Below are 57,671 nucleotides of genomic sequence, written 5' to 3'. Positions count from 1 at the left end.
ACACGGTAAGAAGCTTTGAAGGTACGGTTAAGACGCTCAATTTTCTGTTTAAAAGGGCGATATTCTTTGGACACAGCATCATCATTAGTTAGACCAATTACTTGAGTAATATCGAAATCCCAGCCTTTTTCAATTTTAAATTGTTGAGCAGCTAAAGGATAGGCACTGTAACCATCAGCGATAAATTTTAATGCTTTACCTGGGAATTCTTTGAACTTATCAAAAGCCATTCTCATGGTAAGGATGCAAGGACCAACATCACGACTTTTAGAAACTTGATAGCCAAGAATAGAGCGAGAAACAGTATCCATAATGAGCCAAATGTATCCCTTAAGGCCTTTGACTTTAATATAGGTTTCATCAGCAGCTAAGTTGTTTGAAGGCTTGTAATCAAAGGTATCAACAAAAGGCTTGATAAGTACTGAAGCGGTTCTAGCGTAACTAGCTACCATGGTATGAGAAATATTGATATTGTGTATTTCACGCATAGCTTCAGCAGTTTTTCGAAGAGATAAACCAAGATTAACATGATAAGTAAGACAAAGCCCCATAATATGAGCATTGTTCTTTCTAAACTTAAAGCTTGTAGCCCAAGAAGGAAGGTTGTTTAAATCCATAGAAAAGAAATCTAGCGTAAATTCACGATAGATATAATGGAGCTTGTATTTATGCTTCTCACTAGGATCTAAATCATTAGGAAGTAGCTTTAAATTGCTCTTGTAATAAGAACAATTTTTATTGACACATTTATGAACAACAAAGTGTTTACGGTCTTTAACAGCAACTAAGGTATGCCCACAATAAGGACATATAAGAACTAGATGTGATGTTACTTGTTCACCAGTAACAAAGGTTTGACCACAGATTTTGCATTGGTATTGTCCTTTACCACCATTGTTGTCATAAATGTATTGATGAGGGGCACCACAAACAGGGCATACCGTTTCCTCGGGTATAGTTTTACCATTACGACGCTGAACTGGTTTTACAGGCTTACCATACTTCCAGAAATAGTATTCAAGCAGAAAACTGTAATCCTGTTTAATGAACTTTTTGATAATTGGAAGCTTGTCAATTTTAATTTTTTGATATTTGGGGCTGTGAGAATCATCAAAAGCCAATTGCTTGAGAGGAATATACTTTGCGATAAATAAAGTTAATTCATAAATTTGATTAATTAAGTATTGATTATATATAAGTAAATAGGATATAATTTGAGACATAACAATGACCAACCTTTCTTTTCTTTAGAATTTGTTGTGTACCAACTCAAATTATAACAGAAAAAGGGGGGTCATTGTTTTTTATTTTATAAAAATGATGTAACCCTTAATAATATAAGGTTTTAAATAAAAAAAAGGAGTGTCTTATTGCCACTACCAAAATTAACTAGGAGGGAACAAAATGAAAAAAAGAATATCTATTATAATGGTTTTAGCTATGCTCATATCAACTTTAGCAGGCTGTACGACAAGCAATGAAATCGCACAAGGGGTTACAGATACTACAGTAAAAGTTGGAAACACAGCAGCGACATCTGGAGCGTTTGCAGCAGTTGGAGTACCGTTTAATGCTGGTATAGAAGCGTATTTTAAGATGGTAAACGATGCAGGTGGAGTAGATGGAAGAAAGATTGAATTCGTTCATTATGATGATGAATTTGATCCAATAAAGGCGACAACATTTACAGAACAATTGATAAATGATGATAAAGTTTTTGCAATTGTAGGTCATTTTGGAACACCTACGATAGGTGCAACTTTGGATTTATTAAAAGAAACAGGGATACCCGCAGTTTATTTTGCAGCTGGCATAGCAGCTCTTTACAATGAAGATGCTACAAGTATTGAAAAAGGAAAAGGATTATTTCCAGTGCAACCAATTTATGTAACTGAAGGTAGATTGATTGTAGCTAGAGCAATAGAAGAACATAATGCTAAAAAAATCGGCGTAATTTATACAAATGATGACGCTGGAAAAGACTTATTAGCAGGAGTTGAAAATCAAGTAGAAAAGTTAGGCGCTGATTATACTGTTGTAAAAGAACAAGTAAATCCTGGAGCAACTGATGTATCAAGTCAAGCACTAAAAATGAAAAATGAAAATGTTGATGTAATAGTTGCAGCATCCATTCAAGCGACATTGCCAACAATCATCAAAGGTTTGATAGCACAAGGAGTAAATAAGCCTGTATTTACAACTTATTCAAATGCTGATGCTACTACAATAGCAAATTTCCAAGCAGATTACGCAAATACTGCAAATAAATTCCCTATCTATTCAAATGCATGGGTAGATTTAAGTAATCAAGAAGAGGTTGATGAATTTGTACAAGGAATGACTAACTACGGGAAACCTGAATATGCTGCAAATGCATTTTCAATGGCTGGATGGATTGCTGGATATTTCTTCGTAGAAGGGTTGAGAAGAGTTGAAGGAGAAACATTAAATTGGGAAAATTACATTAATGGAATGGAAAAAGAGCCATTTAAGATCCCTATGGGCGGAACAGTAGACTTCGCAAATGGGAAACGACTTGGTACTCAGTCAATGTCATTGTTGAAAGTATCAGATGATGGCTCGGCATGGGAAGTAGTAAAACCAGTAGAAGACTTAAATGTAATATTAGATAGAATTCAATAATAAAAGTAAAGCCGCATGAATTATCATGCGGCTTTAAATTACATTCCTAGTACTTCTTCAACTGGAGTATAGGACATATTAAATGCATCTGCAACTGATTTATAGACAATTTTACCTTCTAATATATTTGCACCTTTTCTCAATGGCTCTTCATCCATCAAAGCTTTCTTCCAACCCTTATTTGCAATTCTAACTGCATAAGGCAAAGTTACGTTTGTCAATGCAAATGTCGATGTTCTTGGAACAGCTCCAGGAATATTTGCAACTGCATAGTGAATTACATCGTGTTTAACAAATATTGGGTCAGCATGAGTAGTTGGGTGATCTATAGTTTCAACGCTTCCGCCTTGATCTATAGCAACATCAACTATAACGCTACCTGGTTCCATTTGTTTAACCATTTCTTCTGTTATCAATTTAGGAGCTTTAGCTCCAGGAATCAATACTGCACCAACAACTAAATCTGCTGTTTTAACAGCTTGAGTTAAATTGTAATTGTTTGAGTACAATGTTTCAATGCTTCCCATAAATACTTCGTTTAAATATCTTAATCTATCTACATTAATATCTACAACAGTTACTCTTGCACCAAGGCCAACAGCTCTTCTTAATGCTGCAGTTCCAACAATACCAGCACCTACTATTACTATATGAGCTGGAGGAACACCTGTAACACCATCAACTAAAACACCTTTTCCACCTTTTGATTTTTCAAGATAAACTGACCCTTCTTGAATTGCCATTCTGCCTGCTACTTCGCTCATAGGTGTCAACAGAGGCAATGATCTATCTGGATTTTGTACTGTTTCATATGCAATAGCGATTACACCTGAATCAACAAGTGCTTTTGTCAATTCTTCGTCTGCTGCTAGATGAAGGTATGTGAATATAATCAAGCCTTTTCTGAAATATTGATATTCTGAAGGAAGTGGCTCTTTAACTTTCATTATCATATCTGCTTGTTCCCAAACCATCTTTGCTTCGGGAAGTATTTCTGCTCCTTGAGCTTTATACGCTTCGTCACTGAAACCTGAACCTAAACCAGCATTTGTTTCAACTAGTACTTTGTGTCCTGCTCTAACAAGTGCATCAACACCAGCAGGTGTCATAGCTACACGGTTTTCTTGAGCTTTTATCTCTTTTGGGACTCCTACAATCATCTATAAAGCCTCCTTTAATATTATAATAACGTTTGCTTTAATTATAACACATAAAAAAATTTTTGTAATTATATAATAAATTATTTAACTATATTTTAACAAATAAATTCAACTTCTAACTGAGCATATTTTCTAAATAAGGTCTTAAAAAGCGGGTTAGAGATGTTGCCACCACAACACCACACGCTATGGCAATAGCTACAAAAATTGATTCCACACCAGTGCTAAGAGCATTTGATAAATCGTTATTTAATATATGAAACATAGTGTAGTAGATGCCGTATCCAGGAACAAAAGGAATTATTCCAGGGATAATAAATAATGTCGCAGGTTGCTTATGATATATTGCTAATATTTCACCCACTAGACCTACGAACAATGATCCTATAAGTGGTGGAAGTATAAAGTTCGTGCTTGCATTTTGAACATAGTAGAATATGACCCACCCAACCATGCCATTTAAGCTTGCAAAGAAAATAGACCTTCTAGGTATATTAAATATTATTGCAAAACCAAAGATGCTAAAAAAAGAAAGCACTACTTGAGTTATAAAATTCATGATAACCTCCTAAATAAACGCAAATGAGATTTGCAATGCTATACCGACACCAAATGCTAGAGCAATTGCAATAAAAATTGCCTCTATAATTTTTGCCCCACCAGCTATGAGTTCCCCAGAAATCAAGTCCCTAATTCCGTTAGTAAGAGCCACTCCGGGCACTAATGTCATTAAAGGGCCAATAATTATCCGATTGTAATCTAGATAAAATCCGAATTTTTCAAATATAAAATAAGACAACACACCAATGCCAGCAATTAAAAATCCGCCAATGATATTTTTTATAAAGAAATTTGGCTTGAACCTAGCAAGTTTAGTCAAAAGGTAACCCACTGATATAGAAGCTACAAATGCGACTAAAGTTTCCAATATACTACCGCCTGTCAGACCTGTAAAAAGCCCCCCAGCTATTCCTGTAAATATAAAAGTAGTTCTCTTCGAAAACTGGGGTATGTCAGTTAAGCTTGTCAGGAGTATTTCAAGATCTTCATCGCTTAAATCATTTTGAGTATATATTCTCGAAAATGAATTCGCTCGTGATATAGCCTCTAAATTAAGTTGAGATGAATGTATCCTTTCCAATCTAGTTGTTGAGTTTGTACTGGATTTGACACTCACAATGATACCTGTTGGAAGTACAAAAACATCGACTTTTGAGTCTAATTTTGAAGTGATCATTCTTTCTATTGTCTCTTCAACTCTATATATTTCAGCTCCACTTTCAAGCATAATCTTTCCTACATTTATTGCTAGATTTATTACAAAATTTTCATCATGAGATTTCATATTAACACCCTTCTATAAATTATAATGATATTTTACCATAACTCTTCTCTTTTAGTAATATTGACGAATTATTTTCTGAGTAAAGGTTAAAAAAAGATTATTATCACCGATATTTATTTTAAGCAAATATTGTTATCTTAAGGGGGATGTATATGGAATTTTTCAACAAATCTATAAGAAAAAAAATCACTAGTGGATTTTTGCTAATTTCTTTTTTCACTCTTATATTAGGGTCGGTTGCAATCTATAGTATGCTAGAAATCCAGAAAAATGACGACAAGCTCTATAAGAATAATACAGTTCCCCTAGGAGAATTGGTGATGATTGTAGAGTCCTATCTTTCAATGCAAAGTGAAATAAAAGACGTGATAATCGTTGGACAGATGGCAGTTATAGATGAAGCATCTATACAAAAGAAAAATTCACAGTTTGATAAGCTTCTAGAAAATTACTCTATTACAGCAAATAGTGAGGAAGAAAAAGAGCTGACAACTTCATTGAAGAGTTATAAAGCCGAATACGATGAGTTGATGAAGAAAGTAATAAGTTTATCAAAAGCAAACAAGCCAAATGAAGCCAGAGTTTTGATGTACGGTCAAGGCGGAGAACTCAACAAGAAAATCACTGATACATACACTAAATTAATGACTTTAAACTTAAACGAAGCAAGAATTACTTCGGAGAATAATACGCAATTTGCGAACAGAGATTTGATGTTTACAGCCATTGTTTTAGTATTGTCCATAATTTGCTCTGTATTTTTAGGATATAGAATTTCTGGGAATATAACAAAACCTATCAAATCTCTTGAAACTGCAACTTCTTTAATAGCAGAAGGGGACTTCACCATAAAACTAGATGAAAAGTACGACAACAGGAATGATGAGATAGGGAAATTATTGGGAAATTTCAGCAAGATGATAGAAAAGATAAGTCACTTGCTAAAGGAATTTGAAGTGGCAGTGGAAAAGACATCTGATTCCAGCAATAGCTTGTCTAATGAAATACAAATTGTCTCCGAACAGGGAATAAATATCAACAACTCAGTTAGCCAAATCGCAGCAGGAATGGAAGAAACAAGCGCATCTGTGGAACAAGTAGCATCTTCGTCTGAACTAATTTCAACGAAAACCAAGGAATTAGTGCAAAAAGCTAAAGTTGGCGAAGAAAAGGGAGAAGAAATAGAAAACAGAGCTAAACAAATGCAAGAGACCGCTGTTCTTTCAAAAACAAATGCTCGTGGAATATATCTAGAAAAGCAAAAAATAATCATGAAATCCATCGAAGAAGCAAAAGTAGTTGAAGATATTGAAAAAATGACAGATGTGATATCTGAAATTGCAAGTCAAACTGACCTTTTAGCTTTAAATGCAGCAATAGAAGCGGCTAGAGCTGGCGAAGCTGGAAGAGGTTTTTCTGTGGTAGCTGACGAAATAAGAAAACTTGCAGAACACTCTGAAGAGACAACATCAAAGATAAAGCAAATCATAACAAAAGTAAACAAATCCGTAGACAGCTTAGCAAATAGTGCAAGAGAAATCCTGAAATTCATTGATGAAGATGTAACAAACGACTACGATAAACTTGAAAATACAGGAAATTTATATTTTGAAGATGCTCAATTTGTAAAAGAACTGACTAAAGAGTTTTCTGTTGCAACGGCTGAAATATCTATGTCGGTAGATGACATCGGCTCATCCATTGAATCTGTAGCAGCAGTTATTGAAGAGGCTAATGCATCTGCACAAGAGATAAGCTTAGGAAGCGATGAAACATCAAGATCGTTGCTAGAGATAGAAAAGAAAGCAAGGGAACAAAAGGAACTTTCAAATGATTTGAGTGAGCTGCTAAATCAATTTAAAATTTAAATTGAATTTAAATAAAGGAAGGTAGTTTATATGAAAAAGGAGAAAAACAAAAAAGACAAAAGCGGTAAAATTAAGTCCATAAGCAGAAAAATATCAACCGTAATGATTTTAATAACTATCTTTTCAATAATTTTAGTTGGGGGAATAAATTACTATAACTCATATAATTTGTACAAAGATAAATTAATTGATTCTAGCGACCAAACGCTAGAGTATATAGAGCTTAGCATAGACAATTATTTAATAGATGTAGAAAAACAACTTAAAGTGTTAGCCAAAGATGATAAAGTAGTTAATTTCTTCAATGGAGAAATAACAGAAGAAGATTTCATGACAAAATTGAAGGACTATAAAGATTTAGACGTTAATACATTGACTGTGTATTTTGGAACATCAGATAAAAGAATGGCTCTATACCCTAAAGTCCCGTTGACTAATTATGATCCTACTATTAGGGAGTGGTACACAACTGCTCAAGCCAATAAAGATAAAGTGATATGGGTTAATCCTTATGTAGATGCAGGAACAGGAAAAATTGTAATATCAGCTGCAAAAGCAGTGGTAAAAGATAACAACATTGTCGGAGTTGTTGGGATAGATATTGACTTAGCCGTTTTATCGGATCAATTGACAAATCTTGTAATAGGAAATTCTGGAAATATAATAATAACTGATCAAAATGGTATTAACTTAATTGCGAAAGACAAAGATTCCATTGGAAAGGCAACAATTACAGATTTAAAATTATGGGAAGACATGACAAATAATTCAAATGGAATTTCTGATTACAAAGATGCTTCAGATGATGATTTTTATGGTATATTTAGAACTAATGAAAGAACAGGGTGGAAGTTAGCGGCGTTAATACCTAAAACTTAATTGACACAAAAAACTTCTATATTGTTATTAAATACAATTATAGTAGCTATAATAGCAGTTTTAATCGCAGTAATAGCTACATTGATACTGAGCAAAAATATCAGCAAGAAAGTCAATCAACTTCAAAAATCATTTGAAAGAGTATCAGAAGGAGCACTCAACACAGATGTAAGGATTGAATCTAGAGACGAATTTGGAGCTATTTCAATACATTTTAACGACATGCTAGCTAAAATTAGAAATACGCTTAAAAAAGTGTCTGATTCTTCGGATGATGTTGTGGAAGCTTCAGATATGATACTTGGAATGACTAAAGAAGCAAATGCTGCGCTAAATGAAGTTTCACAAACTATTTACGAAATAGCTAGAGGTAGCCAAGAGCAAGCAGAAGATATTGAAAAAAACTCTCAGAACATTATGGAATTCTCAAAAGTGTTGGATGATGTATCAGAGTCAATTGAAACAATAAATGAGCTTTCAAAGGAGACTGACAGATATAGCAATGACGGATTATTGAGAGTTGAAGAACTTACTGATAAAGCGAAAAAAACTGAAGAAGCGACAAATTTGACAAATGAGATAATAAATGAAGTTAAACAGAAATCAAATGAAATTAATGTTATAACTGACACTATAAACCAAATTGCTGAACAAACAAATCTATTGGCTTTAAATGCAGCAATAGAAGCTGCAAGAGCAGGAGATGCTGGAAGAGGATTTTCTGTGGTGGCAGAGGAGATAAGAAAGCTTGCTGAAAAGTCGCAAGACGCAACTAAAGATATCGGAAATTTAATTAATGCGATGAATGATAGATCTGATGAAGCTGTTTTAGCAATGTCAAAAGCTAAGGAAGTAGTTAATGAGCAAGTAGATACCGTTGATAGAACAAAAGATGCATTTGTTCAGATTTTGAACTCCATCAGCTCTTTAGGCGATAAAGTAGATAGCATTTCAGAACTCATACTTGACCTAAAGTTCAGGAAAAATGAAATTTTGGAAAACACTCAAAACATCTCAGCTGTATCTGAAGAAATTAGCGCAAGCACAGAAGAAGTGTCAGCATCAACCGAAGAAATAACTGCAACCACTGTGAGTTTTGTAGAATATGCAGAAAAATTAAAAGATATTTCCCATCAATTAAAACAAATGATATCTAGTTTTCAAATATAGAGATTGGAGGAAAACATGGAACAATATATTATTTTCAGATTGAACAATCAGAGATATGCCATTGATATTGGCAGCATAGACAGGATAATTGACTTTACTGAGCCTAAAAAAATTCCTGAGACTTACGACTATGTACTTGGAGTCATTAAATATGATGAAAAGATATTGCCTATTGTAGACTTGACTAAGAAATTATATGGAATTTACATTTCGAACAATTCAAAGAGTAAAGTGATTGTTACGACATGGAAAGACAGAATGTTAGGGTTTTTAGTGGAGGACATCGAAGGTATACAAAGATATGGCTCAAATCAAATTGAAAAAAACTACGAGCAATACGAAATATCTAAAAAATATATCGAAGGCTTTATTAAGCTAGAAGATGACATAATAATTATTTTAAATATTCAAGAACTTTTCGACTATGAACAAGAAGAAAATTTGAAAGATATTGAAGAAAAATTAGCGGAAATAAGCAATGAAAATGAGGAATGAGGAATGATGAATGGTAGAGACTATAAAAGTTGGAATATCTGACTACAAGATAACCACGTCTCCAAACATATTAATGACGCTAGGACTTGGCTCATGCGTAGGGATTGCGATTTACGATACAATCCACAAAGTTGGTGGACTAAGCCATATTCTTTTGCCAGACAGTTCTAGTTTTAGTCGCAATATAAAGATCGAGAAATTTGCTAATTTAGCTATTCCCAAAATGGTTTCAGAAATGAAAAAAGGGTATTCCAATATGAATTTAGTAGCAAAGATTGCAGGCGGTGCTAGCATGTTTGAATTCAACTTAAATGGAGCTGAAAATGGCATAGGTGAGCAAAATGTATTGGCGGTAAAAAGGACTCTTGAAAGTCTTGGAATACCAATCGTTGCAAGTCATACCGGAGGCAATTCCGGAAGGACTATGATTGTGAATTTAGAGGATTTTAAAGTGACTATTAGATGCGCAAATAGCGAAATTATAATAATATAAGGTGTTGATCAACATGGCGATAAGACTTTTAATTGTAGACGATTCAGCATTTATGAGAAAAATAATCTCTGACATGCTAAAAGACGTAAAAGAAATCACAATAGTTGGTACTGCAAGAAATGGCAAAGATGCTTTGGAAATGATACCAAAATTAAAACCCGATGTTGTTAGTTTGGATGTAGAAATGCCGATAATGAATGGCATAAAAACACTTGAAATAATCAGAGAAAAATACAAATTGCCAGTAATAATGCTAAGTTCAAATACGAACTCGGAAATAACAATAGAAGCTTTGGAAAAAGGCGCTTTTGACTTTATCGAAAAACCAACGAATATAAATGACAATTTTGATGAACTAAAGAATGATTTAGCAAGCAAAATAATTGCAAGTGTATTGCAAAGAAGAGATGTTGATGACTCAAAAACACATGAGCCTAAAAAAAGAGCTATAGGCGATAATAAGCTTCAAATAAAAGCGATTGCTATAGGAGCTTCAACCGGAGGACCAAAAGCGCTGGTAAGTTTGATAAAAGAGTTGCCAAGCGACATAGGCGTTCCTATATTTATTGTTCAACATATGCCAGCGGGATTTACCACATCTTTAGCTTCAAGAATGGATATGGAATCGAAACTAAAAGTTGTAGAAGCGAAAGATGATATGGTGATTGAAAAAAATGTCGTATATCTTGCTCCAGGAGACTATCACATGACAATTGACGATAAGAGAATAAGATTAGATAAACGAGAAAAAATAAATGGGGTAAGACCATCTGTGGACTATCTATTTGAGTCGGCTGCTGAAATTTACACCAACAATCTTTTAGGGATAATATTGACTGGAATGGGGAAAGATGGTTCAAGGGGGATGAAAAGAATAAAAGAACTTAATGGTTATAACATTGCCCAAGATAAAGAAAGCAGCACTATTTTCGGGATGCCCCAAAGTGCAATAAAGCTAGGCGTCATAGATGAGATATTAAGTTTAAATGAAATTTCTCAAAGAATTATAGAATTGTTGAGGTGAAACAATGGAGAAAGAATTCGATTATTTTTATGACTTTGTATATAAAGAACTCAATTTGAATTTAAGCTTTTATAAAGACGCTCAAATGCAAAGAAGAATACTTTCTGTCATGAAAAAGTCAGGGGCAAAAGACATGATTGAGTATTCAAAATTAATAAGCAAAGATGATAAAATAAGAAAAGAATTTTTAGATCAAGTTACAATTAATGTAACAGAATTTTTTAGAAACAAAGACATGTTTGAGCAATTAGAAGAAATAATAGTAAATAATACAAGCAAGAAATTCAACAAGCTTAAGATTTGGAGCGCGGCATGTTCAAATGGAGCTGAGCCTTACAGCGTATGTATTATGTTGGATAGAAATAATTTGCTCAATAGGGCAGAAATAATTGCAACAGATATTGATAAGGAAGTATTGTCAAAAGCAAGGGACGGCAAATACAAAGAGGCAGAATTAAAGGGTTTGGATGATTATTTAATAAGCAAATATTTTGTAAAAGAGGCAGATCATTTTAGAGTATCAGAAAGTTTGCGCAAAAAAGTAAATTTTAAAAGGCACGATTTGCTACTAGATAAGTATGAGAAAGATTGCCATCTCGTTATATGTAGGAATGTTACGATTTATTTTAAACCAGATGTAAAAGATGAAGTATATAAAAAATTTAGTGAATCGTTAGTTAGCGGGGGCCTACTTTTTATAGGAGCTACTGAGGGGATATACAATCCAAGAGAATTTGGTCTAAAGAAGATTGCTACATGTATTTATGAAAAAATGTGATATAGAGGTGAATAATTAAGTGGACGACAACAGCAAATACAAAGAATTGTTTTTTGAAGAAACAGAAGAATACTTACAGTTATTAAATGACAATATGCTTAGAATTGAACAGAATATAAACGACATAGACTCTCTTGAAGAGATGTTTAGAGCAGCACACACTTTAAAAGGCATGGCTGCTACTATGGGATACAAATCAATGACTGATTTAACCCATAGAATGGAAAGCCTATTGGGCTTATTAAAAAGTGGAGAGAACTTTAAAGAAGACAATATAATCAACTTAATATTTAGATGCCTAGATAAACTTACAGAAATTGTAGAGGACTTAAGAAACAATAAAGATGACACTTATGTCAAAGATTTACTGGAAGAATTAGAGCAATTGATAAATAAAAACGATCAAAATAAAAAAACTGAAAAAGTTGATGAACTAAAAGAATTTGTATTATCTGAAACAGATGAAAATGTAATAAAGAGTGCTTATGAAAGAGGATACAATGCTTATGTAATAGATGTTACAATAGATGATGGATGCCTTTTGAAGGGCCCAAGAGCATATCTCGTGATCAACAATTTAGAAAAAATTGGAGATGTTATATATACTTATCCGGATGCACAAAATCTTGAAAATGGAGAGTATGAAAAAACATTTAGATTAATTTTATTGACTAAAGAAACCATTGCTGATGTAAAAGAAAAAATTGAAAATGTTTCAGAAATTGAAAATGTGAATATTTTAGAAATACAGCCGAATTATTCAACTGAAACAAATCTAAAATCTGAAACCAAGAAAGAAAACAAAAAATCAGATACAAAACTTTCAAATAATAGCAATTTAAACCAATCAATAAGAGTAGATATTCAAAAATTAGATAGTTTCATGAATCTTGTTTCTGAACTTGTTATATATAGAACTAGGCTTGAAGATGTAAGCAAAAGAGCGGATATAAATGAAATTGATGAGCCGTTAGGGCAGGTTGCAAGGATAACATCCGAGTTACAAGACCTTGTTTTAAAGATAAGGATGCAACCGGTTAGCGTTGTATTCAATAGATTTCCTAGAATGGTAAGAGATTTGTCAAAAGAATTGAATAAAAAAATAAGTTTAGTCATAGAAGGAGAAGAAACAGAACTAGACAGGACAGTTGTTTCGGAGCTAAGCGAACCACTTATTCACCTTATCAGAAATGCAGCTGATCATGGAATAGAGTCCGTAGATAAAAGAATTAAGCTAAACAAGCCTGAAGAAGGAATAATAAAATTAAACGCTTATCAAGAAGGGAATCGAGTAATAATTGTTGTGTCTGATGACGGAGCTGGCATAAACATAGAGGCCATAAAAGAAACGGCAGAAAAAAGAGGAATAAGCACTGAAAATTTATCTGAAGACGACTTACTACAACTTATTTTTGATCAAGGATTTTCCACAGCTAAAGAAATTACAGACGTGTCTGGAAGAGGAGTGGGAATGGATGTAGTAAAACAAAAAATAAGCTCATTGGGAGGGACTATTGAGGTAATCAGTGAAATTAACAAAGGCACATCATTTATCATCAAGCTGCCACTTACTCTGTCAATAATACAAGCTCTATTAGTAAAAATAGGTGGAGAAACGTTCGCTATACCATTGGGAATAATAGAAAAAGTAATAAAAATAGAAGATAAAGATATATTGCAATCTAAACTCAGCGAATTGTACATGTACAGAGAGAGAGCAGTGCCGGTAGTAAGAGTTAATCAGAAACTTGGACTGTCTGAGGTTGGAGAAAACCATCATCTAATATTAACTCTACTAGGTGATCAATATTATGGGCTAGTAGTTGACGAACTAATTGGACAGCAAGAAATAGTCATTAAAAAGTTGAATGGAATTCTTGGGAAAATGAAAGAGTACCTTGGGGCAACCATTCTTGGAAATGGTGACATAACATTGATATTGGATGTGGGTAGCATTTGCATGAGATAGTCAAAAGAAATTTATTATATTTTAGGAAGGAAGATAAATAAATGGCAAAACGAGTTTTAGTTGTTGATGATGCAATATTTATGAGAATGAAATTAAAAGATATTTTAGAGAAAAATGGGTTTGAAGTTGTTGCAGAGGCACAAAATGGTTTAGAAGCAGTAGAAAAATACAAAGCTGAGAAACCTGATTTAGTAACTATGGATATAACAATGCCTGAAATGGATGGAATTACAGCATTAAAAGAGATCAAGAAAATCGATCCTAATGCAAAAGTTATTATGTGTTCAGCTATGGGGCAGCAATCAATGGTTATGGAGGCGATCCAATCTGGGGCAATTGATTTCATAGTAAAACCATTTGACGTAGATAGAGTATCTCAATCTTTGTCAAAATTTTAAATGTGAGGTGATAAAGTGCAAGTCATTGTTTTTAGCCTTAATGAAAAATTATTTGCCATACCTACTAACAAAGTAAGCGAGATAACAAAGTCTATGCCATTAATAAAAGTGCCAAATGCGCCAGATTGGGTTGAAGGATTAATCAATTTAAGAGGAAATGTAGTTACATTAATAAACTTAAGCAAGATTCTTTTTATTGAGGATAAGTTATGCTATAATAGTATCATTATATTAAATTATGAAGATGATCTATTAGGATTGCTCGTTGATGAGGTTGAGCAGGTACTAAATATAAAGGAAGAACAGATTCAAATACTGAAAAAAGAAGACAACCAAAACATAATGGGCATTGTTGACATAAACAATAAAATAATAGATGTAATAGATATAGAAAAACTAGTTGAACAAATAGAGAATAAGATCTAAATTAAATAGATTATAGTAAATGAGGGATTTACTTGAAACAAGTTCTGTCACAAGAAGAAATAGATTCTTTGCTTAAAGCTTTAAGCAGCGGGGAAATAACCCCCGAAAATGTTTCTAATGAAGAGGAAAAAAACAAAATAAAGCCTTATGACTTTAGAAGGCCGTTTAAACTTTCTAAAGACCACATCAATTCATTATACATGATATTTGAGAACTTCTCTAAAATAGCTGGGAATACTATTTCAAATTTAGTGAGAAATAATGTTGAGATAAAAATTGTTGCAGTTGAGCAGATAAGTTTTGATGAATTCACTAGATCTGTACCAAACCCTACACTTATGACTATATTTAAATCAAAACCTCTTAATGGCAATTTACTTATTGAAATTAGCCCTCAGGCTTGCTATCAAATCATTGAGCTCATGTGCGGCGGGAATGAGTTAAAGGAAACAGTAGTTGCAAAGAAGAAAGAAAATTTCACCGAAATTGAATTATCTATTCTTGAGGAATTAGCAATAGTGGTTTTAAATGCTTTTGATCTAGCTTGGAACGATGTAGTGGAAATAGAGTCTGAGCTAGAAATTTTGGAGACAAATCCTCAAATAATTCAAATCGCATCGCCAAATGAGCCAGTAATACTCATAAGCTTTACTTTTGAATTAATGGAAAATAAAAACTTTATAAATATATGTATTCCATATATTTCTCTAGATTCAGTAATAGACAAGCTAAGTTTTAAAAATTGGTTTGAATCTGATGGAGAAATTGTGGAAGACAACAGAGAACAAGTGGAAAAAAGAATCATGGGAGTTCCTGTAAGTTTGGATGTAGAGCTTGGAAAAACCCAAATAAGTATTAGAGATTTTCTGAATTTAGAAGAAGGAGACTGTATAAGATTAGACAGTAGAATTGATGAACCGCTTGAAATGCTAGTTGAAGGGAAACCGCATTTTCTAGTTAGACCAGGCAAGATAAACAATAGTTTAGCAGTGGAAGTATTACAATATATAGAAGAGGATGTTTTAGAATGAGTGATAATTTTATATCTCAAGAGGAAATAGATGCATTATTAAAGAAAAGTCAAAATAACGGCTCGGATGATTTTACTCTTACAGACGTTGACAAGGACATAATTGGTGAAGTTGGCAATATATCAATGTCTACAGCAGCTACTACCCTTTCTACTTTGCTAAATAAAAGAGTGCTCATAACTACTCCAAGAGTTTCATGGATTCCGTTTAGACAAGTCATTGATGAATGTAAAGTGCCTAAGGTAGTTGCTAATGTAAGATTTAAGAAAGGTCCCAAAGGCAATAACTTGCTAATGGTAGATGTCGAAGATGCATCTATTATTGCTGATTTAATGATGGGTGGCGATGGCAGCAATGCAAAACAAGAATTATCTGAATTTGAAATGAGTGCAGTAGCTGAAGCGATGAATCAAATGATTGGATCAGCATCGACATCTATGGCAACAATGCTTGGCATGGAAATTGATATTTTGCCGCCTGAAGTATCACTTTGGGATACAAATGAAGCAAAGGGATTTGGAGATCTAGATCCTGACATGAATATTTGCAAAATTGCTTTTAAGCTTGATGTAGAGGGAAGCATAGAGAGCGAAATAATGCAACTATACACTAGAGAAACAGTTGAAGAGATAGTAAATAAAATGAAAGGTGAGGCTGAAGACAACAACTTAAAAACTGCTGAAAGCAAAGCTACAGTTGAAAATAAAGAAACCTCAACCTTAAATGTATCAGAACATATTGAATCGAAACCAGAGGATAAAAAAGAAAAAGTAAATGTACAAAAACCTTCTTTTGAAGAGCTAAATGTATCCATAGATGACAGGAAGAGTCCAAGAAATTTAGACTTAATCCTAGATGTGCCACTTGAGTTTAGTGTGGTACTTGGGAAGTCTAAAAAAACTATAAAGGAAGTTTTGTCTTTCGGGAACGGTTCGGTCATAGAATTGGATAAGCAAGCTGACGAGCCATTAGAGATATATGTAAACGGAAAACTAATAGCACAAGGCGAAGTTGTTGTAATAAATGAAAACTTTGGAATAAGAATAACTAATATTATGAGCAAAGAACAGAGATTAAAGGAATTAAAATAAAGCCATGGGTAAACTATGGCTTTATTTTTTAAATAGCTATTAAATAATGGAATCAAAATCCGATTAGAAAAGTAAGAGGAGGAATTTTTATGAAGATAAGTAGAATACAAAACCAAAATATAGTAAATAACATATATAAGGAAAACGAAAAGAAACCAAATAATGACAAGGAAGAAAGAATCTCAAAAAGTGTCAATATAGAAATTTCAGACTCTGCAAAGAAACTGACAAGCAGGATAAACATGATGTCCAATGTCGACTATAGTGAAAAAGTAGAGAGAATTAGAAAGCAGATATTGGAAGGAGCATATAAAGTAGAGCCAGAGAAGATAGCTGAAAAAATAATTTCAGCTATGGAAAAACAGAAAGAAAGTGAAATCAATGAATAATTTTAAAGAAATGATGAATACTTTGGAAAGCCTTAAAAAAATTCTATTGATTGAAAAAGATGCACTAATCCATGATGATGGAGGAGTCCTTGAATCCATAATAGAAGAAAAAACTAAAAAATTAGATGAACTTAATTTGTTAGATATGAACAATATTGATATAAATGAAAACATGAGGAAGTTGTTTGCCGAAGTTATCGAGCTTCAAAAAACCAATCAAATGTTAACTGAACAAGCATTGAGCTATGAGAAAAACATTATGGAGAGTATTGCCAAAGTCTTATCGAAAGGCAATACCTACAAGAAAAATGGATTAGAAAAAAACGATTTATCTACATTTATTGACCAAACGGTATAGGAGGAGAACATGTCTGGTATATTTGGAACTTTAAACACAGCGACAAAAGGACTATTAGCTCAGCAAACTGCACTACACACTGCTAGCCACAACATCTCAAACGCAAACACAGAGGGTTTTTCAAGACAGAGAGTACAAATGCAAGCTGATTTATCATATACACTTGCGGGGGTAGGACAACTAGGAACAGGTGTAAAAATGGAAAGCGTTGTTAGAATGGTGGATGATTATGTCAATAAACAAATAAGAAATGAAAATAGCGCATATGAACAATACAATGTCAAATCACAAACATTAGATCAACTAGAGATAATTTTAAACGAACCTTCAACAACAGGCATAAATTTTAATTTAAATGAAATGTTTAATGCATGGCAAGAACTAAGTAAAAATCCAGAAAGCTTAAGCGCTAAGACAATTGTTGTTGAAAAATCAAAAGCACTTGTCGAAACAATAAACCACATAGCCAACCAAATAGAATCATTGAAAATAGAGACAAATGATCAAATAGAAAAGAATATTTTGGATTTCAATTCTACAGTTGAAAAAATAGATGCTTTAAATAAGCAGATATTTAATATATCTGTCAAAGGTGAAGTGCCAAACGATTTACTTGACCAAAGAGATCTATTATTAAAAGATCTATCAGGTATAGCTAAGGTAAACGTTAATTACGACGAATTCGGCAGGGCAAAAATTGACATAGATGGAAAAGTAGTTTTAGTTGAAAACAACAAGAATAAACTAGATAAAAATTCTGATGGGAATATATTGATTGGGGCTGACATCATAACAGTAGTACCAAGTGGAAAGATAAAGGGATACTTAGAGAGCATAGATGTATTAGTAGATGTTGAAAAGCAACTTGATGATTTTGCAAATTTGATGGCTACTAAAGTTAATGCTATTCATAATACAGGCAATGACATATTTGATTATTTCGATTCAGCTAAAACCATTAAGATTAATCCGGCTATTGACAAGAACAATTCATTAATTGCACCAGGGTATACTCCAGAAAAGGGCGATGGAGAAAGAGCTTTAGACATATCAAAATTAAGGAATAAAATACTTACAGATGGCTCAACAATACCTAGCAAATACAACGATATAGTTACTAGAGTTGGCATATCCAAACAGCAATCAGATAATATAGTTTCAAATCAAGAGGTGTTGTTAAATCAACTCGTACTAAAAAGAGAGTCGACTTCGGGAGTATCGATAGACGAAGAAGTAACGAATGTCTTAAAATATCAAAAGGCATACGAAGCTAACGCCAAAGTAATATCTGTGTTAAATGATATGCTTGATGTGCTTATTAACAGGACTGGGGTGTAATAATTGAGAATAACAAATTCTACCTTAACAACTAATTATTTGAGAAATTTAAATAAAAATTTAGAGTCCATGCAAAAACTTCAAAACCAGCTATCTTCAGGCAAAGTAGTCACAAGACCTTCTGAAGATCCCCTATTGGTTTCTAAGATAATGGATTTAAGAAACACTATATCTACTAATGAGCAATACAATGCGACTATCAATGATAGCATAGGCTGGGTAGACACACAAGACGGCGCTTTGCAAGGAGCAACCTCAACCATTCAAAGGATTAGAGAGCTAATTATATATGGAGCCAATGGAACTTTATCCAATGATGATAGAAATGCGATAACAGAAGAGGTAAAAGTAAAAATTGGGGAATTAGCAGACGTATTGAATACAAATTTTGACGGCAGGTATATCTTCTCGGGGACAAAGACAACAGACAAACCATTCGATAATGCTTTGACATATCAAGGGAACAATAATAACATAAAGAGGGAAATCTCAACTGGAGTTGAAGTGGATTTAGCAGTCAATGGAGAAGAATTTACTACTATCAATAAGGGGCAGCCTGATGAACAACAGTTGGGAAGCCTGTTAAAAAACATTGTAAATGCTTTAGAAAATGGAGAAACCGAATCTCTATCAGGCAATCTTCTTGGCGATTTAGACAAACATATAGACAATTTATTAAGCTTCAGGTCTAAAATAGGTTCCATTTCAAATAGGCTGGATGCAGCCAAAGAGAGAAATGAAACAGAAAACTTGAATTTGAAGAATCTTTTATCACAAAGAGAAGACATAGACTTAGCGCAAAAATATACAGAAGCGAACACTCTCAATTCCGTATACCTAGCTTCATTGTCGATTGGAGCAAAAATATTACAACCAAGTTTACTTGATTATTTAAGGTGAATAAAAATGGAAAAATTAAAAATTGGAACTAAATATCTAGGCGAATTAGAAATTGAAAATGAGTACATTATAAACTTTCCGAATGGAATATTAGGGTTCGAGAATAGCAATCGGTTTGTGTTAATAGACTTTCCAGGCAATTCCCTATTTAAATTTCTACAGGATGTTGACAATGCAAATGTTTCTTTTATATTGATAAATCCTTGGGATTTTTTTGAAGACTATGAGATAGATATACCTGATAAAGAACTTGATACTATTGACTTAAATCCACAAATTGAAAACACTTTAGAGGTCTATTCAATAGTAACATTAGGTAAAAATTTAGAAGAGAGTACTGCGAATCTACTAGCTCCTGTGATTATAAATATTAAATCTAAAATAGGCAAGCAATATGTATTGACTTATACTTCCTATTCAACAAAGCATAAGTTAATGGTTAAGGGAGCTGGTGAGTGATGCTAGTACTAAACAGAAAAATTGGAGAAGGAATTGTAATAGGGAACAACATAGAGATTAAAATATTAGATGTACAGGAAAACAGAGTTAAAATTGGCATCGAGGCTCCAAGACAAATTAATATTTTGAGGAAAGAAGTATATGAAGAAATAGCAAACGAGAACAAAAAATCATTGGAAATTGATTTAGATTTGAATGAATTACTAATAGATAATTTTAAATCGGAGTGATTCTTATGGTAAATCCAATAAAACAAGTAATGAAGCCAAATGAAATTGTAAAAACTGAAAGAATAAGCGACAAAGATAGCATAAAAAAGGGAACTAGCACAATTGACAGTACATCATTTAACAAAGAAATAAAAATAAAAACTGAAATCGAAGCAAATCTAGATAATACTAGAGCGTATGATCCAAAAAAACTTTTTGAAGCGGTTGACGAAGCTAATAAGTATTTGTTTAAAGATAGCGATCATTTTGAATTTAAAGTTCATGAAAGAACAGGGAGAATAATGGTAAAACTTGTGGATAACGAGTCGGATAAAGTAATCAAAGAGATTCCACCAGAAAAAATACTTGACTTGGTAGCTAGCATTTGGGATCTAGTTGGGATACTTGTAGATGAAAGGGGTTGATGAGAGTGGCATCTAGCATAAATTTTCTAGGAACATATTCGGGAATAGATCAAACGTCGATCGATAAACTTATGGAAGCAGAAAGAATTCCATTGACTAAATTAACTGACAAGAAAACCACAATAACAAACAAGCAAAATGCTTGGAAAGACATTAATACAAGACTAAATTCACTTTTTGAAAAATTAAAGGTATTGCAAGATGCAAATACATTTACTTCTAAAAAGTCGTTATCAACTAATGATAATATTGTGACTATGAGCCCAAATAGCAAAGCAATAGCAGGCAGTTACAAGATCAATGTAGCTTCTTTAGCAACATCTACAAATATAATTGGAGGCAAAGTATTAGCTGAAGGACAAAAAATTACTGATGAGCTTCATTTAAATGGAATAATTACTTTGAAAAATCATGAAGGAATTGAAAAGGAAATAGAAATTAAAGATGGCTACAGCTTAAAGACTATAACTAACGAGATCAATTTGAATACAAATACAACAGGAATTAGTTCGAGCATTATAGATGGAAGAATTATATTAAGCGATGTAAAAACGGGGAACAGAAATATTGAAGTGTTTGGAGCCGAAGAATTGTTAGAAGCTCTAAAGCTGGGCACAGAAAAAATAGTAAATCAAGGTACTAATGCTAAATTTACTGTAAATGGAATTGAAGTTGAAAGATCAACAAACGAAATAACAGATGTTATTGAAAATGTAACAATTAATTTAAAGAAGATGCATCAAAGTTCTTCTGAATATGAAACAATAAATATTACAAATGACAACGATAAAATTGCCAGTGCGGTAAAAGATTTTATAGATCAATACAATTCTACCATGCAGTTTATCGAAGAAAAAATAGCAGCAGGAAATCCTGAAGTTGCAAATTCAAGAGGAGTACTTGCGGGCGATTCATCCCTACAAATGCTTCATTCAACACTTAGGAGGATGGTAACATCTTCAATTCAGAACCCAAATACTACAATTAAAGATATATCTCAACTTGGCATTTCAACTACAGATAAATCAGGAGTATTGAAATTTGATCAATCTAAATTATTGGATAATTTAAGCCAAAATCCAGAGAATGTTATTAATTTCTTTTCTTCAGAATTAAATGGCAGTAAAGTTGGATTCGCTCCTAAATTAAACAACTATATTGATTCATATATATCCAAATCAAACGGGGTTGTAAAAAATAAGACTGAGAGCTTTGAAAGATCTCTAAAAGATATAAATAGGCAAATTGAAGTTTTTAACAAGAGAATGGAGAAAAAACAAGAGTACTATACAAATATGTTTTCAAAATTAGATACAGCAATGATGCAGGCTGAAGATCAGATGAACTGGCTTACAACACAGCTGAGTGCTTTTAGCACTAGTAAATAGTTTAGTGGGGTGTTATTATGAATCAAGCTCAAGCATATAATGCATATAAGGAAAACGAAGTGTATACAGCTTCAAAAACAAAGTTGGTTGTAATGCTATATGATGGAGCTATAAAAAATCTTAAATTAGCAGAAATAGCTATTAATGAGAAAAATATAGAAAAAACCAACGAATGTATAAAAAAATCCCAAGATATTCTAATTGAATTCATGAACACTTTAAATTTTGAACAGGGCGGAAAGATTGCAGAAGATTTGTACAAGTTGTATGATTATCTTTATTTTAGGCTCGTGAGAGCAAACATCGATAAAGACATTGACGCCATTAGAGAAGTTAAGAGGTTTTTGGAAGAGCTTAGAGATGCGTGGGCTCAGTTATGATTGACAAGGATAATAGAATAAAATTATTGGAAAAAATTATCGAGAATTTAAATAATTGGGATGGAAATATTGAATCAGCCATAGACTTAGCTGAAAAAAACAACGAAATATTGGAAGAAATTAGACAAAATAATACAATCGAAAACGTTGATAGTTCACTTTATGAAAAGAAACTTATAGAAGCCATTGAGCAGTTACGGGATTTTATTTCTTCGTTGAATTCTAGCAGAGATTTGCTTCTTGAAGAAAACAAGCAGTTGAATCTGAAGGACAAGGTTTTGAAGAACTATATAACACAAGTAGATGACACAGTATTTATTGACAAAGATATATTGTAATGCCAAGGTAAAAACTTGGCTTTTTTTATTTTTATGTTGCTTTTTTGTGCATACCGTGATATTATTACAGTAAATTTGTAACACAATTGTACCAAAAACAACATAATTGTAACATGGGATGGAGTACAACTTTTTTTCGAAATGGCACACCTATCGCAAGGTAGGGTCGCAAAGCTATAGGGCCTTTGTATGAGGCAGCCAGTTATCGAAGAAAAAAGTTTTTTTGTACCTAAAATTAACCTAGGATGGGGAGGATAAAAATGAGTGATATTAGTTACCAACTTATCAAAAAAGGATTAGATGTTTCTTCTCTCAGACAGAAAACCATATCAAGCAACATCGCCAATGCTAATACCCCAAATTATAAAGTAAATAAAGTTGAATTTGAAGAACACCTTCAAAAAGCGATTAAAGGAGTTAGTTTAATTAAGACAGATGGACTTCATTTCGGTGCCAGCAAGGCGAGTGATGTGGAACCGATTGTTAAAAAAAGAACAAACACAATGTATAACGACAATGGCAACAATGTTGATATTGACCTAGAGATGACAGAACTAGCCGCGAATGAAATCTATTACAGTGCGCTTACTCAGATAATAAATGCAAAATTATCTAGTTTGAATTATGTAATAAACAGGTAAAGGGGAATAAGATATGAGCATATTTAAGTCAATGCAGATAAATGCAAGTGGATTGTCATTGGAAAGACTAAAAATGGATATTATTTCTACTAATATTGCAAATATAAATACTACTCGGACTGAAAATGGAGAAGCGTATAGGAGAAAAGTAGTCACATTTAGCGAAAACCTAGAAAAAGAAATCAATAGGACTACTGGCACAGCAAAAAAAGTTAGCAGTGGTGTTAAAGTAGACGGTATAGAAGAAGACCAAAGCGAACTAAGACTTGTCTATGACCCAACACACCCAGATGCTGATGAAAATGGATATGTTCAGATGCCGAATGTAAATATGGTCGATGAAATGGTTGCTTTGATAAACACTCAAAGAGCATATGAAGCAAATGTGACCTGTTTAAATGCAAATAAAGCAATTCTAAAAAAAGCTTTAGATATCTCGAAAGGTTAAGGAGGAGTATCATGGAAATAAATAAGGTAGGATTATCAAGCATTAAACCTGTAAATACAAAGCTAAACAACGAAACAGGGGTTGATTTCAAAGATATAATGAATGAACAACTAGAAAAATTAAACAATAAGCAAGTGGAGGCTGACAATTACATAAATGACCTTATAAGTGGAGAAAATGTAGATTTACACCAAGTCATGATAGCAACGGAAGAGGCAAGGCTCTCTCTTGAGTTAGCAGTTCAGATTAGAAATAAAGTTGTAGAAGCTTATAAAGAACTCAATAATATGCAACTATAAGTTAAAGGAGAAGCTTTAAATGGACGGTGTAAAATCAGCATTTAGCAATGTCAAAAGCGGATGGGAAAAGATTGACAAAAAAAAGAAAAACAGAATGTTAGCAACAATTATAATTATTGCTGCTGTTGTAATTGGGTTGACTTATTTTACCAACAAAGTTACTTATCAGATTTTATTTACAAACATGGAACTAGATGATGCAGGTGCCATTGTAAATGACCTTAAGTCAAAAAATATAAAATACAAAGTCGCAGATGGTGGATCAACTATATTGATAGATGAGGATTATATAGACACATATAGAATGGATTTGGCAATGAATGGCATGCTGCCAGAGAATTCGATCGGATTTGAGATATTTGACAGCACTAGCATGATGATGACTGAAGAGGACAGGCAGATAATGTATCAAAGAGCAGTTACTGGAGAACTGCAAAGAAGCATAATGTCATTGGATGCTATAAGCAATGCAAAAGTACACTTGGTTTTACCTCAAAAAACTATTTTTGAAGCTGAAGAAAAGGAAGGTTCTGCTTCTATTATAATTGATGTTAAGCCGACTAAAAAAGTCACCGAGGAAATGATTAGAGGAATAGCGGCATTAGTATCTGGCGCAGTTGATAATATTCCAATAGAAAACATTCAAGTTATCGATTCATCAGGCGTATTGCTAAGTTCATTTTTAGCCGATGATGGAACTAGCATTGGGACATCAAATTTAATCAGCAAACAACAAGAAATAAGGAGGCAATTTGAGAAAGAATTAGAAAATAAGCTTAATTCTCTACTTGGCAGCGCATTTGGAGCTAATAAAATAAAAGTATCAGTTTTTGCCGACTTGGATTTTGATTCTTCAGAAAGCACTATAATAGAATACCGAAATCCGGTTGTAAGAAGTGAGCAAGTAGATGTAAGCGGAAACAACATAGATATTCAAAATGCCACAGGTGGAAATATAAATGACAATATAAGCAATGTAGTTCAAGGTGTAGATGGTGAAAACTCAACTTATTCAAAAGTTACAAATAATGAATTGACTACAGAAACCACATCTATTATAAGAGCACCTGGGAAAATAAACAAGATTAGTACATCTGTTATATACGATGGACAGTTAAGCCAAGCTAATATTTCAAATATACAGAATATTATTGCAACGGCAATTGGATTTAATGGCGAGCGTGGAGATTTAATAAATGTGGTTGGAATTGAGTTTAATAAAGATTTAAGCGAGGATATCCCTGCTGAAGAAAATATTAGCAATGGTTTCATTAAGGATAACTTGCCTCTTGTCATAGGAATAGGAGCTGGAGCGCTTATATTTATTGTTGGGATTGTTATTATGATTAGTAGAAGAAATAGAAAAGAAGACAAAGAATTCCAAGAAAAGCTAACAAATGGGGTAACTGTTGAGGACACAATAAAAGTAATGCAAGAAAATGAATTCAAGGAAAAGATAGAAGTGCCAGATGACAATAGAGGTAAAATGGCGCAAAATTATGCAAAAGAGAATCCTGAATTAGCGGCAGAACTGATTAAAGCATGGTTAAGGGAGTAGATGGTAGATGAAAAATCCTAGGAAGGGAACAACAAAAGCAGCTATATTTCTTATATCTCTAGGACCTGAAGTGTCATCTCAGGTATTGAAGCTATTACCAGACAATATGATACAACAAGTAACTTACGAGATAGCAAATATTGATTATGTAGAGCCAGGAGAAAGAGACAAAGTTATCGATGAATTCATAGATATGGCATCTGCTAGAAAATTTGTGCTGGATGGAGGTATAGACTACGCTAAAAATCTTTTGACGAAAGCCTTAGGAGTTCAAAAAGCTAAGGAAGTAATAGATGTTTTATATCAATATAAACAGATTGAAAAACCATTTTCAATAGCAAGACGTGCAGATCCACAACAGTTGACAAATCTATTAATAAACGAGCATCCACAAACTACAGCTTTAATTTTATGTTATATGCAACCTGACAAAGCAGCAACAGTATTATCTCAATTTCCAGTTGATTTACAAGCAGATATTGCACAAAGAATAGCGACAATAAATAGAACTTCTCCGCAAGTAATTAAGAGAATTGAGAAAGTTATGGAAGAAAAATTCTCGGGACTTATAGACAATGAACAAGAAACTATTGGTGGAGTAAAGACATTAGTGGAGATTTTAAATTCTGTTGATAGAAATACAGAGAAAAACATAATTTCTTCATTGGAAGTAGAAGAACCAGAATTAGCAGAGGCTGTCAAGTCTAGCCTGTTTGTATTTGAGGATATAGTAAACTTAGACAAGAACTCTATCCAAAGAATTTTGAGAGAAGTAAGCAATGAAGATTTAGCACTGGCATTAAAGGGCGCATCAGAAAAAGTCACGAGCATTGTTTTTGCAAATATCTCTCAAAGAGCCGCGGAAATGTTAAAAGAGGATATCCAGTTTATGGGTCCAGTAAGGTTATCGACAGTCGAAGAAGCTCAAAGAAAAATTGTCAATATAATAAGACGGCTTGAAGAAGCTGGTGAAGTTGTTATTGCAAGAGGAGATCAAGATGGAATCATCGTATAGAGTCATAAAAAAACATGAAGTTAAGTTGGATTACGATACAGTTGAAGTAAAAGAAGTGAACATGAAAAAAATAGATATCGATACAAATAAAGAAAACTTGGATGTTAATGAAATTAAAGAACAACAGGATGATGAATTAAAAGAAGCTATTTCTATAAAACAAAGGATAATAGAGGAAGCAGAAGCTGAAAGAGACTATATTTTAAAAAAAACAAGTGAAGAGATAGAGAATATTAAAAGAAACGCTGTACAAGAGGGCTATAATAAAGGCTTTCAACAAGGCTATATTGAGGGACAAGAAAAAGCAATTAAAGAATCTGGGAGCATTAAATTAAGCGCAGTTAACCTTTTAAAAAGTGCTGAAAAAGAAAGAGAGGAGTTTCTTTTAAATTTCAAAGAAGAAATAATTAATTTAGCAGCCACAATTGCAGAAAAAATAGCTAATATTGCCATTGATACTTCTGACGAGAATATCTTAAATGTAATTTATCCAATAATTGAAGAAATAGAAAGTGAAACAAATGTAATAATAACTGTTAATCCAAGTAAATATGAACTATTAAAAAAGAATTTGCCAAAATTAAAAGAAAGACATAAACAGTTGAATTTCATAATTTTGAAAGATTCAGACATTGAAAACAACGGCTGTATCATAGAGTCTGGCAATAAAATCATTGATGCGCAGTTTAGAAATCAAATACTCTCAATTGTCAACGACTTAATTAATTCAGGTGATTAGAATATGAAAATGGATTTTGACAATTTGAATAGAAAAGTTAAAGATAAACAGCATTACTTAATAATGGGAAAAGTTACTGAAGTCATAGGGTTAATAATCAAGGTAGAAGGCATAGAGGCTTTTATTGGAGAAGTTTGTGAAATTATAATAAGATCAACAAAAGCCATTGTGCTTGCAGAAGTTGTTGGGTTTAAAGATGATTGTGTATTGCTCATGCCTTTAGATGAAACGAGTGGGATTGGACCAGGATGTTTAGTTAAACCTACTGGGAAAAGATTAAACATTAAAATAAGTGATGACTTATTAGGGCATACTATTGATGGACTTGGAAGGCCACTAGATCGAAAATTAAAAGTAAACGGTGAATTTTACAATGTTGATAGAGAACCACCCAATCCTTTTGACAGAAGAAGGATTTCTACCATAATGAGTACTGGAGTTAAAGCAATAGATGGAATATTGACTTGTGGTGAAGGGCAGAGAGTAGGCATATTTTCGGGCAGTGGAGTCGGCAAGAGCACTTTATTAGGAATGATAGCTAGGTATTGCGAAGCTGATGTTAATGTAATTGGCTTGATTGGAGAAAGAGGTAGAGAGGTTCTTGAATTCATACAAAAGGACTTAGGAACAGAGGGCTATAAAAAAAGTGTAGTGGTTTGTGCAACTTCTGATCAGCCGCCTCTTGTCAGACTTAAAGGTGCTTTTGTAGCAACAGCGATAGCTGAATACTTTAGAGATCAAGGCAAAAAAGTTATGTTGATGATGGACTCTGTAACAAGATTTGCAATGGCACAAAGAGAAATAGGCCTCGCTACAGGAGAACCTCCATCGACTAAAGGATATACACCATCAGTATTTGCATTGTTACCTAAACTTTTAGAGCGAAGTGGAATGAGCAAAGAAGGTTCAATAACAGCATTTTATACTGTCCTCGTAGAAGGTGATGATATGAACGATCCTATTGCTGATGCAGTAAGAGGTATATTAGATGGGCACATCATACTATCACGAGAAATAGCTTCAAAGAATCATTTTCCATCAATTGATATTCAAAATAGCATTAGCAGAGTGATGAAAGAAATAGTTACAGAAAAGCATTACGCTCTTGCTGGAGAGTTAAAAGAAAATGTAGCTATTTATAAAGAAGCTGAAGATTTGATAAATATTGGAGCATATGTAAGTGGCAGCAATATAAATATAGATAGAGCGATCGCTCTAAATCCTAAAATAAATTCATTTTTGAAGCAAAATATAGACGAGAGTTATACATTTGATGAAACTCTTGAATTACTAGAAAATAGTTTAGAATACTAATTGTTAGAGGGTCTTAATGTGGAAGAATACAGTTTTTATATGGAAAAAGTTTTAGATTACAGGGAAGAAATTGAAAAACAGAAAGCAGAGGAATTTGCTAAAATCAGATATGAAATTTCTCAAATGGAAACTGAGATAGCAAAGTTAAATTTGGAGCTAAAAAGCATAAATGAAAAAATATGCAGTGTTCAAAATGTAAATGAGCTATTGCAATTGCAACTATATAGAGAGCTTTTAGAGGAGAATATCAAAATGCAAAAGCTGCTCTTAACCGAAAAGAGAAAATCATTGGAAGAAAAAAGGAATGAACTTAAGAAAGCTCAAACAGACAGAAAAATAATGGATAAATTAAAAGAAAAGGATTATTCCCAGTTTGTTTATAAAAGGAATTTAAAAGAACAAAAAGAACTCGACGATATCTCTGTGATGAAATTTAAACGAACTAAAAATTAATTTTTAGATAATTAAATTTTGAAGGGGGTGAGAAAGTGGAAGTAAGCAAAATAAATTTTAATCAAAAAACTACTGTAGCAAGGAGTGATAGTGAAAACACATCAGATGATTTTAAATCAACATTAAAAACATTTATGCTCGAAAATAAAAACATTGAAGAATCAGACAAAGATTTAAATTCTCAAAGTCATAGCTTGAAACCTGAGGAGATAGATTCTCTAGAGAAAGATTTAGATGATTTGGATAATATAACAAACATGTTACCTTTAATTAGCAACTTGAATCTAATCCCTTTAAGGGACAATTCATTAGATATAAATGCATCTCAACTAAAAGAAAAACTATTATCAGAAGAAGACAATATTAAGGTGAATAAGTCTGGAACATATGATTTAGAAAATATTCTATCAATAGCAAATAGCGCAGAAGCATCCAATGAGAATCTAGAAAAAACGATGCCTATAGGTAGATTAGTCATTGAAGATGACGCGATTAATAAAGTAACGCTAGATGATAAAACTGATAAAATAAGCAAGACAGACAAAGAAAGCATAAAAATCGGTAAAAATTCTTTTAATGAGAATAATTCGAAAGACAGCACCTTGTTAAACACTCAATCTTTAGGAGAAGAGATAAAAAATCCAAGCAAACTCCTCGAAAAAGATAGCCAAAATACAACTGATTCAAGGATGCAGTTTAATGAAGAAGTCAAAACTACAAAAGATAAAGTCGACAATATGACAAAATTGGATTTACAAATCCAAAAAAGCTTTGATAACATTTCTACATCTAGATTTGATAACAATGTTAGGAGTTTAAATTCAGAAATAAAAAATTTAGAGTCAATAAAAAATGCAATAATTGACATACAGAAGCCTAAAACAGATGGAGATATAGCTTCTATAAATATTAGACTTAAACCAGACAATTTAGGACAACTAAGCATTGACTTAAAAGTAGAAAATGGAGATTTAAAAGCTATAATGATGGTTCAAAGCGAAAGCACAAAAAATGCAATTCTCAATAAGATTGACGAACTATCAATCAGCTTGATGAAACAAAATATTACCATTTCAAAATTTGAAGTAAAAGTTGTAAATGACAGTTTAAATTTTGAGTTTGCAAAAAATCAATCAAATTTCAACCAGAATTCAAATGCTAGCGACAGCAACAGGCAAAACAAACATTATTGGAATAAGAATAGCAATGAAGACATTCAAGCATTAAAATTCCCGCAATTTAATGATAACAACGTTGTAGGAGTAAATATTCTTGCATAGGAGGTGGCAATGTGGAAGTCAGAGGAATCGACAATACTACAGCTAATACAACTGAGATTAATAAAAAATCTTTGTCTATCGATGATTTTTTGAAAATCATGGCAGCTGAAATTAAAAATCAAAATGCATCTGGAGGCGACAGCGAAGGAGGAAGCAAAACAGATTATTTAACTCAAATGGCACAATTTACCATGCTTGAGCAACTAACACAAATATATGAATCAATAAATCAAGTTAACATGCTAAACCAAGCAAGACTTGTAGGCAAAGAAGTTAAAATCTACTCTGAAGAAGGAGATATAGTCGGAGTTGTAGACAAAGTAAAGTTTGCAAATAACAATGTCTATTTACAAATAAATGATACAGACTATCCTATAGGATTATTAATAGAAGTATCAGGCGAGGTGTAAAAATGGACATAAGAATTCAAAACAACTTACAGATACAGAATGATTTAAATAAAACCAAAAAGACAGATTCAACTAATTCTTCTTTTAAAGCAATACTAAATGAAGCAATAGCAGAAAAAAAAGAAGTAAGCATATCAAATCATGCTATTCAAAGGATGAACGAAAGAGGAATCAGATTAAACAACAAAGACATTGAAAACTTAAACACTGCTATAAATGAATTAGAAGAAAAAGGGGCAAAAGAAAGTTTGATTCTTTACAAAGACTTGGCTTTCATAGCAAGTATTACAAATAGAACAATAATTACTTCTATGAACAATTCTGAAGTTTCAATTGTAACCAACATAGATAGTACAATGATTGTAAAATAATGGCTGGACCTTATGGGAGCCATAGATTCGCTGACTGACTGAAGCGAACAATTCAAAGGAGGATATATAAATGTTAAGGTCATTATATTCAGGTGTAAATGGAATGAAAGGCTTTCAAACTAAGATGGACGTTATAGCAAACAACATAGCAAATGTAAATACTACTGCATATAAATCAAGCAGAGTAAGATTTCAAGATATGTTAAGCCAAACTATGGCAAATGCTCAAAGTCCTTCGACGAATGGATTAGGTGGTATAAATGGCAAGCAAGTTGGACTAGGTGTTAAAGTTGGAGCAATTGATATGATGATGACAGACGGAGCATTGCAACCAACAAATAGGGGATTAGATTTTGCCATTGAGGGAGAAGGATTTTTTGCAGTATCGCCTGATAGTACTGGAAATACAAAGTATTATACCAGAGATGGGGCATTTTTCACAGATTACGAAGGAAATCTAGTAAATTCTAATGGAGAAAGAGTGTTAGGATATATAATAACAGGTATGACAAAGGATAACACTACAAATGTTCATAATTATCCAGATGATCCAGCAACACCTACTATTGATGAACCAAATGGAACTAATGATTTGAGTAAACTAAAACCAATGGTCATACCTGAAAAACTAAAAGTGGGTGCAAACACACTTGACTTGGAAAGCTACTCTATTGATGGATCAGGTAATATTGACGGTGTATACAGCGATGGTAAACCTTATCGGCTTGGTCGTATAGGAGTAGTTGGATTTAAAAACCCAGAAGGCTTAGAAAAAATTGGAAACAACAATTATGTTGCTTCTAACAACTCTGGTTTGCCAGAAGCTGGAAGTGCTGGTAAAAAGGGATTGGGAGTAATCAGACAAGGATTTCTTGAAATGTCAAATGTCGATTTAGCTAATGAATTTACAGAAATGATTATTGCTAGTAGAGCATATCAAGCGAATTCAAGAAGCATCACAACCTCTGACGAAATGCTTCAGGAGCTAATAAATTTAAAGAGATAATAGTTGAATAATTATCGCATCTTAGGCTTTAAAGCCTAAGATGCAAACTGGAGGAGAATATGATTAGATTAACAACAATCAACGGAAATCCTTTTTATTTAAATTGCGATTTGATTTACAAAATAGAAGCGGCGACTGATACCATAGTAACGCTTGTGGACGGCAAAATATTAAGAGTGAGCGAAGATCCAGAGCAAATAGTGAACAAAATAGTAGAATACAAGCGAAATATATTTTCAAAATTAGTGGAGGTTACTTATGAAGAAGAATCTAGTACCAACGATAGGCTTGATAGCTGGGATGGCTCTGATAATATGGTCGATCCTGCTGAGCGGGAACCTAAATAACTTTATTGACATTCCATCTATTATAATTACAATTTTTGGATCTTTTAGTGCTCTTTTAATAAGCTTTCCTTTTAAAACATTAAAAAACATACCAAATGTTTTAAAAATGCTTTTGAGCTCACCCGGGAATGAAAGAATGGAGCTTGTAAGTTTATTTGCCGAGTTATCAAGAAAAGCAAGAAAAGATGGACTACTTGCGCTAGAAGATGAATTGGATAAAATCAACAATCCATTTTTAGTTTCAGGTCTTCAACTTGTAATTGATGGAGTAGAGCCAGATAGCATAAGGGATATATTAGAATTAAAAGCGGAAACAATAGAAAGAAGACACTCTACAGGCCAAGCGGTGTTTTTAAAGTGGGGCGAATTGGCGCCAGCGTTTGGGATGTTAGGAACTTTAATTGGGCTTATTATAATGCTTGCTCAACTAGACGATCCAAGCAAAATTGGTGCTGGTATGGCTACAGCGCTTGTAACTACTTTTTATGGTTCTTTAATGGCGAACTTGGTTTTTATACCTATAGCATCAAATTTAAAAGTTCAGACAGAAGAAGAGCTTTTTACTGCAGAGATGATAATAGAAGGGGTTTTGGAAATTCAGGCAGGAACAAATCCTAGATTGCTTGAAGAAAAATTAGTATTGTATCTAGCTCCTAGGGAACAAAGAGATTCAAAGAATAAAGCTAATAAACTTCCTGGAGACGATAGGTCGAATGAGGCGATAAACAATGGCTAGAAAAAAATTAGGCAAAAAAGATGAAGCTGGTGGCTCTCCATCCTGGTTAACTACTTATTCTGATCTTATGTCGTTATTACTGACGTTTTTTATATTGCTGTATTCAATGTCAAATATAGATGCGCAAAAATTTAAAAATATTGCTTATTCGTTACAAGCTGCGCTTTCAGGAAAGGGCAGTGATTATATATTTGACAATAATGGAACAGATGATAATGCATTACCACCCATAACAGAAGATGATGAAGTCGAAGGAGAGGATATAGTAGAAGACGAATCAATGTTGAATGAGCCTATTTCACCTAATATAGTAAATATGTACAATAAAGTTGTTGATTATTTAGTCAAAACTGACTTACAAGCTGAAGTGTCTGTTAGAATGCAGTCTGAAGGAGTCTTTGTAGAAATAAAAGATGCGATTTTATTTGAATCAGGAAGCGCTAGACTTAAAGATTCAGGGGTTGAATTATTAGACAAGTTAGAAGGGCTGCTGAATGATTTTGATAATAAAATAGTTGTAGAGGGGCATACAGACAATGTTCCATCAAATACTTACCTTTATCCAACAAATTGGGAGCTCTCAACTGCTAGAGCTGTTTCAGTTTTAAGGTATTTAACAGAGCAAAAAAACATAGATCCAAAAAGACTTTCAGCTAGAGGATATGGAGAATATTCGCCAATAGCGCCAAATGATACGCCTGAAAACAGAGCGAAAAATAGAAGAGTAAATCTTTTAATAGTATTTGAGGAGTAGATAAAATGACAGAGACAACAAAAGAAGTAAAAAAGAAGAAATCAAAATTAAAGTTGATAATTATAATAGTTCTAATAATTGCAGTGCTATTTCTAGGTGCTTTTATTTACCTTAAAGTCACAGATACAACAATAGCTGACATCATGAAATCTTTCGATAAAGAAGAACAATTGACAATGAGTCTGGATGAATTTGTAGTCAATTTAAAATCTCCTGCAAATATGAGAAGCTACCTGAAGGTAAAAATTAGTCTTATGTATACTGATAGCTCAAAGACTGAGATGCTGATGATAAATACGAGCAAAATTAGAGATATTATTTTAGACAATCTAAGAGAGCGCGAATATGAAGAAGTGACTACCAATGAAGGCATTGATGCATTGAAGAAGGATATCATTGAAGAATTAAATAATACATTTGGCGAGCCAATAATAAAAGAATTGTACATTACCGATATTATTGTCCAGTAGGAAAGAGGAAAACCATGGATATACAGATGCTACTTTCATTTTTCAAGATGATCTTTGTGTTGATATTAGTAATAATTATTGCAAATATCTCATTAAAGTATTTAAATTCTAAAATAAATAAAAATGGCAGAATGATAAAAGTTGTAGAGAAGACAAGTGTGGACGCACATTCTTCGATAGGAATAGTTCAGATTATGGGCGACTATTATCTAATGAGTTTTACCGAAAAAGAGAATAGCATATTAAAAGATCTATCAAAAGATGAAGTGGAAGAATATTTATCTAAAAGTAAAGCTAATGCCAATTTTCGCAAAAACAGCATAGATATAAGTAAATTTATTAAGAGGTATAAAAGTGAATAAACATTTTAAATATTTATTACTGGGATTAATTTTAATAATAGCACTTCCAAATTTTACTTATGCAACAGGTTTAGACAATATTACTATAGGCAACGATGCAAATGTAACTGTAGACTCGGTCAAACTTTTGATTTTTATGACAGTTTTAACATTAATTCCATCAATACTTATCATGACAACAGCCTTCACCAGAATCATTGTTACACTGTCGTTTTTAAGAAGTGGACTTGGGTCTCAACAAACACCACCAAATCAAGTCTTGATCGGTTTAGCATTATTTCTGACCTTTTTTATAATGCAGCCAACAATACAAACAATAAAGGCTGATAGCTATGACCCTTTTATAAAAGACGAGATAACACAAGAAGAAGCAATTCAAAGAGCTGAAGTTCCACTTAAAGAGTTCATGCTCAAACAGACTAGAGAAAAAGACTTAGCACTATTTTTAAGGGCATCTAACAGTGAAAATGTATATGAACCTATGGATTTGCCAATAAGTGTGGTTATTCCTGCTTTTGCGATAAGCGAGTTGAGAACTGCATTTAGCATAGGATTCATAATATACATACCTTTTCTTGTAATCGATATGGTAGTTGCAAGTATTCTTATGTCAATGGGAATGTTTATGTTGCCGCCTGTGCTTATTTCTTTGCCATTCAAACTATTACTATTTGTACTAGTGGATGGATGGTATTTAGTAATAGAGTCTTTAATTGAAAGTTTTATCTGATGGGGGATATAAATGACACAAGCTTTAGTTTTAGATGTACTTAAAAACGCTTTTTTAACTATAATAATAGTTTCGCTACCTGTATTATTAACCTCAATGGTTGTTGGATTGATTATAAGTATTTTGCAGGCTACAACTCAAATACAGGAACAAACTCTTAGTTTCGTTCCAAAACTAATTGCAGTCATGTTAGCGATAGTATTGTTTGGCAACTTTATGTTAAATAGAGTGTTAGAACTTACGAATAGTCTTTATGCTTTAATTCAAAACATAATATAGGGGTAAAGACATGAGCATACAATTGCAAAAAGTCATTTTAATTTTGATGAGAATCACATCGTTCATTGTCATAAGTCCAGCATTTTCTTTAAAGGGACTTCCAAACAGCATGAAAATTGGATTATCTACTGCTCTGACATTATTCGCCTATTCATCAGTCGTAGAATTTATACCAGTTACGAACCTATTTGTTTTTTTCACATATGCTATAAAAGAGGTGCTAATTGGACTTGCGATGGGTTATGTAACAAATTTAGTCTTTACAGCGTGTGAAATGGCAGGGCAACTTATTGATTTCCAAGTTGGGTTTACTATGGCTACTGTATATGATCCCATAACAGGAAATAGTGTGTCTAATTATGGGAAAGCTTATTATTGGATTGCTATTTCTGCACTTTTTTTACTGGACATGCATCATTATATGATTAACGGTATTATTGAATCTTTTAGACTAATCCCTTTAGGGACATACATTTTTGATGGATTAGAAGTAGAAGCTGTTGTAAAGATATTTGGAACCGTATTTGAAACTGCATTGAACTTTGCTGCTCCAATGATAATTGTCCTACTTGTATCAGATGCTGTGCTGGGAATAATTTCAAGAACTGTTCCACAGATTAATGTGTTTATGCTTGGCATGCCTGTAAAAGCTTTAGTTGGTTTCGTAGTTTTTTTGGTATCCATTTCTTTTGTTTTAAGTAGAAGCGGAGAGATTGTAGGTCAGATACCAGCTTATTTTAAAGGTTTTATGAATATGATAAGTTCGATAAACAGGTGATAATAAATGGCAGATAAAGAATCAAAAACAGAAGAAGCCACCCCGAAAAGGCTTAAAGATGCAAAGAAGAAAGGTCAAGTAGCAAGGAGCTCTGAATTAGCTCCAGCTGTAAGTTTAATTGTTTTTGCAATGACAGCAAGTTTTCTTGCTATGAGTTTATTCAGAAACAGCATATTATTTGTTCAAAGTAGTTTAAGAGAGGACTTTGGAAGAGAAATTACAACTAGTAATATATCAACTTTTTTGCCAAATTTAATTGATTTACTCATATTAATACTCCCATATTTAATTATAGGGCTTGTTGTAGGGGTAGCAGTAAACATAGTTCAAACTGGGTTGTTGTTCACTACAAAACCTCTTAAACCAGATTTTAACAGAATAAATCCCATAAGTGGATTTAAAAATATATTTTCAAAAAAAGCTGTTTTTAGCTTAGCAAAAAATGTAGTAAAATTAATTTTAGTCATATTTTTGGCATACAATTATCTATCTAACGCATTCAAAAAAATATTAAATGCAGGAAGCATTGGAACAGAGAAACTTTTTCCTTTTATAATGCAGTTTGTTGTAGACTTAGTAATAAATATTGGAATTATCATGTTGGGAATAGCCATAGTTGACTACATATTTCAAAAGAGAGATTATAAAAAGAATTTAAAGATGACTATGCAAGAAATTAAAGATGAGTACAAAGAGATGGAAGGAAATCCTCAAATAAAACAAGCACGTTCTCAAAAACAGAGGCAAATTGCTTTAAGCAGAATGATGAGTGCAATTGAAAAATCAAATGTTGTTATTACTAACCCGACGCATATTGCAGTTGCAATTAAATACGATGAAAAGGAAGACAATGCACCAGTTGTTGTAGCTAAAGGAGTAGATTTTTTGGCTCAAAAGATAAAGGAAAAAGCAAGAGAAAATAAAATACCAATTATAGAAAATAAGGAATTAGCAAGAGCCATATATAAAGATGCTGAGGTAGGGGATTATATACCTGTAGAGCTATATAAATTAGTTGCAGAAGTTTTAGCATATGTTTATGACTTAGAAAAAAAGAAAAAAGGTAGAATTTAATTGAGGGATAGATATGAGAACACTATTTAAAAATGTTTCAGAAACTTTTAGTAAATATACAGAAGCAATCATTGGATTTTTAGTAGTCGGCATTATTGGGATAATAATCATACCAATGCCAAGTTTGCTTTTAGATTTTTTATTGGTTTCAAATATTACAATTGGAATAATCATACTTTTACTTACTTTATCAACTAAAAATGTTTTAGAGTTTTCAACTTTCCCAACTTTATTGTTAATTACTACTCTTTTTAGATTGTCATTAAACATATCTTCTACAAGACTTATACTCAGTAAAGGGGATGCAGGCAATGTAATTAATGCATTTGCAAATTTTGTCACTGGCAATAACTACATTGTTGGAGCGGTAATATTTGTAATCATTGTTATCGTACAGTTGGTGGTTATTACAAATGGTGCGAGTAGAGTGTCTGAAGTCTCCGCAAGGTTTACATTGGATGCAATGCCCGGTAAACAGATGGCTATAGATGCCGATTTAAACACAGGACTAATTGATGAGCAAACTGCAAAACAAAGAAGACTAAGCTTACAGAGAGAAGCTGACTTTTATGGAGCGATGGATGGAGCTAGCAAATTTGTTAAGGGAGATGCTATAGCCGGTATAATCATAACTGTAATCAATTTAATAGGCGGAATACTTATTTTCACGCTACAACATGATTTATCCGCTATGGAAGCAATTGATAGATTTGGGAAACTAACCATAGGAGATGGGCTTGTAAGTCAAATACCCGCCTTGTTGATCTCAATCTCATCAGGTATACTAGTCACAAGGTCTGACGATGGAAACACATTTGGAAAGAGCTTGACAAAAGAAATTTTTTCCACACCGGATGTCTTGATGGTGGCATCAATTGTATTGCTAGTAATATCGCTAGTTCCTGCATTTCCAACAATTCCATTTTTAGTTGTAGCACTTTTGATTGGAAGTGCTGGATATTTATTGAAGCAGAATGAAAAGGAACAAGTTCTCATTGCAACAGATATGGAAAATATGACATTAACTACTAAAAGAGAAGAAGAGCGAGAAGATTTAAAAGTTTCGCAAGTAGAACCGATAGCGCTTGAAATAGGGTATGGATTAATACCATTAGTGGACGAAAGCAAGGAGGAAAACTTAGTAAATCAGATTACAGCTATTAGGAGACAATGTTCTAATGAGCTAGGTATAATAGTAAATTCAATAAGAATTAGGGACAATTTACAATTACCTCCTAATGAATATGTCATTAAAATCAAGGGAAATACAGTTGCCAGAGGAACAATATATCTAAACAAGTATATGGTGCTCGATCCGGGAAACGGAAAATTCAATCTCGAAGGAATATCCACAAAAGAACCGGCGTTTGGAATTGATGCCATTTGGATAGATGAAAGTCAGAAGGACAAAGCAGAATTAGAGGGGTATACCATAGTTGAGCCATCGACAATTTTAGTCACTCATTTAAAAGAAGTTATTAAGAGTCATAGCCATGAACTATTAGGCAGGCAAGAAGTAAAACAATTATTGGATATGGTAAAAGAAAAATATGATGTGGTAGTGGATGAACTTATTCCTGATATAATGACATTGGGCGAAGTGCAAAAAGTATTACAAGGTTTGCTAAAAGAAAATGTGCCGATTACAGATTTAGTTACCATACTTGAGACACTAGCTGATAACGCACCAATGATTAAGGATACAGAAATGCTTGTGGAACAGGTAAGACAAGCACTCAAGAGAACAATAACAAAAAGCTATCTGAATAGCGAAGGAAAGCTTCCTGTTATAACAATTCATCCTAGCATAGAAGAAATAATTAGTGAAAACACACAAAAGACAATGTCTGGCTCAATACCAATTTTAAAGCCTGAAATTATAAACAAGATATTTGATAATTTGAACAAGGCTGTTGAACAATGTCAGATAAAAGGAATTGATCCAGTTATTCTAACTTCGCCTAAGATTAGAATTGCCTTTAGAAATCTGATATCATATAATTTTCCAAATTTGCCAGTTATTTCTATAACAGAGATACCAAACGAGATAGATATAGAAGCAGTAGGAATGGTGGATAAAATATGATTATTAAAAAATATATAGTTAAAGACATGAAAGAAGCATTTGTGAGGGCAAGATATGAATTAGGGTCAGAAGCTATCCTAGTTGATCAAAGAAATATTAAACAAGGTGCTAAATTGAATCCGTTTAAAAAGAAATACATTGAAGTAACTTTTGCATTAGAAGAGGAAAAAAATCAAGTGTTAAATGACGATACCAAGGCAAGTGAAATCATAACAAATACAAAGAAAAAAAATGACATAAAACTTAGCATAGATAATGAATTGGCAAAAGAAAAGCTAAAGCACTTTTGTTTACTGCATGACAAGACTCCGGAAAATTTGTCAACTGATGAAAAAAAACAATTTTTAGAAATTCTTTTAAAAGACACTACATTTAACGACAAGAAGGAACTTTCGAAAATTAACATTTTAGTTGGGCCAACGGGAGTTGGGAAAACTACAACTATAGCAAAGATAGCTGCAAGAGAGACTATAATCAACAAAAATAAAGTTGGTCTGATAACCATAGACACTTATAGAATAGGAGCAGTTGAACAATTAAGGACATATGCAAGAATTCTAAATATACCATTTGAGATTGCCAACGATATTGTAGAAATGGAAGGCAAACTTAAGAGCATGACGGACTGCGATATAATTTTAATAGATACTTTGGGAATGAGCCCGAATGATGATAAAAAACTATCTGAAGTAAGCAAATTTATTGACAAATGTTACTTAGACTATAAAACTTTTTTAGTAATAAGCATGACTACTGATAAAAAAGCTATAGACAATATATTGGAAAGATACATTTTGCTAAACTATGATTCAATAATACTTACAAAGATAGACGAAGCTCTAGACCTATCGAATTTATGGTACATATTGAACAAAAGCTCTAAACCTATTCAATATCTCTGTAATGGTCAAGATGTGCCTAATGACATCAAGGAAGTTAATATAGATACTATTTTTGAGCTGTGCGAAGGAGACCTAATCTTATGATAGACCAAGCCTCTAATTTAAGAAAAATGGTTGACAATGGTTTTGCTAAAGATAATATTTGTAAGAATATAAAGATATATTCTGTTTTAAGTGGTAAAGGTGGTGTTGGTAAGACTAATTTAAGTGTCAACCTTGGGATAAAATTAAATCAAAAAGGGAAAAAAGTTCTCTTAATAGATGCAGATGTAGGGATGACTAATGCAAATATAATACTTGGGATACCAGTAAGAAACAATTTGTTTGACTTAATTAGAGGAGATAAAACCATTAATGAAGTCATAACAAAAAGCCCTTATGGAATTGATTTGCTATCTGGCGGGTCTGATCTATTGGAAATGGAGAAACTTGATAAAGAAAAACAAAAATGGGTACTGGACAATTTATTGGAATTTGGGAATTATGACATTTTAATAATAGACAATGGAGCGGGCATGACAAAACAATCAATTGCTTTTTCACTTCTATCCGATGAAATAATTTTAATAACTACACCTGAACCTACTGCACTTACAGATGCATATAGAGTAATAAAAGTAATATCGAATAACAGCATTAAAGACAAAGTGAAGGTCATAATCAATCAAATAGACAATAGATCAACTGGTGACGATACATTCAATAAATTGTTAATGACTGTAAATTCTTTTTTAAACATAGATATTGAAAACATTGGATATGTATATAGTGATTTAAGGGTAAACAAAGCAATAATGGAGCAACACCCCTTTGTAATCAAATATCCGAACTCTTTAGCATCAGAAAGCATAGAAATGATATGTTCTAAATTAATCGATGACAATTTGCACAAGAATAATATATCGACTGTAAAAGAATTGAAAAACAAAATTTATAGGATTTTTGGGTGATTATATGATACCAATAATTGTTAATTCAAGCGTGGAACTAACATTGGCAGATGGAGACATTTTTAAAGGTTTAATATATGACATCTTAGATGACAATATCTATGTCACAAGCACATCAGATAGCAAAGATTTTAAACTTATTAGAGTAGGTGAGAAAGTTAGTGGACTGGCTAGTGATGGAATCAATTCTTTTTCCTTCAATGCAATTGTATCCGAAAGGAAAAAATTAGAATTTCCGACATATATACTTAGCAATATAACAAATATAGAAAAAGTACAAAGAAGGCAATATGCGCGCGTACACCATACTAAAGAAATCAAGTTTTCTGATCATAGCTTTCTGATTGGAAAGGACAATTTAGATCTAAACGGATTTTCAAGCAATAAATTAATGGAGTATCTAAAAGAAGGTTTAATGGTTGATATTAGCGGTGGAGGAATAAAATTCAAATCTGATCATAGGCTTTCAGAAGGTGAGGACATAGTACTTTATATTCAACTAGACGGAGAGCAATTTGCATTGAAAGGAAATGTAGTTCACAGACAAGTAGACATAATTAAAGAAAAGGCACTCTATACATATGGAGTTGAATTTATTGACGTAACTGATAAAACAAGAGAAAAAATAATCAAGAAAGTATTTACTCTAATGAGGAAGAATAGGATTAAGGGGTAAAAAAATGTCTCAGTCATATACCAGCAGTAAAGATGATTTGATAATTAAATACATACCTCTGGTCAACAAGATAGTATCTAAGATCGAAATCAATGACAATGCCCTTGATTATGAGGATTTAGTGAGTGTTGGAATAATTGGACTTATGGATGCTGTTGAGAAATTTGACACATCAAAGAATGTCCCATTTGAAGCTTATGCTACTATAAGAATAAGGGGAGCTATAATTGACGAGCTTAGGAAATCTGGGAAAGTTTCAAGGGACAGGATTTATAAACTAAATGAATATTATACTGTGAAAGGAAATTTAGAGCAAAAACTGAATAGGACACCAGATGAGCAAGAGATAATTAAAGAATTGAATTTAGAATCAAAAGAAATGTCTAAAATATACGAAACTCTTCATTACTTAGCTAATATCTCTCTAGAATCTGTCCTTTACAATAAAGAAGGCGAAGAGTTCTATTTTCTTGACACTCTTAAAGATGAGAAAAACAAATCACCTGAGGAAGCGTATATTGAGAAAGAGAAAAAAGATAAGCTTAAATGTGCTATAGAGAAGTTGGAGGAAAGAGAACAACTGATTCTCAATCTTTATTATGTTGAGGAATTGACATTAAAAGAGATAGCGTATGTTTTAGATATATCGATAGCGAGAGTATCACAAATTCATGGGAAAATATTGCTTAAGTTGAACGGCTATTTAAAGGATTTAATGGAGGATTAAGATGTTCAAATTTCTCGTATTTTTAGCAAGTGCATTTATAATATATGGACTTTATTTAGAAAAAGAATACTTTAATGGAAAAGAAGAAAGCAATTCTTTTGATAATGACCAATTAGAAGATATAAAAAGCAGAATAAATGATATTGAAGAAATAATCTATGGTTTTGACAACAAAATTGATGAAGAAAATTCAAGAAATATAATGAACACAGAAAAATTTGATATTAACATAAACCAATCAATAGATGATAAGGAATATGAGTTTCAGACAATCAATTCGTATATTAATGGAAATATTAGCTTGGCAGAAACTTGCAAAATCTTAGGAATGGAAAAAGGGGAGGTTTTATTATTAAAAAATTTATATATAGAATCAAAGAATATAGAATAAATGTTTTTATACCCTTTGGCATTGGGATTTTAATTGCTGCTATTTTAATGAACTTAAGTTATGAAAGATTAAGCGACAATGACATTGAAATGAAGGCGAGAAAACTTGGAATGATATATCCTGAAGAAATAAAAGTCAACATAAATTCTACAAATAACATGGGAGGAGAAGCAAATGATTAGATCTCTCTACACTATTAACAGAAGTCTGAATGTAATTCAAAAAAAACAAGAGAATACAAGTGCCAATATTGTGAATGTAAACACACCAGGATATAAGTTCCAAGGAGTATTGCAAAGCACAATGGAGTCAAGGGAAATGATGAACTATGCCGGTGGGAACAATAAAAATTTAAGGAATCCTTTAGGTCAGTTTATATTTGGCAATCAAGTTGATGGGTACTATAGAAACTATACAAGTGGAAGCTTTTATGAGACAGGGAACAATACTGATTTTGCAATAAATGGCGATGGATTCTTTACTGTGGAATTAAACAATGGACAGAGAGCATATACAAGAAATGGAAATTTTACAACCAATGAAAACAACGAATTAACCACAGTAGAAGGTTATAGAATAATAGGACTCAATGGCTATATAAATCCTAATGAAGAAAATCCAAATTTTTTAATTTCAAACATTGAAGATTACAATACAATGACAAGCATTGGGGATAGTTTATTTACAACTCAATCGCCTATTAATGCAATAGGATCCGAAGTAAAGAGAGGATATTTGGAATCAAGCAATGTGAATATGGCAGATGAAATGGTAAAATTGATTGAGATAACCCGAGAATTTGAAACAAATCAAAAACTAATGCATACAGCTGATGAAACTTTAAGCAAAGCTGTAAATGAAGTTGGAAAGGTATAGGTGAAATATATGAACATATCTCTACACATAGGTAGATCAGGACTGAATGCCAATCAGCGCAAAATGGATTCAATAGCAGATGAAATATCTAATGTGAATACAATTGGATTTAAGAAGAAGGAGATAAGCTTTAGAGAACTATTGAATACTGAAAATATAAGTGCTGGAACAACTGGTTTGGTATCTAAAGTGAATTACAAACAAGGTACATTTATTGAATCTCAAAGTCCTTTTAATATGGCCATAGAAGGCGATGGATTTTTCGGAACAATGAGAAACGATCAAATCATGTTGACTCGAGATGGTGGATTCGCATTGGATAATGAGAATAATGTTGTGGATAAAGATGGTAACAAACTCATTATAGATTATGTAGTGAATCCAGAAGAATGGACTAATGAGAATATAACTGTAGATGAAGAAGGGAATATTTATCAGAATAATGATGGGAAATCAACTTTATTAGGGAAAATTGTCTTATTCTTTCCTCAAAACATAGATTCATTGACGCCTATTGATAGCGGCAAATACATTTCAAATGGAGAAGTATACTCATCAAGAGAAGAAAACTATGACTTTGGCAATATTAAACAATATTTTTTAGAGCAATCCAATGTAGACTTGACGAATTCATTAACTGACATGCTCATTACTCAAAGAGCCTATTCCATGAGCAGTAAAGTAGTAGAGACAGCAGATGAAATATACAATATGTCTAATAATTTAAAAAGATAAATAATTTGGTTGCATATGCAACCAAATTATTTCTTTTCCTCTGGTATAATGTAAACATAATTTAGAAGAGGAGAGGATATCATGAAAAGAAGAATCATAAATATAGATGAAGAAAAATGCAACGGTTGTGGACTGTGTGCTAATGCATGTCATGAAGGTGCAATTGGCATGGTAGATGGGAAAGCAAAATTATTACGTGATGACTATTGCGACGGGTTAGGGGACTGTTTGCCAGTCTGCCCAACAGGAGCTATTACATTCGTTGAAAGAGAAGCTTTAGAATATGATGAAAAAGCTGTCTTAGCTAAGAAGTTATCAAAGGATAATCATTCACATTCATGCCCAGGTTCTATGGCAAAAGCAATTGAAAGAGAAGAGAAAACTTCATCACTAACTGCTGAGGCAGTAAATGTTAGTAGTATGCTAAAACAATGGCCAGTTCAAATAAAATTAGCGCCAATAAAAGCACCATATTTCGATAATTCTAATTTGCTGATAGCAGCAGATTGTACTGCATATGCATATGGAAATTTCCACAATGAATTCATGAGAAATAAAATAACTTTAATTGGATGTCCAAAACTAGACATGGTAGATTACTCAGAAAAATTGACTGAAATAATTAGACAAAATAATATAAAAAGTGTTACAATTGTGAGGATGGAAGTGCCATGCTGTGGGGGAATCGTGGAAGCAGTAAAAAGATCATTAATAGATAGTGGTAAATTTATACCATGGCAAGTAGTGACGATATCTTCTGATGGCAGAATATTAGAATAGAATAATTATTGTTGACTCACTAGAGTAACTGTGCTATTATATGCTTTGTGAATTGAATATCTTGATGCCTTATCAAGAGTGGTGGAGGGACAGGCCCAATGAAACCCGGCAACCTATTAAAGGTGCTAATTCCTGCAGAGTTTATGAATTCTGGAAGATGAGGTCGTTTTTTTAAAAGCGCCTTTCCTTTTGGAAAGGCTTTAAATATATAATTTTTCGAGGAGGAATAAGATGAAAAAATGGTATTTTACATCTGAATCTGTAACTGAAGGCCATCCAGATAAAGTCTGCGATCAGATTTCAGATGCGATATTAGATGAAATATTAAAGCAAGACCCGAATGCTAGAGTTGCATGTGAAACCATCGCATCAACAGGGCTAATATTAGTAGCAGGAGAAATAACTACTGATTGCTATGTAGATATACCTAAAATAGCAAGAAAAACCGTAGAAGAAATAGGGTATGTTAGGGCTAAATATGGTTTCGATTCTGATACATGTGCGGTTTTAACATCTATAAATGAACAATCACCAGATATAGCGCTAGGAGTTGACAAAGCTTTAGAATTGAAAGAAAATTTATCAAATGATGAATTAGATAAAATAGGTGCAGGAGATCAAGGCATGATGTTTGGATATGCATGTAATGAAACACCTGAACTTATGCCTATGCCAATTTCACTTGCCCATAGGTTAGCAAGAAGACTTGCAGAAGTTAGGAAAAATGGCACACTTGATTATTTAAGACCAGATGGAAAGACTCAAGTCACTATAGAGTATCATGATGATTTACCTGTAAGAGTTGAGAATATTGTAGTTTCCACTCAGCATTCACCAGCAGTGACATTAGAACAAATTAGAGAAGATATAATTGAGCATGTGATAACTGAAATAGTACCGCCTACTATGATTGACGATAATACAAAAATATATGTAAACCCTACAGGAAGATTTGTAATCGGTGGGCCAATGGGAGATGCTGGGCTTACTGGAAGAAAGATCATAGTGGATACTTACGGTGGATATGCAAGGCATGGCGGTGGAGCTTTTTCTGGGAAAGATCCAACAAAAGTAGATAGGTCAGCTTCCTACATGGCTAGATATGTAGCAAAAAATGTAGTTGCAGCTGGGCTTGCCGACAAATGCGAAGTTGCAGTCGCATATGCTATTGGAATTGCACATCCACTATCTGTAAATGTCGATACATTTGGAACAGGTAAAATAAGTGACGAGGAAATAGTGAAACTTATTAAAGAAAATTTTGATTTAAGGCCTGCAGCAATTATTCGCGATCTGGATTTGAGAAAGCCAATTTATAGGCAAATAGCAGCTTATGGGCATTTCGGAAGAACTGATTTAGACTTAAGCTGGGAAAAAACTGATAAAGCAGAAATTTTAAGAAAAGCTCTTTAAATAAATCCCTCTCTTTTGAGAGGGATTTATTTTCGTCTTTGTTGTATAATATATAGTAGTAGAGGTTTATATGGAGGTAAATTATGCTCATAGAAGGCACTGTCGAAGAGATAATATTTAGAAACGAAGAAAATGGATATACTGTTGGAAGGCTTAATACATCAGATGGCCCAGTGACATTTGTAGGCAAGACTTTCTTCATAAAAAATGATCAATATGTTGAGTTAGAAGGAAATTTTATATATCATGACAAATTTGGAGAACAATTTGTATTTACTAGCCTAAAGGAGAAATTACCATCTACTTTAAATGGAATAGAAAGCTATTTATCATCTGGACTGATACCTCATATTGGGAAAGCTACTGCAAAGAAAATAGTAGACAGATTTAAGGAAGATTCATTGGATATAATTCAGTATAATCCACAAAGATTATTAGAAGTGGAAGGAATTGGCGAGAAAAAACTAATAAAGATAATGAAAGCTTTTGAAGAACAGAGAGAAATAAGGCAGATTGTAGTAGAACTTAAAGAACACAATATCTCAACCAATCAAATACTAAAAATCTATAAAGAATACGGCAGTGAAACAGTCAGATTAATTAAAGAGAATCCTTACAGACTTATTGAAGATATAAGAGGAATAGGATTTAAGATATCAGATGAAATCGCAAACAAAATAGGAATTGAAATGGACTCACCTTACAGAATAAAGGCAGGGCTTAACTATATTATGCATGAAGCAATAGCAGATGGACATACCTATTTGCCTGAGAAAGAGTTAATAAAAAGAGCAGAGCATTTGCTTGAAGTGCCAAAGGGTAAAGTTATAGATGAACTAAAAAGTTTGTTGCTTGCTGATAATTTCGTTAAGATGAAGATCGATGAAGAAGATATTATTTACTATGCTCCATACAATACGTTTGAAAATAATATAGCAAGAAAATTAGTAGAATTAAGCAATATAAAATTAGATGATATAGATATTGATGTAGAAAAAGAAATAAATGATATTGAAAGAAAATTCAATATAAAATTTGCTAAAAAGCAAAGAGATGCTATTAAAAGTTCTATAGATACCGGTGTAGTTGTCTTGACTGGTGGGCCCGGGACAGGTAAGACGACTATTATAAAAGCTATAATCGAGATTTATCAAAAGGAAAACAAAACTTTTGTATTAGCAGCACCAACTGGACGTGCAGCTAAAAGAATTAAAGAATCTACTGGCTATGAAGCAAAGACATTGCATAGATTGCTGGAAATATCATATGGTGATGATGGATTCAACTTTTTAAGAGATGATGAAAATCCTATTGAAAGCGATTTGATCATTGTAGATGAAGCATCAATGGTTGATATTTTGATCATGAATAAATTAATGGAAGCTATAAAGCTAGGTTCGAGATTGATATTAGTTGGTGATGTTGACCAACTTCCATCAGTAGGAGCAGGAAATATATTGAGGGACATAATCAATTCAAATATGATAAAAGTTGTAAGACTAGATGAAATTTTTAGGCAAGAAGAAAATAGCATGATAATTGTCAATGCGCACAGGATAAATAATGGATTAATGCCAATTTTAAATGAGAAAGACAAAGATTTCTTCTTTATAACAAAGAATTCACCAAAAGAAGTTTTAGAAGAGATAAAAGAGCTAGTGGTAGAGAGATTACCGAGATATTATGGCTTTGATCCAATAAATGACATTCAAGTTTTATCACCAATGAAAAAAGGAGATGTAGGAATAATTTCTTTAAATCAAAAACTTCAAGATGCATTAAACCCAGCTGATAAAAATAAAGCACAAAAAATATTTGGAAACTTTTGCTTTAGAATTGGCGATAAAGTAATGCAAATAAAAAACAATTATCAGATGAAATGGACAATAACAACAGAAGAAGGCAAAGAAGAAGGCGAAGGGATATACAATGGGGATATTGGAATAATAAAAGATATAGATGATGAAAATGAGATTATAAAGATCTTATTTGATTTTGAAAAAGAAGTAGAATATGATTTTAAAGATCTTGACCAATTAACTTTATCATATGCTATAACAATCCATAAATCCCAAGGAAGTGAATTCAGAGCTGTTATCATGCCGATCACATCTGGACCTAAGATGCTTTTAACCAGAAATTTACTTTATACGGGAATAACAAGAGCCAAAGAACTTGTGGTTTTGATCGGAGATAGAAGATACATTCATACGATGGTAAACAACGATCAAATAGAAAAGAGGTATTCATCCCTTGATAGAAAAATACAACAATTCTATAGTTACTTTTCTAAAGAAGGTATAAGCTATGATAGATAAATTTTTATTCCCAACAGAAAATGTATGCAGCTTCTGCAAAGATTATGATGAAAATTTAATATATGGGTTATGCGAAGAATGTAGAGATAGAATTGAAGAATTACATGCCAAGGTGAACTTAAAAACCGATTTTGTCGATGACTTATATGTTTCCATATTTTACAATAGATTTGCTAAAGATTTTATACATCAGTATAAATTTAATAATAAGAGTTATCTTTTTAAAACCTTTTCTTCATATATGAATAAGACTTTGTGTAAACTAGAAATATTTGATTACGACCTAATCATACCAGTTCCAATACATAGAAGAAAAGAGGCTATTAGAGGATATAATCAATCGTATTTATTAGCAAATGAAATAGCAAAATATAATAAAAAGCCGATATATAAAGATGTACTTATAAAAAGAAAATGGACTAAAGAACAAAATAAGCTAAATCTGTATGAAAGGAGACTAAATTTAAGCTCTTCTTTCATTGTAAAGAGAGAAAAGATAATATTAGACAAGAAGATACTATTAATAGATGATATTGTAACCACTGGAATGACACTCGAATTATGTAGTAAAGAATTAAAAGAAAATGGCGCAGATAAAATTATTGGGCTCTGTTTATCTACGCCTATAAGATGATTATTTTAAAAAGAAGTCGTATAGGAAACTAGTTTCTTTGTAAAATGAGACTCCGTTTTTTTTATAAAAGAGCAAAGTGGCATTAATTTCCCCACCTAAGATGATTATCATACTGATTATATAAAGCCAAATGAGAAATACAATAACTCCACCTAAGCTTCCGTATGTTACTGCGTAATTGCCAAAATTATTCACATAATAAGAGAACAATATAGATGCGATTATCCAACCTAATGTAGAAAATATAGAACCAAACAATGTAGACTTAAACTTAATTTTATTCTCTCTATTTGTGCTAGGCGTATATTTATACATCAGCGCAAATATTATGATCATATAGAGAATTGGTATAATAAACCTTAAGTATTGCCACAGATTTAAGAATAAAACTTCATTGCCAATAAATGCAAATATCCATTTTCCAAGCAATTCACCGACAACTAGCGTAACAAATACCATTACTATAAGGATCAATAAAGCGACTGTAAACAAAAGAGAAAGTAGCTTTCGTTTCAAATAAGATCTCTTTTCTTTAAAACCGTATGCAGCATTTATAGACCTCATTGTAACCATCATTCCGCCTGATGCAGTCCAAAGACCTGCTATTGCAGCTATTGATAAAAGGCCTTGACTACTGGATGTTGCAATATCTTTTACAAAGCCTTCAATTATATTAGTCACTTCAACTGGCAATAATTCTAAGAATTCTAATGGCATTTCACCAGTTACAATTGGCGTAAGACTTAATACATTTAACAACACAATTAAGAAAGGAAATATTGAAAGCACTAGATAATAAGCCATTTGTGCTGCATACCCAAATATATAGTCATCACGTAACTTGTAGATAAAATGATCAAGTACAATAATTGGCTTATGAGTTAAAAGCCTATCAATAAGATTATTCAAAATTACACCAACTTTATTTTAGATATTTGTCAAACCAATTAGTAATCTCTTCCAATCTCTTAATTCTATGTTTTGGTTTGCCAGATCGTGATAGCTCATGATTTTCACCTTTAAACATTACTAGTTTAGATTCAACACCATGGTATTTTAATGAATTAAACATTTGAAAACCTTGGTCTATCCAGCATCTATAATCTTCATTTGAGTGAATAAATAGAGTTGGAGTAACGACATTGTTAGCATATTTTAAAGGAGAATTATCCCACAATTTTTGCTGATTGTCCCAAGGATTTGTACCTACTTGATCTTGAACAAAATAATAGCCAATATCTGAGGTTCCAAAGAATGAAACCCAATTTGAGATGCTCCTTTGAGATGCTGCGGCTTTAAATCTATTTGTGTGTCCAATAATCCAATTCGTCATATATCCACCATAAGAGCCACCAGTTACTCCAATATTTTCTTTATCTATATTAGGGTAGAGTTCAAGAATTTTATCTGTAAAAGCCATGATATCATCATAATCTATACTGCCATACTTACCTCTAATATCTGCGAATTCATTTCCATACCCATCACTGCCTCTTGGATTTAAAAAGAAGACGAAGTAACCTTTATTTGCCCAAACTTGCATTTCATGGTAATAAACACTGCCATAGCAAGTCTTTGGTCCTCCATGGATATCCAATATGGCAGGGTATGATTTTGTTTCGTCGTAGTCAACAGGTTTGATAACAAAACCATCAAGTGCGACATCTTGATTCTTAACATTTATATAAACTGGCTTTGAAACTGTTTTTTCTTCCACAACCCAAAGATTAAAATCAGTTAAAGGTTTTTCGGTCTCAGTTAAAATATATAGTTCTTGAAGGTATATATCCCTTAGCCCTGTAAAATATATTTTATCATTCACCACATCGAAATCGTCAATGGACCCGTTTGGTTGAGTTATTTTTTCTAATTTCCCATCTAAAGTCAATTTGTTTATAAATGAATTATATCCGCTGGTCGATACAAAATACAGAGCATCGCCATCAACTTTGAAATAGCGAGAACTTCCATACCTGCAGTCAGAGCCTACTGAATCTCCAATACCTTCATCAAAATTAAGAAGTATTTTACAATTTGAGCCATCACTATCCATTAAGTAAATGTCAAGATTTTGATTGATTCCATATTTTTTCATATCTGAGCCAAAGAAAACAATTTTGTCCAGAACAAATAAAGCACATCCATAGTTAAAGTCACGGAATGGAGATATTTTTTCTACTTCTAGACTATTCAAATCTAAAATATGGATGTCGCTAAACAAGTGCATCTTATCTGTGAAAGAAGAAGTTATCAATAAAGCTTTATCTTTTGATTCTGATAAATAGACCTGATGAACATTTGTAAACTCATCTGTTATTGGAATTAATTTATTCTCATCTTTAATATAATAATATAGTCGAGCCCTTTTTTTATTGGTAAAACCTTCTCCATTAGACCAAAAAGGAATTTCATCTAAAATTTCATAATCTGAAATTTCTTTTTTCTCTTTTATTTTTTTATCTAATTCTTCATCATTAAGCGATATAGTCTCGCCTAAACTTTGATCGTACATAGCTGTGAATAGATAATGATTCTCGTCAATCATATCGGTAGAAAATACATTTAAAGGCACACTAAAGCTTCTATTAGCTTCGCCACCATCAATGTTTATCTCATAAAACACGGTAAGCGGATAGCCATTATCTACTTTTTCCTTATCTTTTTTATCTCGAATAGCTGTGAAAACAATATTTTTTTCATCTTTCCAAAAAAAACTTCGCTCCTCATTGAAACTGGTTAATTTTCTAATTTTATCATTATCATCAGAAATGTAAATATTAGATAAATACTTATTTTCTTCTAGATCCATGCTGCTTACAACAAAACCACAATATTTAGCGTTTGGAGAGATATTGATTGATGATATAAATTTAAAATCTGTAAAATCTTTTAACTCTAATTTTTTCATAATGACCTCCATTAATTATCAGATTTTTTTGGTGTAAATATTAATATATTATCCATCTTCCTCTTATCCCATTGATTAATAAAAGGAAGGCAGACTTTGCCAATAGGAGTGAGTAAAAGCTTTTTTCTATCATTGATTTCTATTAAACCAATTAAATTTATAATATACAAAAATGAAGATACTTGTTTTTCAAATTTAAATTCTTCGTATAATTCTTCAAGTGACATTGGATATCTCATGATTTTGGTTAATATTTTAATTGACAAGTCTTTTAAATATTCAGCTTTTTTAATATCGATAGAAAAACAAGTTCTAATAAAGTCTATTTTAAAAATTTCTGACAACATAATCTGCATTTTTTCCTCTTGAGTCAATATTAGGTAATCTTCCACGATATCACTTGCTGTCAATTTATTGTCTTTTATCTCAAGTACTGCTAAGGATAAACCTAATGTCCTAAATATATCTAAAACATCTATACTTGATTTGAAATAATCACCAATTTCATACAAACCGAACATATAGTCCATTAAAATTAACTTATCGGCTTTCCTAACATTTTGCTTTTTGTCTGTTAGGGTCAAAGGATTTGAGATCAGATAAATCAAATATACATCAAAATCCTTAATGAAATCATCGTTTATAGTTGTGTCTAACTCAGATAGTTTGGATACAAGATAATTATCCTTGTAAAAATAGCTATCTTCAGTATGAATCTCATTAATAAACTCAAATCTATTTTCCCTTATTTTTCTAATTTGTTGCAGAGAAAGTGTGAAGTCTATAGTTTGATTTGATTTAAAGATGACATATTCAGTCAAAGCATCTAAATACAATAAGAAAGACTCACTAGAGACAATAAAACCATCATAAATTGCATCTCTAAATAGTTTAATCAGATCGACTTTGTTGATATCCCTCAAGCTCAACTCTTCAGGTTTTAAATAATAATCATATATTTCAAACAATTTGCTTATATATTTTTCTGAAATATTAGAGTCTCTTTTTGATACGATATATGACTGAAATTCTTCAATATCTTCGTATATGGACAATGCATCCTCTTTTGAAGCATTGAAATGTTCATATGCATTCATATAAAACATGTCATAGAATCTCAAACAATTGGTTTTTACATAATTTGAAAAAGAGAGGCTAAAGTCTTTAGATAACTCGTAGTTAAAGTCATAAAGAACTTCTTTAATGAAGTATGGAACTACAGATTTAGGAGCATATGTTATTTCACCAGAAAAAATATTATAACTTAAAACATTGTCTACCCTTGCTAAAAAATTATCTCCTTCTTTAAGAATTCGCTTTGCAGAAGGTTCAAGTATTTCTACAATATCAGCAGTGAATGCATTTTTTGCAACAATAATTTCATTTTTTATCTCCAATATTTCATACAGAGAAGGATAGGATTTTTTCTTTGCGATTAGTACTTCTTTTTCAATACTGCTAATTAAAAAGTTGTCATATAGGTATTTGTCTATGACTGTTTTACCTTTTTCATCTTTATAATCGCACATCAACCACATATTAAATGCGGTGCTTTCTTCATCTAATAAAAAAGGTGGATATTGAAGTGGAATTTTATTGAATAATTCTTCTTTGATTTTTTTAGCTCTAATATACTTTTCGAGATTTTTGTAAATATCGCTATTAATCTGCATCAGAACATCATAATTTAAGTTTTTCATTTATACCTCCAAATTAATAGTTTGATTCATATTTGATAAATTTTTTAAAAGTGATGAGATGTGATAATTATAAATCACGTCTTCTTTAGTTATCTCATTATCACATTTAAGAAACAATGTCATATTTAATAATTTCTCTATCGATGATTTGTTGCTTTCATTTAGACAACATTTACAATTTAGAGATTTTAAGGCTGCCAAATCAGTAAAAATAAGTTGCATCGCCCTTAATTTCGCTAAATCATCGTCAATTAATGTTTTATTCATAAAATTATATCGTTTTTCATCTTTAGCCAATTCATAAGTTGATTCTAATTTATCCAGTTTAGATTTAAATCTTGAAAGATCAAAATTGTTTCTTCCTGTAATTATATCATAAAGTATGTCTTTGATATCGTTTTTCATACTTGAGAAGATTAGATCAAATTGCTCATCGCTATGTGGAGCAGAGATTGAATAATTTACTAATACTCCTACTATTATACCCACAGATGTATCAAGAACTCTATTAAGTGCATATGTTATTATTTCTGTATTTCTATTCATATAAACGGCAATAAAAACCATAGCAGCAAGAGAAATAGCTTTTTTCCAATTTAAAAGATTTAATATGTGAATTACTATTATTATTCCAATACCCATAAAAAAATAATTGATGGGGAAAATGTAATTCATGACTAAAGCAACAATTGCTCCAGTAATAGTTGCCAACATTCTATTTTTACCTGATTGAAAGGACTCTGAAACACTAGATTGCATCGTGCTAATTGCACCAAGTCCAACAAAAAGAGGAGAATATAAACCTAATTTGTCGGCAATAAACATGCCTAAAGAGACAGCTATACCGGTTTTAATTGTTCTCATTCCAATTTTATATTTATCTAAAAACATAAATAACTCCTTCAAAAAAGTTTCTACTAATATTATAACATTTATAAACAATTATCAAGATATTAATCCACAAATAAAAACAGATAAATATAAGTTTTCCACAAAACAATCCACATTATCCACAGATAAAACAAGACATATCCACAGAATTAACAACATATTTTCCACAAATCATTAATTAGCTGTTTAAATTATAAATCATTGTTTAATACATATCCTTTTTAGGTATAATATAATTAAATAATATAAGTAATGACTTATCTGAAAGGAGCTGGGTTTATGAAAATAAATTTTACTGGAAAGAATATGGAGGTATCAGATGCTTTAAAATCTGTAACTGAAAAAAAGCTCAGTAAATTAAATAAGTATTTTCAAAATGACTTCGTTGGGAATGTAACTTTTAGCACTGAAAAAAATAGAAAAATAATTGAAGTTACCATAAACCTTCCTGGGACAATTTTGAGAGCCGAAGAAGCAAGTGATGATATGTATGCATCTATCGACAAAGCTGTAGATGTATTAGAAGCACAAATGAGGAAACATAAAACCAAATTACAAAAGAGATACAAAAGTGGAGAAACTATTAGATTTGAGAACTTACCTACATTAGAAGAAAATGAAGAAGATAAACCGAAATTAGTGAGGACAAAGAAATTTGTATTAAAGCCAATGACGACAGATGAAGCTATATTGCAAATGGAATTGCTAAGACATAATTTCTTCATTTTCATGGATGCAGAAACAGAAGCAGTAAATGTTGTATATAAGAGAAAAGATGGGAACTACGGATTAATAGAACCAGAAATTTTATAAAACAAAGATCAAACAGGGGAAACCCTGTTTTTTTTATGTCTAAAAGAAATAAAACCAAAATAAAACTGAAATAAAACTGAAATAAAACCAGTCAGTGGTATTATATAAAAAAGAAAGAATTCGGAAGTGATTATTATGGAGTGCAAAACAAGTTCTGATTTCTATTTTGGGTTAATTCCCATATACAATGAAGCCGATGAATTATTGGATTTTTTATTAGTAGATATGAGTGAAAATTTCTATCAAATATTTAAAATTGAGGAATTTGATTTGATTGGTAGAAGTGTATCAGATGTTATATTTCATTTAAATGAATTTTTTCCATCATTCAAAGACATATATTATAAATTGACACCTGATAATAGCAAAAAATATGGGAAATATATTTCAGAGTTAGGAAATTTTTACTTAATAAATATTTTCACATCTTTTGACTTAAAAACATATATTTATTTTTTAGATTTGAGTGGGATTAAATCAAACGAAAATTTGGCAATTTGATAACCAATACGAAGGTATTTTTTCAAACTGGCAAACTTATCGAAAGATAAGGACGCAAAGCTATGAGTCTAAGGCTATAGGCTAGGACAGTCAAGCTACTTTTTCAAGCAGCTTTTGTTTTTGGCTAATATATAAATAATACTAGTATAAGATTTAGGCAATATAATGAAACGCATAGGAAAAATATACATTTGAATTATAGAAGGAGGAGTTTGATTTGAGCAATTTAGTGTTAGTGTGTAGTAATATTATTTTGGGATAGTGTAAAGTAGCCTATGAAAAAACAGGATAAAAAAAATAGGCTCATAAGAACCTAGAAAATCGCAAAATTATACTTTTATGGTAGTTGTCG

67 protein-coding genes and 3 riboswitches (1 of these 70 running past the window's edge) are annotated in these 57,671 nt (G+C 32.2%); of the genes, 59 read left to right on the top strand and 8 right to left on the bottom strand.

What is annotated here, in order from left to right; translation table 11 throughout:
* Window positions 1–1,223: the 5' portion of a DDE-type integrase/transposase/recombinase gene (locus BO51_RS04445; RefSeq protein WP_496484363.1), read on the bottom strand. 220 nt of this gene lie to the left of the window's left edge; only the first 1,223 of its 1,443 coding nucleotides appear in the window; it begins with the start codon at window positions 1,221–1,223; its stop codon lies beyond the left edge, outside the window.
* Between the two features lie 181 nt (window positions 1,224–1,404).
* Here BO51_RS04445 and BO51_RS04440 point away from each other — a divergent pair, with 181 nt between their 5' ends.
* Window positions 1,405–2,643, top strand: coding sequence for an ABC transporter substrate-binding protein (locus BO51_RS04440; RefSeq protein WP_496484361.1), 1,239 nt, complete (start codon window positions 1,405–1,407; stop codon window positions 2,641–2,643).
* A gap of 38 nt (window positions 2,644–2,681) precedes the next feature.
* On the opposite strand, the gene ald is transcribed toward BO51_RS04440, so the two are convergent.
* The 3 genes from ald to BO51_RS04425 all read right to left on the bottom strand — a co-directional run bounded on the left by ald (window position 2,682) and on the right by BO51_RS04425 (window position 5,148).
* Window positions 2,682–3,803 (bottom strand): alanine dehydrogenase, encoded by a 1,122-nt coding sequence (ald, locus tag BO51_RS04435; protein ID WP_496484359.1) that lies wholly within the window; start codon window positions 3,801–3,803, stop codon window positions 2,682–2,684.
* Between the two features lie 115 nt (window positions 3,804–3,918).
* Window positions 3,919–4,362: a threonine/serine exporter family protein gene (locus BO51_RS04430; protein ID WP_496484357.1), complete on the bottom strand. Its 444-nt coding sequence runs from the start codon at window positions 4,360–4,362 to the stop codon at window positions 3,919–3,921.
* A 9-nt stretch (window positions 4,363–4,371) separates the two neighbouring features.
* On the bottom strand, window positions 4,372–5,148 hold the full coding sequence (locus BO51_RS04425) for a threonine/serine exporter family protein (protein ID WP_496484355.1): 777 nt from the start codon (window positions 5,146–5,148) through the stop codon (window positions 4,372–4,374).
* A gap of 152 nt (window positions 5,149–5,300) precedes the next feature.
* On the opposite strand from BO51_RS04425, the gene BO51_RS04420 reads away from it, so the two are divergent.
* The 56 genes from BO51_RS04420 to BO51_RS04145 all read left to right on the top strand — a co-directional run bounded on the left by BO51_RS04420 (window position 5,301) and on the right by BO51_RS04145 (window position 50,506).
* Window positions 5,301–7,016, top strand: a complete 1,716-nt coding sequence (locus BO51_RS04420) for a methyl-accepting chemotaxis protein (RefSeq protein WP_496484353.1) — start codon at window positions 5,301–5,303, stop codon at window positions 7,014–7,016.
* 30 nt (window positions 7,017–7,046) lie between these two features.
* A complete protein-coding gene (locus tag BO51_RS04415) occupies window positions 7,047–7,895 on the top strand; it encodes a cache domain-containing protein (RefSeq protein WP_496484351.1) in 849 nt (282 codons plus the stop codon).
* The gene (locus BO51_RS04410; RefSeq protein WP_496484349.1) at window positions 7,896–9,065 is read left to right on the top strand and encodes a methyl-accepting chemotaxis protein; all 1,170 of its coding nucleotides are present in this window, start codon (window positions 7,896–7,898) and stop codon (window positions 9,063–9,065) included.
* Between the two features lie 15 nt (window positions 9,066–9,080).
* Window positions 9,081–9,560: a chemotaxis protein CheW gene (locus tag BO51_RS04405; RefSeq protein ID WP_496484347.1), complete on the top strand. Its 480-nt coding sequence runs from the start codon at window positions 9,081–9,083 to the stop codon at window positions 9,558–9,560.
* A 10-nt stretch (window positions 9,561–9,570) separates the two neighbouring features.
* Entirely contained in the window at window positions 9,571–10,053 is a 483-nt protein-coding gene (locus BO51_RS04400) for a chemotaxis protein CheD (RefSeq protein WP_496484345.1), read from the top strand.
* Between the two features lie 13 nt (window positions 10,054–10,066).
* Window positions 10,067–11,077: a protein-glutamate methylesterase/protein-glutamine glutaminase gene (locus tag BO51_RS04395; protein ID WP_496484343.1), complete on the top strand. Its 1,011-nt coding sequence runs from the start codon at window positions 10,067–10,069 to the stop codon at window positions 11,075–11,077.
* A gap of 4 nt (window positions 11,078–11,081) precedes the next feature.
* A complete protein-coding gene (locus BO51_RS04390; RefSeq protein WP_496484341.1) occupies window positions 11,082–11,855 on the top strand; it encodes a CheR family methyltransferase in 774 nt (257 codons plus the stop codon).
* Window positions 11,856–11,874: 19 nt separating this feature from the next.
* Window positions 11,875–13,824 (top strand): chemotaxis protein CheW, encoded by a 1,950-nt coding sequence (locus BO51_RS04385; RefSeq protein WP_496484339.1) that lies wholly within the window; start codon window positions 11,875–11,877, stop codon window positions 13,822–13,824.
* Window positions 13,825–13,865: 41 nt separating this feature from the next.
* Window positions 13,866–14,222, top strand: a complete 357-nt coding sequence (locus BO51_RS04380; RefSeq protein WP_496484337.1) for a response regulator — start codon at window positions 13,866–13,868, stop codon at window positions 14,220–14,222.
* A 15-nt stretch (window positions 14,223–14,237) separates the two neighbouring features.
* Complete coding sequence (locus tag BO51_RS04375; RefSeq protein WP_496484335.1) at window positions 14,238–14,648, top strand: chemotaxis protein CheW; 411 nt, start codon at window positions 14,238–14,240, stop codon at window positions 14,646–14,648.
* A 32-nt stretch (window positions 14,649–14,680) separates the two neighbouring features.
* Window positions 14,681–15,679 (top strand): flagellar motor switch protein FliM, encoded by a 999-nt coding sequence (gene fliM / locus BO51_RS04370; protein ID WP_496484333.1) that lies wholly within the window; start codon window positions 14,681–14,683, stop codon window positions 15,677–15,679.
* A complete protein-coding gene (fliY, locus tag BO51_RS04365) occupies window positions 15,676–16,770 on the top strand; it encodes a flagellar motor switch phosphatase FliY (protein WP_496484331.1) in 1,095 nt (364 codons plus the stop codon). Before fliM ends, fliY begins: the two co-directional genes overlap by 4 nt.
* A gap of 89 nt (window positions 16,771–16,859) precedes the next feature.
* Entirely contained in the window at window positions 16,860–17,159 is a 300-nt protein-coding gene (flgM, locus tag BO51_RS04360; protein ID WP_496484329.1) for a flagellar biosynthesis anti-sigma factor FlgM, read from the top strand.
* Window positions 17,152–17,517: a hypothetical protein gene (locus tag BO51_RS04355; protein ID WP_496484327.1), complete on the top strand. Its 366-nt coding sequence runs from the start codon at window positions 17,152–17,154 to the stop codon at window positions 17,515–17,517. Before flgM ends, BO51_RS04355 begins: the two co-directional genes overlap by 8 nt.
* Window positions 17,518–17,526: 9 nt before the next feature.
* A complete protein-coding gene (flgK, locus tag BO51_RS04350; protein ID WP_496484325.1) occupies window positions 17,527–18,855 on the top strand; it encodes a flagellar hook-associated protein FlgK in 1,329 nt (442 codons plus the stop codon).
* Window positions 18,856–18,858: 3 nt separating this feature from the next.
* The gene (gene flgL, locus BO51_RS04345) at window positions 18,859–19,755 is read left to right on the top strand and encodes a flagellar hook-associated protein FlgL (RefSeq protein ID WP_496484323.1); all 897 of its coding nucleotides are present in this window, start codon (window positions 18,859–18,861) and stop codon (window positions 19,753–19,755) included.
* Window positions 19,756–19,761: 6 nt separating this feature from the next.
* Window positions 19,762–20,214 (top strand): flagellar assembly protein FliW, encoded by a 453-nt coding sequence (fliW, locus tag BO51_RS04340; protein ID WP_496484321.1) that lies wholly within the window; start codon window positions 19,762–19,764, stop codon window positions 20,212–20,214.
* Window positions 20,214–20,444, top strand: a complete 231-nt coding sequence (gene csrA / locus BO51_RS04335; protein WP_496484319.1) for a carbon storage regulator CsrA — start codon at window positions 20,214–20,216, stop codon at window positions 20,442–20,444. The genes fliW and csrA overlap by 1 nt, the downstream gene beginning before the upstream one ends.
* Before the next feature lie 5 nt (window positions 20,445–20,449).
* Window positions 20,450–20,848: a flagellar protein FlaG gene (locus tag BO51_RS04330; RefSeq protein WP_496484317.1), complete on the top strand. Its 399-nt coding sequence runs from the start codon at window positions 20,450–20,452 to the stop codon at window positions 20,846–20,848.
* 5 nt (window positions 20,849–20,853) lie between these two features.
* On the top strand, window positions 20,854–22,236 hold the full coding sequence (gene fliD, locus BO51_RS04325) for a flagellar filament capping protein FliD (RefSeq protein ID WP_496484315.1): 1,383 nt from the start codon (window positions 20,854–20,856) through the stop codon (window positions 22,234–22,236).
* A gap of 17 nt (window positions 22,237–22,253) precedes the next feature.
* The gene (gene fliS, locus BO51_RS04320) at window positions 22,254–22,616 is read left to right on the top strand and encodes a flagellar export chaperone FliS (RefSeq protein WP_496484313.1); all 363 of its coding nucleotides are present in this window, start codon (window positions 22,254–22,256) and stop codon (window positions 22,614–22,616) included.
* Window positions 22,613–22,954, top strand: coding sequence for a hypothetical protein (locus BO51_RS04315; RefSeq protein ID WP_496484311.1), 342 nt, complete (start codon window positions 22,613–22,615; stop codon window positions 22,952–22,954). Before fliS ends, BO51_RS04315 begins: the two co-directional genes overlap by 4 nt.
* A gap of 133 nt (window positions 22,955–23,087) precedes the next feature.
* Window positions 23,088–23,164: riboswitch (cyclic di-GMP riboswitch) on the top strand.
* A 50-nt stretch (window positions 23,165–23,214) separates the two neighbouring features.
* Entirely contained in the window at window positions 23,215–23,595 is a 381-nt protein-coding gene (flgB, locus tag BO51_RS04310) for a flagellar basal body rod protein FlgB (protein ID WP_496484309.1), read from the top strand.
* A 13-nt stretch (window positions 23,596–23,608) separates the two neighbouring features.
* Window positions 23,609–24,043 carry a flagellar basal body rod protein FlgC gene (flgC, locus tag BO51_RS04305; protein ID WP_496484307.1) on the top strand — a complete coding sequence of 145 codons (435 nt, stop codon included), beginning with the start codon at window positions 23,609–23,611 and terminating at the stop codon, window positions 24,041–24,043.
* A gap of 11 nt (window positions 24,044–24,054) precedes the next feature.
* On the top strand, window positions 24,055–24,342 hold the full coding sequence (gene fliE, locus BO51_RS04300; RefSeq protein WP_496484305.1) for a flagellar hook-basal body complex protein FliE: 288 nt from the start codon (window positions 24,055–24,057) through the stop codon (window positions 24,340–24,342).
* Window positions 24,343–24,361: 19 nt separating this feature from the next.
* A complete protein-coding gene (fliF, locus tag BO51_RS04295; protein WP_496484303.1) occupies window positions 24,362–25,900 on the top strand; it encodes a flagellar basal-body MS-ring/collar protein FliF in 1,539 nt (512 codons plus the stop codon).
* Window positions 25,901–25,907: 7 nt separating this feature from the next.
* On the top strand, window positions 25,908–26,915 hold the full coding sequence (gene fliG, locus BO51_RS04290) for a flagellar motor switch protein FliG (RefSeq protein WP_496484301.1): 1,008 nt from the start codon (window positions 25,908–25,910) through the stop codon (window positions 26,913–26,915).
* A complete protein-coding gene (locus BO51_RS04285) occupies window positions 26,899–27,654 on the top strand; it encodes a FliH/SctL family protein (protein ID WP_496484299.1) in 756 nt (251 codons plus the stop codon). Before fliG ends, BO51_RS04285 begins: the two co-directional genes overlap by 17 nt.
* Before the next feature lie 3 nt (window positions 27,655–27,657).
* Window positions 27,658–28,968: a flagellar protein export ATPase FliI gene (gene fliI / locus BO51_RS04280; RefSeq protein WP_496484297.1), complete on the top strand. Its 1,311-nt coding sequence runs from the start codon at window positions 27,658–27,660 to the stop codon at window positions 28,966–28,968.
* An 18-nt stretch (window positions 28,969–28,986) separates the two neighbouring features.
* Window positions 28,987–29,421: a flagellar export protein FliJ gene (fliJ, locus tag BO51_RS04275; RefSeq protein WP_496484295.1), complete on the top strand. Its 435-nt coding sequence runs from the start codon at window positions 28,987–28,989 to the stop codon at window positions 29,419–29,421.
* Between the two features lie 35 nt (window positions 29,422–29,456).
* The gene (locus tag BO51_RS04270; protein WP_496484293.1) at window positions 29,457–30,701 is read left to right on the top strand and encodes a flagellar hook-length control protein FliK; all 1,245 of its coding nucleotides are present in this window, start codon (window positions 29,457–29,459) and stop codon (window positions 30,699–30,701) included.
* An 11-nt stretch (window positions 30,702–30,712) separates the two neighbouring features.
* Window positions 30,713–31,111: a flagellar hook capping FlgD N-terminal domain-containing protein gene (locus tag BO51_RS04265; RefSeq protein WP_496484291.1), complete on the top strand. Its 399-nt coding sequence runs from the start codon at window positions 30,713–30,715 to the stop codon at window positions 31,109–31,111.
* 2 nt (window positions 31,112–31,113) lie between these two features.
* On the top strand, window positions 31,114–31,482 hold the full coding sequence (locus BO51_RS04260; protein WP_496484289.1) for a TIGR02530 family flagellar biosynthesis protein: 369 nt from the start codon (window positions 31,114–31,116) through the stop codon (window positions 31,480–31,482).
* A 70-nt stretch (window positions 31,483–31,552) separates the two neighbouring features.
* Window positions 31,553–32,488: a flagellar hook-basal body complex protein gene (locus BO51_RS04255; protein ID WP_496484287.1), complete on the top strand. Its 936-nt coding sequence runs from the start codon at window positions 31,553–31,555 to the stop codon at window positions 32,486–32,488.
* Window positions 32,489–32,547: 59 nt separating this feature from the next.
* On the top strand, window positions 32,548–32,835 hold the full coding sequence (locus BO51_RS04250) for a flagellar FlbD family protein (protein ID WP_496484285.1): 288 nt from the start codon (window positions 32,548–32,550) through the stop codon (window positions 32,833–32,835).
* Window positions 32,747–33,571 (top strand): motility protein A, encoded by an 825-nt coding sequence (locus tag BO51_RS04245; protein WP_496484283.1) that lies wholly within the window; start codon window positions 32,747–32,749, stop codon window positions 33,569–33,571. Before BO51_RS04250 ends, BO51_RS04245 begins: the two co-directional genes overlap by 89 nt.
* The gene (locus tag BO51_RS04240; protein ID WP_496484281.1) at window positions 33,564–34,325 is read left to right on the top strand and encodes an OmpA/MotB family protein; all 762 of its coding nucleotides are present in this window, start codon (window positions 33,564–33,566) and stop codon (window positions 34,323–34,325) included. Before BO51_RS04245 ends, BO51_RS04240 begins: the two co-directional genes overlap by 8 nt.
* Window positions 34,326–34,330: 5 nt before the next feature.
* Entirely contained in the window at window positions 34,331–34,795 is a 465-nt protein-coding gene (locus BO51_RS04235) for a flagellar basal body-associated FliL family protein (protein WP_496484279.1), read from the top strand.
* Between the two features lie 14 nt (window positions 34,796–34,809).
* The gene (locus BO51_RS04230) at window positions 34,810–35,157 is read left to right on the top strand and encodes a flagellar biosynthetic protein FliO (RefSeq protein ID WP_496484277.1); all 348 of its coding nucleotides are present in this window, start codon (window positions 34,810–34,812) and stop codon (window positions 35,155–35,157) included.
* Window positions 35,150–35,887 carry a flagellar type III secretion system pore protein FliP gene (gene fliP, locus BO51_RS04225; protein WP_496484275.1) on the top strand — a complete coding sequence of 246 codons (738 nt, stop codon included), beginning with the start codon at window positions 35,150–35,152 and terminating at the stop codon, window positions 35,885–35,887. Before BO51_RS04230 ends, fliP begins: the two co-directional genes overlap by 8 nt.
* Window positions 35,888–35,899: 12 nt before the next feature.
* Window positions 35,900–36,166, top strand: a complete 267-nt coding sequence (gene fliQ / locus BO51_RS04220; protein WP_496484273.1) for a flagellar biosynthesis protein FliQ — start codon at window positions 35,900–35,902, stop codon at window positions 36,164–36,166.
* A gap of 10 nt (window positions 36,167–36,176) precedes the next feature.
* Complete coding sequence (gene fliR / locus BO51_RS04215) at window positions 36,177–36,944, top strand: flagellar biosynthetic protein FliR (RefSeq protein ID WP_496484271.1); 768 nt, start codon at window positions 36,177–36,179, stop codon at window positions 36,942–36,944.
* A gap of 6 nt (window positions 36,945–36,950) precedes the next feature.
* Window positions 36,951–38,018 (top strand): flagellar biosynthesis protein FlhB, encoded by a 1,068-nt coding sequence (gene flhB, locus BO51_RS04210; RefSeq protein WP_496484269.1) that lies wholly within the window; start codon window positions 36,951–36,953, stop codon window positions 38,016–38,018.
* A 13-nt stretch (window positions 38,019–38,031) separates the two neighbouring features.
* On the top strand, window positions 38,032–40,104 hold the full coding sequence (gene flhA / locus BO51_RS04205) for a flagellar biosynthesis protein FlhA (protein ID WP_496484267.1): 2,073 nt from the start codon (window positions 38,032–38,034) through the stop codon (window positions 40,102–40,104).
* Window positions 40,101–41,090 carry a flagellar biosynthesis protein FlhF gene (locus BO51_RS04200; RefSeq protein WP_496484265.1) on the top strand — a complete coding sequence of 330 codons (990 nt, stop codon included), beginning with the start codon at window positions 40,101–40,103 and terminating at the stop codon, window positions 41,088–41,090. Before flhA ends, BO51_RS04200 begins: the two co-directional genes overlap by 4 nt.
* Complete coding sequence (locus BO51_RS04195; RefSeq protein WP_496484263.1) at window positions 41,087–41,956, top strand: MinD/ParA family protein; 870 nt, start codon at window positions 41,087–41,089, stop codon at window positions 41,954–41,956. Before BO51_RS04200 ends, BO51_RS04195 begins: the two co-directional genes overlap by 4 nt.
* Window positions 41,957–41,960: 4 nt before the next feature.
* Entirely contained in the window at window positions 41,961–42,632 is a 672-nt protein-coding gene (locus BO51_RS04190; RefSeq protein WP_496484261.1) for a flagellar brake protein, read from the top strand.
* Window positions 42,633–42,636: 4 nt separating this feature from the next.
* Window positions 42,637–43,359 carry a sigma-70 family RNA polymerase sigma factor gene (locus tag BO51_RS04185; protein WP_496484259.1) on the top strand — a complete coding sequence of 241 codons (723 nt, stop codon included), beginning with the start codon at window positions 42,637–42,639 and terminating at the stop codon, window positions 43,357–43,359.
* Between the two features lies 1 nt (window position 43,360).
* Complete coding sequence (locus BO51_RS04180) at window positions 43,361–43,750, top strand: hypothetical protein (protein ID WP_496484257.1); 390 nt, start codon at window positions 43,361–43,363, stop codon at window positions 43,748–43,750.
* Window positions 43,751–43,797: 47 nt separating this feature from the next.
* Window positions 43,798–43,932: a hypothetical protein gene (locus BO51_RS04175; protein WP_496484255.1), complete on the top strand. Its 135-nt coding sequence runs from the start codon at window positions 43,798–43,800 to the stop codon at window positions 43,930–43,932.
* Window positions 43,925–44,626, top strand: a complete 702-nt coding sequence (locus BO51_RS04170) for a flagellar hook-basal body protein (RefSeq protein ID WP_496484254.1) — start codon at window positions 43,925–43,927, stop codon at window positions 44,624–44,626. The genes BO51_RS04175 and BO51_RS04170 overlap by 8 nt, the downstream gene beginning before the upstream one ends.
* Window positions 44,627–44,635: 9 nt before the next feature.
* Window positions 44,636–45,361 (top strand): flagellar hook-basal body protein, encoded by a 726-nt coding sequence (locus BO51_RS04165; protein WP_496484252.1) that lies wholly within the window; start codon window positions 44,636–44,638, stop codon window positions 45,359–45,361.
* Window positions 45,362–45,442: 81 nt separating this feature from the next.
* Window positions 45,443–46,141, top strand: coding sequence for an ATP-binding protein (locus tag BO51_RS04160; protein ID WP_496484251.1), 699 nt, complete (start codon window positions 45,443–45,445; stop codon window positions 46,139–46,141).
* A 66-nt stretch (window positions 46,142–46,207) separates the two neighbouring features.
* Window positions 46,208–46,305, top strand: a riboswitch (SAM riboswitch).
* A 67-nt stretch (window positions 46,306–46,372) separates the two neighbouring features.
* Window positions 46,373–47,554, top strand: a complete 1,182-nt coding sequence (gene metK, locus BO51_RS04155) for a methionine adenosyltransferase (RefSeq protein ID WP_496484249.1) — start codon at window positions 46,373–46,375, stop codon at window positions 47,552–47,554.
* Between the two features lie 83 nt (window positions 47,555–47,637).
* Window positions 47,638–49,872: an SF1B family DNA helicase RecD2 gene (gene recD2, locus BO51_RS04150; RefSeq protein ID WP_496484248.1), complete on the top strand. Its 2,235-nt coding sequence runs from the start codon at window positions 47,638–47,640 to the stop codon at window positions 49,870–49,872.
* The gene (locus BO51_RS04145) at window positions 49,862–50,506 is read left to right on the top strand and encodes a ComF family protein (RefSeq protein WP_496484246.1); all 645 of its coding nucleotides are present in this window, start codon (window positions 49,862–49,864) and stop codon (window positions 50,504–50,506) included. The genes recD2 and BO51_RS04145 overlap by 11 nt, the downstream gene beginning before the upstream one ends.
* Here BO51_RS04145 and BO51_RS04140 read toward each other — a convergent pair whose 3' ends face one another.
* From BO51_RS04140 to BO51_RS04125, 4 genes are read right to left on the bottom strand one after another with little or no spacing between them, the layout of a single operon-like run.
* Window positions 50,507–51,415, bottom strand: a complete 909-nt coding sequence (locus tag BO51_RS04140; protein WP_496484244.1) for a YihY/virulence factor BrkB family protein — start codon at window positions 51,413–51,415, stop codon at window positions 50,507–50,509.
* Between the two features lie 13 nt (window positions 51,416–51,428).
* Window positions 51,429–53,414, bottom strand: coding sequence for a S9 family peptidase (locus tag BO51_RS04135; protein ID WP_496484243.1), 1,986 nt, complete (start codon window positions 53,412–53,414; stop codon window positions 51,429–51,431).
* Between the two features lie 11 nt (window positions 53,415–53,425).
* Window positions 53,426–55,114, bottom strand: coding sequence for a DUF7986 domain-containing protein (locus tag BO51_RS04130; protein ID WP_496484241.1), 1,689 nt, complete (start codon window positions 55,112–55,114; stop codon window positions 53,426–53,428).
* Window positions 55,115–56,005, bottom strand: a complete 891-nt coding sequence (locus BO51_RS04125) for an FUSC family protein (RefSeq protein ID WP_496484239.1) — start codon at window positions 56,003–56,005, stop codon at window positions 55,115–55,117. It lies immediately after the preceding gene.
* A gap of 279 nt (window positions 56,006–56,284) precedes the next feature.
* Between BO51_RS04125 and hpf the strand changes: the two genes are divergently transcribed.
* Window positions 56,285–56,818, top strand: coding sequence for a ribosome hibernation-promoting factor, HPF/YfiA family (gene hpf / locus BO51_RS04120; RefSeq protein ID WP_496484237.1), 534 nt, complete (start codon window positions 56,285–56,287; stop codon window positions 56,816–56,818).
* Window positions 56,819–56,953: 135 nt separating this feature from the next.
* On the top strand, window positions 56,954–57,319 hold the full coding sequence (locus BO51_RS04115; RefSeq protein ID WP_496484235.1) for a hypothetical protein: 366 nt from the start codon (window positions 56,954–56,956) through the stop codon (window positions 57,317–57,319).
* 19 nt (window positions 57,320–57,338) lie between these two features.
* Window positions 57,339–57,422, top strand: a riboswitch (cyclic di-GMP riboswitch).
* Window positions 57,423–57,671 lie beyond the last annotated feature (249 nt).

This window comes from Soehngenia saccharolytica DSM 12858, assembly GCF_059568515.1.
The sequence above is the reverse complement of the archived record's forward strand: the minus strand, read 5'-3'. Positions and strand labels throughout refer to the sequence as shown.

What these genes read in the sequence shown, in the direction of transcription:
- BO51_RS04440 (WP_496484361.1), top strand. Translation starts at nt 1,405, where the DNA reads ATGAAAAAAAGAATATCTATTATAATGGTTTTAGCTATGCTCATATCA.
- ald (WP_496484359.1), bottom strand. Translation starts at nt 3,803, where the DNA reads ATGATTGTAGGAGTCCCAAAAGAGATAAAAGCTCAAGAAAACCGTGTA.
- BO51_RS04430 (WP_496484357.1), bottom strand. Translation starts at nt 4,362, where the DNA reads ATGAATTTTATAACTCAAGTAGTGCTTTCTTTTTTTAGCATCTTTGGT.
- BO51_RS04425 (WP_496484355.1), bottom strand. Translation starts at nt 5,148, where the DNA reads ATGAAATCTCATGATGAAAATTTTGTAATAAATCTAGCAATAAATGTA.
- BO51_RS04420 (WP_496484353.1), top strand. Translation starts at nt 5,301, where the DNA reads ATGGAATTTTTCAACAAATCTATAAGAAAAAAAATCACTAGTGGATTT.
- BO51_RS04415 (WP_496484351.1), top strand. Translation starts at nt 7,047, where the DNA reads ATGAAAAAGGAGAAAAACAAAAAAGACAAAAGCGGTAAAATTAAGTCC.
- BO51_RS04405 (WP_496484347.1), top strand. Translation starts at nt 9,081, where the DNA reads ATGGAACAATATATTATTTTCAGATTGAACAATCAGAGATATGCCATT.
- BO51_RS04400 (WP_496484345.1), top strand. Translation starts at nt 9,571, where the DNA reads ATGGTAGAGACTATAAAAGTTGGAATATCTGACTACAAGATAACCACG.
- BO51_RS04395 (WP_496484343.1), top strand. Translation starts at nt 10,067, where the DNA reads ATGGCGATAAGACTTTTAATTGTAGACGATTCAGCATTTATGAGAAAA.
- BO51_RS04390 (WP_496484341.1), top strand. Translation starts at nt 11,082, where the DNA reads ATGGAGAAAGAATTCGATTATTTTTATGACTTTGTATATAAAGAACTC.
- BO51_RS04380 (WP_496484337.1), top strand. Translation starts at nt 13,866, where the DNA reads ATGGCAAAACGAGTTTTAGTTGTTGATGATGCAATATTTATGAGAATG.
- fliY (WP_496484331.1), top strand. Translation starts at nt 15,676, where the DNA reads ATGAGTGATAATTTTATATCTCAAGAGGAAATAGATGCATTATTAAAG.
- flgM (WP_496484329.1), top strand. Translation starts at nt 16,860, where the DNA reads ATGAAGATAAGTAGAATACAAAACCAAAATATAGTAAATAACATATAT.
- BO51_RS04355 (WP_496484327.1), top strand. Translation starts at nt 17,152, where the DNA reads ATGAATAATTTTAAAGAAATGATGAATACTTTGGAAAGCCTTAAAAAA.
- flgK (WP_496484325.1), top strand. Translation starts at nt 17,527, where the DNA reads ATGTCTGGTATATTTGGAACTTTAAACACAGCGACAAAAGGACTATTA.
- fliW (WP_496484321.1), top strand. Translation starts at nt 19,762, where the DNA reads ATGGAAAAATTAAAAATTGGAACTAAATATCTAGGCGAATTAGAAATT.
- csrA (WP_496484319.1), top strand. Translation starts at nt 20,214, where the DNA reads ATGCTAGTACTAAACAGAAAAATTGGAGAAGGAATTGTAATAGGGAAC.
- BO51_RS04330 (WP_496484317.1), top strand. Translation starts at nt 20,450, where the DNA reads ATGGTAAATCCAATAAAACAAGTAATGAAGCCAAATGAAATTGTAAAA.
- fliS (WP_496484313.1), top strand. Translation starts at nt 22,254, where the DNA reads ATGAATCAAGCTCAAGCATATAATGCATATAAGGAAAACGAAGTGTAT.
- BO51_RS04315 (WP_496484311.1), top strand. Translation starts at nt 22,613, where the DNA reads ATGATTGACAAGGATAATAGAATAAAATTATTGGAAAAAATTATCGAG.
- flgB (WP_496484309.1), top strand. Translation starts at nt 23,215, where the DNA reads ATGAGTGATATTAGTTACCAACTTATCAAAAAAGGATTAGATGTTTCT.
- flgC (WP_496484307.1), top strand. Translation starts at nt 23,609, where the DNA reads ATGAGCATATTTAAGTCAATGCAGATAAATGCAAGTGGATTGTCATTG.
- fliE (WP_496484305.1), top strand. Translation starts at nt 24,055, where the DNA reads ATGGAAATAAATAAGGTAGGATTATCAAGCATTAAACCTGTAAATACA.
- fliF (WP_496484303.1), top strand. Translation starts at nt 24,362, where the DNA reads ATGGACGGTGTAAAATCAGCATTTAGCAATGTCAAAAGCGGATGGGAA.
- fliG (WP_496484301.1), top strand. Translation starts at nt 25,908, where the DNA reads ATGAAAAATCCTAGGAAGGGAACAACAAAAGCAGCTATATTTCTTATA.
- BO51_RS04285 (WP_496484299.1), top strand. Translation starts at nt 26,899, where the DNA reads ATGGAATCATCGTATAGAGTCATAAAAAAACATGAAGTTAAGTTGGAT.
- fliI (WP_496484297.1), top strand. Translation starts at nt 27,658, where the DNA reads ATGAAAATGGATTTTGACAATTTGAATAGAAAAGTTAAAGATAAACAG.
- BO51_RS04260 (WP_496484289.1), top strand. Translation starts at nt 31,114, where the DNA reads ATGGACATAAGAATTCAAAACAACTTACAGATACAGAATGATTTAAAT.
- BO51_RS04255 (WP_496484287.1), top strand. Translation starts at nt 31,553, where the DNA reads ATGTTAAGGTCATTATATTCAGGTGTAAATGGAATGAAAGGCTTTCAA.
- BO51_RS04250 (WP_496484285.1), top strand. Translation starts at nt 32,548, where the DNA reads ATGATTAGATTAACAACAATCAACGGAAATCCTTTTTATTTAAATTGC.
- BO51_RS04245 (WP_496484283.1), top strand. Translation starts at nt 32,747, where the DNA reads ATGAAGAAGAATCTAGTACCAACGATAGGCTTGATAGCTGGGATGGCT.
- BO51_RS04240 (WP_496484281.1), top strand. Translation starts at nt 33,564, where the DNA reads ATGGCTAGAAAAAAATTAGGCAAAAAAGATGAAGCTGGTGGCTCTCCA.
- BO51_RS04235 (WP_496484279.1), top strand. Translation starts at nt 34,331, where the DNA reads ATGACAGAGACAACAAAAGAAGTAAAAAAGAAGAAATCAAAATTAAAG.
- BO51_RS04230 (WP_496484277.1), top strand. Translation starts at nt 34,810, where the DNA reads ATGGATATACAGATGCTACTTTCATTTTTCAAGATGATCTTTGTGTTG.
- fliQ (WP_496484273.1), top strand. Translation starts at nt 35,900, where the DNA reads ATGACACAAGCTTTAGTTTTAGATGTACTTAAAAACGCTTTTTTAACT.
- fliR (WP_496484271.1), top strand. Translation starts at nt 36,177, where the DNA reads ATGAGCATACAATTGCAAAAAGTCATTTTAATTTTGATGAGAATCACA.
- flhB (WP_496484269.1), top strand. Translation starts at nt 36,951, where the DNA reads ATGGCAGATAAAGAATCAAAAACAGAAGAAGCCACCCCGAAAAGGCTT.
- flhA (WP_496484267.1), top strand. Translation starts at nt 38,032, where the DNA reads ATGAGAACACTATTTAAAAATGTTTCAGAAACTTTTAGTAAATATACA.
- BO51_RS04200 (WP_496484265.1), top strand. Translation starts at nt 40,101, where the DNA reads ATGATTATTAAAAAATATATAGTTAAAGACATGAAAGAAGCATTTGTG.
- BO51_RS04195 (WP_496484263.1), top strand. Translation starts at nt 41,087, where the DNA reads ATGATAGACCAAGCCTCTAATTTAAGAAAAATGGTTGACAATGGTTTT.
- BO51_RS04190 (WP_496484261.1), top strand. Translation starts at nt 41,961, where the DNA reads ATGATACCAATAATTGTTAATTCAAGCGTGGAACTAACATTGGCAGAT.
- BO51_RS04185 (WP_496484259.1), top strand. Translation starts at nt 42,637, where the DNA reads ATGTCTCAGTCATATACCAGCAGTAAAGATGATTTGATAATTAAATAC.
- BO51_RS04180 (WP_496484257.1), top strand. Translation starts at nt 43,361, where the DNA reads ATGTTCAAATTTCTCGTATTTTTAGCAAGTGCATTTATAATATATGGA.
- BO51_RS04175 (WP_496484255.1), top strand. Translation starts at nt 43,798, where the DNA reads ATGAACTTAAGTTATGAAAGATTAAGCGACAATGACATTGAAATGAAG.
- BO51_RS04170 (WP_496484254.1), top strand. Translation starts at nt 43,925, where the DNA reads ATGATTAGATCTCTCTACACTATTAACAGAAGTCTGAATGTAATTCAA.
- BO51_RS04165 (WP_496484252.1), top strand. Translation starts at nt 44,636, where the DNA reads ATGAACATATCTCTACACATAGGTAGATCAGGACTGAATGCCAATCAG.
- BO51_RS04160 (WP_496484251.1), top strand. Translation starts at nt 45,443, where the DNA reads ATGAAAAGAAGAATCATAAATATAGATGAAGAAAAATGCAACGGTTGT.
- metK (WP_496484249.1), top strand. Translation starts at nt 46,373, where the DNA reads ATGAAAAAATGGTATTTTACATCTGAATCTGTAACTGAAGGCCATCCA.
- recD2 (WP_496484248.1), top strand. Translation starts at nt 47,638, where the DNA reads ATGCTCATAGAAGGCACTGTCGAAGAGATAATATTTAGAAACGAAGAA.
- BO51_RS04145 (WP_496484246.1), top strand. Translation starts at nt 49,862, where the DNA reads ATGATAGATAAATTTTTATTCCCAACAGAAAATGTATGCAGCTTCTGC.
- BO51_RS04135 (WP_496484243.1), bottom strand. Translation starts at nt 53,414, where the DNA reads ATGAAAAAATTAGAGTTAAAAGATTTTACAGATTTTAAATTTATATCA.
- BO51_RS04130 (WP_496484241.1), bottom strand. Translation starts at nt 55,114, where the DNA reads ATGAAAAACTTAAATTATGATGTTCTGATGCAGATTAATAGCGATATT.
- BO51_RS04125 (WP_496484239.1), bottom strand. Translation starts at nt 56,005, where the DNA reads ATGTTTTTAGATAAATATAAAATTGGAATGAGAACAATTAAAACCGGT.
- hpf (WP_496484237.1), top strand. Translation starts at nt 56,285, where the DNA reads ATGAAAATAAATTTTACTGGAAAGAATATGGAGGTATCAGATGCTTTA.
- BO51_RS04115 (WP_496484235.1), top strand. Translation starts at nt 56,954, where the DNA reads ATGGAGTGCAAAACAAGTTCTGATTTCTATTTTGGGTTAATTCCCATA.